This is a genomic window from Paraburkholderia sp. EB58 (assembly GCF_050436665.1).
GTDB lineage: Bacteria > Pseudomonadota > Gammaproteobacteria > Burkholderiales > Burkholderiaceae > Paraburkholderia.
The window spans coordinates 1-56,736 of the sequence record NZ_JBNDMQ010000009.1 but is presented as its reverse complement, the minus strand read 5'-3'; the positions used below and the strand labels follow the sequence as shown (position 1 = coordinate 56,736).

The 56,736-nt window shown below is 61.4% G+C and carries 56 protein-coding genes and 1 riboswitch (1 of these 57 only partly in view); of the genes, 32 read left to right on the top strand and 24 right to left on the bottom strand.

Features of this window, described 5'->3' with window-relative positions:
- The 3 genes from P3T40_RS15035 to P3T40_RS15025 form a co-directional block, all read right to left on the bottom strand.
- Positions 1-1,058, bottom strand: the 5' portion of a protein-coding gene (locus P3T40_RS15035) for an ABC transporter ATP-binding protein (protein WP_429268510.1). Its footprint begins 142 nt before the window's first position; 1,058 of the gene's 1,200 nt are visible here — the first part of the coding sequence; the start codon lies at positions 1,056-1,058; the stop codon falls past the left edge of the window.
- A gap of 33 nt (positions 1,059-1,091) precedes the next feature.
- Positions 1,092-2,243: an aromatic ring-hydroxylating oxygenase subunit alpha gene (locus P3T40_RS15030; protein WP_429268509.1), complete on the bottom strand. Its 1,152-nt coding sequence runs from the start codon at positions 2,241-2,243 to the stop codon at positions 1,092-1,094.
- A 137-nt stretch (positions 2,244-2,380) separates the two neighbouring features.
- Positions 2,381-3,307 (bottom strand): LysR family transcriptional regulator, encoded by a 927-nt coding sequence (locus tag P3T40_RS15025; protein ID WP_429268508.1) that lies wholly within the window; start codon positions 3,305-3,307, stop codon positions 2,381-2,383.
- Positions 3,308-3,529: 222 nt separating this feature from the next.
- Between P3T40_RS15025 and P3T40_RS15020 the strand changes: the two genes are divergently transcribed.
- From P3T40_RS15020 to P3T40_RS15010, 3 genes are read left to right on the top strand one after another with little or no spacing between them, the layout of a single operon-like run.
- The gene (locus P3T40_RS15020; protein WP_429268507.1) at positions 3,530-4,870 is read left to right on the top strand and encodes a flavin-containing monooxygenase; all 1,341 of its coding nucleotides are present in this window, start codon (positions 3,530-3,532) and stop codon (positions 4,868-4,870) included.
- 14 nt (positions 4,871-4,884) lie between these two features.
- A complete protein-coding gene (locus P3T40_RS15015; RefSeq protein WP_429268506.1) occupies positions 4,885-5,322 on the top strand; it encodes a RidA family protein in 438 nt (145 codons plus the stop codon).
- A gap of 10 nt (positions 5,323-5,332) precedes the next feature.
- Complete coding sequence (locus P3T40_RS15010; protein ID WP_429268505.1) at positions 5,333-6,010, top strand: DUF1028 domain-containing protein; 678 nt, start codon at positions 5,333-5,335, stop codon at positions 6,008-6,010.
- A gap of 71 nt (positions 6,011-6,081) precedes the next feature.
- Here P3T40_RS15010 and P3T40_RS15005 read toward each other — a convergent pair whose 3' ends face one another.
- The 4 genes from P3T40_RS15005 to P3T40_RS14990 form a co-directional block, all read right to left on the bottom strand.
- A complete protein-coding gene (locus P3T40_RS15005) occupies positions 6,082-7,224 on the bottom strand; it encodes a substrate-binding domain-containing protein (RefSeq protein ID WP_429268504.1) in 1,143 nt (380 codons plus the stop codon).
- 118 nt (positions 7,225-7,342) lie between these two features.
- Positions 7,343-8,341, bottom strand: a complete 999-nt coding sequence (locus P3T40_RS15000) for an ABC transporter permease (protein ID WP_429268503.1) — start codon at positions 8,339-8,341, stop codon at positions 7,343-7,345.
- Entirely contained in the window at positions 8,338-9,969 is a 1,632-nt protein-coding gene (locus tag P3T40_RS14995; protein ID WP_429268502.1) for a sugar ABC transporter ATP-binding protein, read from the bottom strand. The genes P3T40_RS15000 and P3T40_RS14995 overlap by 4 nt, the downstream gene beginning before the upstream one ends.
- Positions 9,970-10,211: 242 nt before the next feature.
- Entirely contained in the window at positions 10,212-11,090 is an 879-nt protein-coding gene (locus tag P3T40_RS14990; RefSeq protein ID WP_429268501.1) for a LysR family transcriptional regulator, read from the bottom strand.
- A 238-nt stretch (positions 11,091-11,328) separates the two neighbouring features.
- Here P3T40_RS14990 and P3T40_RS14985 point away from each other — a divergent pair, with 238 nt between their 5' ends.
- The 4 genes from P3T40_RS14985 (at position 11,329) to P3T40_RS14970 (ending at position 15,458) form a co-directional block, all read left to right on the top strand.
- Complete coding sequence (locus P3T40_RS14985) at positions 11,329-12,075, top strand: SDR family NAD(P)-dependent oxidoreductase (RefSeq protein ID WP_429268500.1); 747 nt, start codon at positions 11,329-11,331, stop codon at positions 12,073-12,075.
- Between the two features lie 276 nt (positions 12,076-12,351).
- Positions 12,352-13,455, top strand: a complete 1,104-nt coding sequence (locus P3T40_RS14980; RefSeq protein WP_429268499.1) for an alkene reductase — start codon at positions 12,352-12,354, stop codon at positions 13,453-13,455.
- 67 nt (positions 13,456-13,522) lie between these two features.
- Positions 13,523-14,512, top strand: a complete 990-nt coding sequence (locus P3T40_RS14975; protein ID WP_429268498.1) for a zinc-dependent alcohol dehydrogenase family protein — start codon at positions 13,523-13,525, stop codon at positions 14,510-14,512.
- Positions 14,513-14,792: 280 nt separating this feature from the next.
- Entirely contained in the window at positions 14,793-15,458 is a 666-nt protein-coding gene (locus P3T40_RS14970; RefSeq protein WP_429268497.1) for a DUF3331 domain-containing protein, read from the top strand.
- A gap of 80 nt (positions 15,459-15,538) precedes the next feature.
- Here the strand turns inward: P3T40_RS14970 and P3T40_RS14965 are convergent, their stop codons facing one another.
- Positions 15,539-16,432, bottom strand: a complete 894-nt coding sequence (locus P3T40_RS14965) for a LysR family transcriptional regulator (RefSeq protein ID WP_429268720.1) — start codon at positions 16,430-16,432, stop codon at positions 15,539-15,541.
- A 118-nt stretch (positions 16,433-16,550) separates the two neighbouring features.
- Here P3T40_RS14965 and P3T40_RS14960 point away from each other — a divergent pair, with 118 nt between their 5' ends.
- The 7 genes from P3T40_RS14960 (at position 16,551) to P3T40_RS14930 (ending at position 20,844) form a co-directional block, all read left to right on the top strand.
- A complete protein-coding gene (locus tag P3T40_RS14960; RefSeq protein WP_429268496.1) occupies positions 16,551-17,192 on the top strand; it encodes a peroxiredoxin-like family protein in 642 nt (213 codons plus the stop codon).
- A gap of 320 nt (positions 17,193-17,512) precedes the next feature.
- Positions 17,513-18,259, top strand: coding sequence for an SDR family NAD(P)-dependent oxidoreductase (locus P3T40_RS14955; RefSeq protein WP_429268495.1), 747 nt, complete (start codon positions 17,513-17,515; stop codon positions 18,257-18,259).
- Positions 18,260-18,339: 80 nt separating this feature from the next.
- On the top strand, positions 18,340-18,663 hold the full coding sequence (locus P3T40_RS14950) for a hypothetical protein (protein WP_429268494.1): 324 nt from the start codon (positions 18,340-18,342) through the stop codon (positions 18,661-18,663).
- Positions 18,647-19,042, top strand: coding sequence for a DUF427 domain-containing protein (locus tag P3T40_RS14945; protein ID WP_429268493.1), 396 nt, complete (start codon positions 18,647-18,649; stop codon positions 19,040-19,042). Before P3T40_RS14950 ends, P3T40_RS14945 begins: the two co-directional genes overlap by 17 nt.
- Before the next feature lie 72 nt (positions 19,043-19,114).
- Positions 19,115-19,864, top strand: coding sequence for an SDR family NAD(P)-dependent oxidoreductase (locus P3T40_RS14940; RefSeq protein ID WP_429268492.1), 750 nt, complete (start codon positions 19,115-19,117; stop codon positions 19,862-19,864).
- Positions 19,865-19,974: 110 nt separating this feature from the next.
- Positions 19,975-20,295, top strand: coding sequence for an NIPSNAP family protein (locus tag P3T40_RS14935; RefSeq protein ID WP_429268491.1), 321 nt, complete (start codon positions 19,975-19,977; stop codon positions 20,293-20,295).
- A 54-nt stretch (positions 20,296-20,349) separates the two neighbouring features.
- Positions 20,350-20,844 carry a DUF3237 domain-containing protein gene (locus P3T40_RS14930; RefSeq protein ID WP_429268490.1) on the top strand — a complete coding sequence of 165 codons (495 nt, stop codon included), beginning with the start codon at positions 20,350-20,352 and terminating at the stop codon, positions 20,842-20,844.
- A 64-nt stretch (positions 20,845-20,908) separates the two neighbouring features.
- On the opposite strand, the gene P3T40_RS14925 is transcribed toward P3T40_RS14930, so the two are convergent.
- From P3T40_RS14925 to P3T40_RS14900, 6 genes are all read right to left on the bottom strand, one after another.
- Entirely contained in the window at positions 20,909-22,135 is a 1,227-nt protein-coding gene (locus P3T40_RS14925) for an MFS transporter (protein ID WP_429268489.1), read from the bottom strand.
- A gap of 3 nt (positions 22,136-22,138) precedes the next feature.
- Complete coding sequence (locus P3T40_RS14920) at positions 22,139-22,756, bottom strand: NADPH-dependent F420 reductase (protein WP_429268488.1); 618 nt, start codon at positions 22,754-22,756, stop codon at positions 22,139-22,141.
- Positions 22,757-22,850: 94 nt separating this feature from the next.
- Positions 22,851-23,606: an SDR family oxidoreductase gene (locus P3T40_RS14915; protein ID WP_429268487.1), complete on the bottom strand. Its 756-nt coding sequence runs from the start codon at positions 23,604-23,606 to the stop codon at positions 22,851-22,853.
- A gap of 58 nt (positions 23,607-23,664) precedes the next feature.
- Positions 23,665-24,066, bottom strand: a complete 402-nt coding sequence (locus P3T40_RS14910; RefSeq protein ID WP_429268486.1) for a nuclear transport factor 2 family protein — start codon at positions 24,064-24,066, stop codon at positions 23,665-23,667.
- Positions 24,067-24,113: 47 nt separating this feature from the next.
- Positions 24,114-24,293 carry a hypothetical protein gene (locus P3T40_RS14905; RefSeq protein ID WP_429268485.1) on the bottom strand — a complete coding sequence of 60 codons (180 nt, stop codon included), beginning with the start codon at positions 24,291-24,293 and terminating at the stop codon, positions 24,114-24,116.
- Between the two features lie 63 nt (positions 24,294-24,356).
- Positions 24,357-25,283: a LysR substrate-binding domain-containing protein gene (locus P3T40_RS14900; protein ID WP_429268484.1), complete on the bottom strand. Its 927-nt coding sequence runs from the start codon at positions 25,281-25,283 to the stop codon at positions 24,357-24,359.
- Positions 25,284-25,615: 332 nt separating this feature from the next.
- Positions 25,616-25,729: riboswitch (glycine riboswitch) on the top strand.
- A gap of 41 nt (positions 25,730-25,770) precedes the next feature.
- Here P3T40_RS14900 and P3T40_RS14895 point away from each other — a divergent pair.
- From P3T40_RS14895 to P3T40_RS14885, 3 genes are all read left to right on the top strand, one after another.
- Entirely contained in the window at positions 25,771-26,994 is a 1,224-nt protein-coding gene (locus tag P3T40_RS14895; RefSeq protein ID WP_429268483.1) for a D-amino acid dehydrogenase, read from the top strand.
- Positions 26,995-27,119: 125 nt separating this feature from the next.
- Entirely contained in the window at positions 27,120-27,653 is a 534-nt protein-coding gene (locus tag P3T40_RS14890; RefSeq protein WP_429268482.1) for a MarR family winged helix-turn-helix transcriptional regulator, read from the top strand.
- A complete protein-coding gene (locus P3T40_RS14885; RefSeq protein ID WP_429268481.1) occupies positions 27,650-28,933 on the top strand; it encodes an MFS transporter in 1,284 nt (427 codons plus the stop codon). Before P3T40_RS14890 ends, P3T40_RS14885 begins: the two co-directional genes overlap by 4 nt.
- Before the next feature lie 25 nt (positions 28,934-28,958).
- Here the strand turns inward: P3T40_RS14885 and speB are convergent, their stop codons facing one another.
- From speB to P3T40_RS14870, 3 genes are all read right to left on the bottom strand, one after another.
- Positions 28,959-29,924: an agmatinase gene (gene speB / locus P3T40_RS14880; protein ID WP_429268480.1), complete on the bottom strand. Its 966-nt coding sequence runs from the start codon at positions 29,922-29,924 to the stop codon at positions 28,959-28,961.
- 132 nt (positions 29,925-30,056) lie between these two features.
- Entirely contained in the window at positions 30,057-31,544 is a 1,488-nt protein-coding gene (locus tag P3T40_RS14875; protein ID WP_429268479.1) for an aldehyde dehydrogenase, read from the bottom strand.
- A gap of 91 nt (positions 31,545-31,635) precedes the next feature.
- Positions 31,636-32,187 carry a cupin domain-containing protein gene (locus P3T40_RS14870; RefSeq protein ID WP_429268478.1) on the bottom strand — a complete coding sequence of 184 codons (552 nt, stop codon included), beginning with the start codon at positions 32,185-32,187 and terminating at the stop codon, positions 31,636-31,638.
- A 444-nt stretch (positions 32,188-32,631) separates the two neighbouring features.
- On the opposite strand from P3T40_RS14870, the gene P3T40_RS14865 reads away from it, so the two are divergent.
- From P3T40_RS14865 to P3T40_RS14815, 11 genes are all read left to right on the top strand, one after another.
- Positions 32,632-32,853, top strand: a complete 222-nt coding sequence (locus tag P3T40_RS14865; protein ID WP_429268477.1) for a hypothetical protein — start codon at positions 32,632-32,634, stop codon at positions 32,851-32,853.
- Between the two features lie 297 nt (positions 32,854-33,150).
- Positions 33,151-33,945: a gamma-glutamyl-gamma-aminobutyrate hydrolase family protein gene (locus P3T40_RS14860; RefSeq protein WP_429268476.1), complete on the top strand. Its 795-nt coding sequence runs from the start codon at positions 33,151-33,153 to the stop codon at positions 33,943-33,945.
- Positions 33,946-33,977: 32 nt separating this feature from the next.
- Positions 33,978-35,312, top strand: coding sequence for a glutamine synthetase family protein (locus P3T40_RS14855; protein ID WP_429268475.1), 1,335 nt, complete (start codon positions 33,978-33,980; stop codon positions 35,310-35,312).
- 35 nt (positions 35,313-35,347) lie between these two features.
- Positions 35,348-36,784: an aspartate aminotransferase family protein gene (locus tag P3T40_RS14850; RefSeq protein WP_429268474.1), complete on the top strand. Its 1,437-nt coding sequence runs from the start codon at positions 35,348-35,350 to the stop codon at positions 36,782-36,784.
- A gap of 76 nt (positions 36,785-36,860) precedes the next feature.
- Positions 36,861-37,994: a polyamine ABC transporter substrate-binding protein gene (locus P3T40_RS14845; protein WP_429268473.1), complete on the top strand. Its 1,134-nt coding sequence runs from the start codon at positions 36,861-36,863 to the stop codon at positions 37,992-37,994.
- A gap of 204 nt (positions 37,995-38,198) precedes the next feature.
- The gene (locus P3T40_RS14840; protein ID WP_429268472.1) at positions 38,199-39,368 is read left to right on the top strand and encodes an ABC transporter ATP-binding protein; all 1,170 of its coding nucleotides are present in this window, start codon (positions 38,199-38,201) and stop codon (positions 39,366-39,368) included.
- Positions 39,365-40,339 (top strand): ABC transporter permease subunit, encoded by a 975-nt coding sequence (locus tag P3T40_RS14835; protein ID WP_429268471.1) that lies wholly within the window; start codon positions 39,365-39,367, stop codon positions 40,337-40,339. Before P3T40_RS14840 ends, P3T40_RS14835 begins: the two co-directional genes overlap by 4 nt.
- Positions 40,336-41,247 carry an ABC transporter permease subunit gene (locus P3T40_RS14830; RefSeq protein WP_429268470.1) on the top strand — a complete coding sequence of 304 codons (912 nt, stop codon included), beginning with the start codon at positions 40,336-40,338 and terminating at the stop codon, positions 41,245-41,247. Before P3T40_RS14835 ends, P3T40_RS14830 begins: the two co-directional genes overlap by 4 nt.
- A gap of 37 nt (positions 41,248-41,284) precedes the next feature.
- Complete coding sequence (locus tag P3T40_RS14825; RefSeq protein WP_429268469.1) at positions 41,285-42,859, top strand: DUF3138 family protein; 1,575 nt, start codon at positions 41,285-41,287, stop codon at positions 42,857-42,859.
- 67 nt (positions 42,860-42,926) lie between these two features.
- Positions 42,927-44,219 carry an NAD(P)/FAD-dependent oxidoreductase gene (locus P3T40_RS14820; protein WP_429268468.1) on the top strand — a complete coding sequence of 431 codons (1,293 nt, stop codon included), beginning with the start codon at positions 42,927-42,929 and terminating at the stop codon, positions 44,217-44,219.
- Positions 44,219-45,523: an NAD(P)/FAD-dependent oxidoreductase gene (locus tag P3T40_RS14815; protein WP_429268467.1), complete on the top strand. Its 1,305-nt coding sequence runs from the start codon at positions 44,219-44,221 to the stop codon at positions 45,521-45,523. Before P3T40_RS14820 ends, P3T40_RS14815 begins: the two co-directional genes overlap by 1 nt.
- 37 nt (positions 45,524-45,560) lie before the next feature.
- On the opposite strand, the gene P3T40_RS14810 is transcribed toward P3T40_RS14815, so the two are convergent.
- The 3 genes from P3T40_RS14810 to P3T40_RS14800 form a co-directional block, all read right to left on the bottom strand.
- Positions 45,561-45,953 (bottom strand): VOC family protein, encoded by a 393-nt coding sequence (locus P3T40_RS14810; protein WP_429268466.1) that lies wholly within the window; start codon positions 45,951-45,953, stop codon positions 45,561-45,563.
- A 108-nt stretch (positions 45,954-46,061) separates the two neighbouring features.
- Positions 46,062-46,508, bottom strand: coding sequence for an OsmC family protein (locus P3T40_RS14805; protein ID WP_429268465.1), 447 nt, complete (start codon positions 46,506-46,508; stop codon positions 46,062-46,064).
- 88 nt (positions 46,509-46,596) lie between these two features.
- Positions 46,597-47,043 (bottom strand): Ohr family peroxiredoxin, encoded by a 447-nt coding sequence (locus P3T40_RS14800; RefSeq protein WP_429268464.1) that lies wholly within the window; start codon positions 47,041-47,043, stop codon positions 46,597-46,599.
- A gap of 376 nt (positions 47,044-47,419) precedes the next feature.
- On the opposite strand from P3T40_RS14800, the gene P3T40_RS14795 reads away from it, so the two are divergent.
- Positions 47,420-48,433 carry an AraC family transcriptional regulator gene (locus P3T40_RS14795; protein WP_429268463.1) on the top strand — a complete coding sequence of 338 codons (1,014 nt, stop codon included), beginning with the start codon at positions 47,420-47,422 and terminating at the stop codon, positions 48,431-48,433.
- A gap of 33 nt (positions 48,434-48,466) precedes the next feature.
- Here the strand turns inward: P3T40_RS14795 and P3T40_RS14790 are convergent, their stop codons facing one another.
- Entirely contained in the window at positions 48,467-48,631 is a 165-nt protein-coding gene (locus P3T40_RS14790) for an FmdB family zinc ribbon protein (RefSeq protein ID WP_429268462.1), read from the bottom strand.
- A gap of 378 nt (positions 48,632-49,009) precedes the next feature.
- Here P3T40_RS14790 and P3T40_RS14785 point away from each other — a divergent pair, with 378 nt between their 5' ends.
- Positions 49,010-49,381 (top strand): YciI family protein, encoded by a 372-nt coding sequence (locus tag P3T40_RS14785; protein ID WP_429268461.1) that lies wholly within the window; start codon positions 49,010-49,012, stop codon positions 49,379-49,381.
- Positions 49,378-50,646 carry an RNA polymerase sigma factor gene (locus P3T40_RS14780; RefSeq protein ID WP_429268460.1) on the top strand — a complete coding sequence of 423 codons (1,269 nt, stop codon included), beginning with the start codon at positions 49,378-49,380 and terminating at the stop codon, positions 50,644-50,646. The genes P3T40_RS14785 and P3T40_RS14780 overlap by 4 nt, the downstream gene beginning before the upstream one ends.
- Before the next feature lie 75 nt (positions 50,647-50,721).
- On the opposite strand, the gene P3T40_RS14775 is transcribed toward P3T40_RS14780, so the two are convergent.
- Positions 50,722-54,321, bottom strand: coding sequence for an indolepyruvate ferredoxin oxidoreductase family protein (locus P3T40_RS14775; RefSeq protein ID WP_429268459.1), 3,600 nt, complete (start codon positions 54,319-54,321; stop codon positions 50,722-50,724).
- Positions 54,322-54,418: 97 nt separating this feature from the next.
- On the opposite strand from P3T40_RS14775, the gene P3T40_RS14770 reads away from it, so the two are divergent.
- Positions 54,419-55,324, top strand: coding sequence for a LysR family transcriptional regulator (locus tag P3T40_RS14770; protein WP_429268458.1), 906 nt, complete (start codon positions 54,419-54,421; stop codon positions 55,322-55,324).
- Positions 55,325-55,416: 92 nt separating this feature from the next.
- Here P3T40_RS14770 and P3T40_RS14765 read toward each other — a convergent pair whose 3' ends face one another.
- Positions 55,417-56,358: an NAD(P)/FAD-dependent oxidoreductase gene (locus tag P3T40_RS14765; protein WP_429268457.1), complete on the bottom strand. Its 942-nt coding sequence runs from the start codon at positions 56,356-56,358 to the stop codon at positions 55,417-55,419.
- Positions 56,289-56,736 (bottom strand): transposase (locus P3T40_RS14760; RefSeq protein WP_429268456.1); only part of this gene is annotated, 448 nt, incomplete at its 5' end. The genes P3T40_RS14765 and P3T40_RS14760, both read right to left, overlap by 70 nt.

The following is a 56,736-nucleotide window of genomic DNA, read 5'->3' as shown; positions in this document are numbered from 1 at the left end:
CCGAGTGCGGGCAGATCGCGATGCTGGGTGTTCGGCACCTTCACAACGACGCTCTCGCCGTGCGCCAGTTTCAGATGCACGCGGTGGTGGTCGCCACAATAGACGAGCTCCTGCACGAGCGCGTGGACGACATTCGAATCGCCTTCGCCGCGCGCGGCATCGGCCGTTGCCGCGCCAGAGGCCGCGATGTGCGCGCGCTCGGGTCGCAACGCCAGCATCGCTTCGCCGCCGCTGTGCAGTTCGGCGCCCGCGCGGCCGCTGATGGTGGTGCCGTCGGCGAGCTGCAGCGTGGCCCACTCGCTATCGCTTGCGATGACGCGGCCGGTCAAGCCGTTGTTCTCGCCGACGAAGTTCGCAACGAACGCATTCGCGGCGTTTTCATAAAGTTCGGTCGGTGTCGCGGCCTGCTGGATTCGGCCATCGGAAAACACGGCGACGCGATCCGACATCGTCAGCGCCTCGTTCTGGTCGTGCGTCACGTAGACAACCGTCAGCGACAGCTCGCGATGCAGGCGCATGATTTCGTATTGCATGCTTTCGCGCAGGCGCTTGTCGAGCGCACCGAGCGGCTCGTCCATCAGGACTACGCTCGGTTCGAACACCAGTGCACGCGCCAGCGCGACGCGCTGCTGCTGGCCGCCCGAGAGCTGCGCTGGTCTGCGCGCCGCAAGATGCGGCAGCTCAACCATCTCCAGCGCGCGCGTCACGCGCGCCTTCTGTTCATTACGCCCAATCTTGCGTACCGACAGTGGAAATGCGACGTTCTGCGCGATCGTCATGTGCGGGAACAGCGCGTAGTTCTGGAACACCATGCCGATATCGCGCTGGTGCGGCGGCTTGTCGTCGAGCCGCTTGCCGTTCAGGCGGATCTCGCCACGTGTCGGCGACTCGAATCCTGCAAGCATCATCAGCGTTGTGGTCTTGCCTGAACCGGACGGGCCGAGCAGCGAGACGAATTCGCCGCGCGCGACGTCGAGATCGAGACCCTCGACGACGCTGTGCACCCCGTCGTAGGACTTGCTGACGCCTGCGAATGAAATGAACGATTGGCTGGACATGGTCGTGTGATCATCCGGTGCGCGGCTCGCGCATCATGAGGAAGCAGTTCGCCGCGCGAGATAGCGCGCGAAGTCGTAGTTCGGCCGCTCGAGGTGGCTCAGATTGCCTGGCTTCGCGAGCGGGGCATGCACGCCGCGAAACACCGCTTCGACGCCGCGCCGGTCTTCCGCATTGACCGCGTCGAGCAGGCTCTTCAGCGTGGCCATGTAATCGGCCGCTTGCGGATCGTTGATGAACTCGGGCGAGAGTCCGCCACCGAACTGGATATGGACCTGACCCACGCCGCGCGGCTGCAACACGAGGTACCAGAAGTAGCCTGGCGTGAGCGTCACGAGATGCGTCGGGTAGATCGCGAGGAGCGCGGTCGTGCGCCGCCAGTGTCCTTGTAGACGCGTGTTGTCAGGGTGCGCGTTGCCGATCGGCAGCGACGCTTCCTTCGTGATCCAATGATAGTTGAAGGCCGCACGCCCAGGCGGACATTCCATCTCTTCGAGCCGCGAATGCGGGCCTACCGTCGCGCGATGCAGCATGGGCAGGTGGTAGCTCTCCATGAAGTTTTCGGCGAGGATCTTCCAGTTGGTGTCCCACACGTGCTCTTCGTAGAAGGTCTCGACGTACTCGGACATGCCGTATGGCTCGATCAGCTGCGTAAGTTCTTCGAGTTGTGTCGCGACGGGTGGCGCGTCGGGATCGAGCGTGACGTATATCCAGCCTTGCCAGGTTTCGCAGCGGATCGACGGCAGGCGGTAGCTTTCCTTGCAGAAGCCGGCCTGGCGGTCCATCAAGGGCGCGCCGGCGAGCGCGCCATCCAGGCTGTAGTTCCATGCGTGATACGGGCAAACGATACGTCTGACGTTGCCGCGTCCTTCGAGCAATACCGACATGCGATGCAGGCACACGTTCGACAAGCCGCGCAGGCCACCCTGTTCGTCGCGCAGAACCACGACGGGCTGGCCGTCGATCTGCGCGGTCAGATAGTCGCCGGAATTCCTAAGCGCACTGGTGCGCCCAACGCAAAGCCATTCCTTGCAAAAGATCTCGCGTTGCTCGAGCGCGAGGAATGCGTCGGACGTATAGACCCGCGGCGGCATTGAACGCGCGTCGTCGAACGGCCGCTCGCAGTTCATCCGCAGTTCGCGGGCGATCTCGGGTCCAGAATCCGGCGACGTTGCAGGAGCAGCCATATGGCCTCCGGTTCGGCATTGCGTTGCGATGGGCACCAATCTATCAAGTCAAATTGCCAGCCAAAATATTGTTTTCGGATGTAAAAGCCAGTTTTTTCCTATGCAGTCGCACATGCCCCCTGCGCAAGCGCGCCGGTTCAGACATTGCGATGCAGTTCGCGGATATGCGTTTCGCAGAACTCCGCAAAGCGCTTCACTAACTGGCGCGGTTTCAGCTCGCGCGATTGCGCGATGCCGAGCGTCGTCGCCGTCACGTCTTCCTTGAACTGTTTGATCACGAAGTTCGCCCCGTCCACGGTCCTGAGCAACTTCAACGGGAAGTTCAGGATGCTATAGCCGAGCCCGTTCGCCACCATCCCGCGCACTACTTCCGGCTGCGACGAACGGAACGCGGGCACGGGCCGCGAGCCAACCGCGTCGAACAGCCCCGCGAAGTATTCGCGGCTGTGCGGCAGGTCGAGCATCACATACGGTTCGTCGAGCAGTTCGGTCAGCGAGACGGCCCGCGCGCGGGCGAGCCGGTGCAGCTTCGGCAGGATGACGTAGGGCGGCAGCGAGATGAGTGGCGTGAACGCAATTTCGTCGGTGAGGTCGAGGCTGTAGGTGAGCGCGAGATCGAGCGTACCGTCGCGCAGGCCTCGCAGCAGGTCATCCTGATGCGCTTCCTCGGTGCGGAAGTTGACGCCAGAGTGGCTCGCAATGAAGCGGCTGATGAGCGCCGGCATGACCGGTGGCGCAAGCGAGACCATACAGCCGAGCGCGATTGCACCGGACATGCCGCCGTCCATCTCGCGCGCGGCGGACTGCAGTTCTTCCGCGTTCTTCAGAAGATTGCGCGCCTGTCCGAGCATGTCGCGACCGGCCTGCGTCAGCGACAGACCGCTCGCATGATGGCGGATGAACAACTGCACACCGAAAGACGCCTCCAGATCGGCTAGCGCGGTCGAAATCGACGGCTGCGAGATATGCAGTTTCTTCGCCGCGGCGGTGAAGGACAGCGCTTCCGCGGTGACCACGAAGTACCGTAACTGCCGCAACGAATAGTGCAATTGACCCACTTCCATCGCGTGCCCCTCGGCGTGTCATTTGTCGCGATTGTGCGCCGCCAGAAATCCGTTTGCATAGGTAAAAGCCATGAATTGCATTTTTGAAATATGTTTTTCGGATGCGCAATGCGGGCGTAGATTGCATTCATCGCATGGATCGCTTTCCGCGACGGCCGCCTTTACACCGGCGGCGAAGCCATGACCGATCCAAATCCAGCTGCCTCTCAGAAGGGAATGGCCATGACCGCTGAAACAACGTCAATCGATACGCTGGTTGTGGGCGCCGGCCAGGCCGGCGTGGCCATGAGCGAACACCTGAGCAAGCAAGGCGTGCCGCACCTCGTCCTGGAGCGCAGCCGTATCGCCGAACGCTGGCGCACGGGACGCTGGGATTCTCTGGTTGCCAATGGCCCGGCCTGGCATGACCGGTTTCCGGGTCTGGAATTCGACGATCTCGATCCCGACGCCTTCCCCTCGAAAGAGCGGGTCGCCGACTATTTCGAAGCTTATGCGCGGCAATTCAACGCTCCCATCCGCACCGGTGTGGAGGTAAAGAAAGTGGTGCGTAGCGCGGGCCGGCCCGGCTTCACCGTTGAGACATCGGAGGGCGTTGTCGAGGCCAACCGTGTGGTGGTTGCTACCGGTGCGTTCCAGCGGCCCTTGATTCCACCGATCGCGCCACAAGACGGGAGACTCACGCAGATCCACTCGGCCGATTACCGCAATCCCGGCCAATTGCCCGAGGGTGCCGTTCTGGTGGTGGGCGCCGGATCGTCAGGGGTGCAGATCGCCGATGAACTGCAGCGCTCTGGCAAGAAGGTGTATCTGTCGGTTGGACCACACGATCGTCCGCCACGCTCCTATCGCAATCGTGATTACTGCTGGTGGCTGGGCGTCCTTGGCGAATGGGACAAGGAGGTCGCTACGCCAGGCAGGGAGCACGTCACTATTGCTGTGAGCGGTGCGCGTGGCGGTCAGACGGTCGACTTCCGGGCGCTTGCGAATCAGGGCATCACGCTTGTCGGCTTGACGAAGTCGTTCGAGCGCGGCGTCGTCGCCTTCGAACCGGATCTTGCAGGTAACCTCGCTCGCGGCGACGAGAACTATATGGCGGTGCTCGATGCCGCTGATGCCTATATCGCCCGCAATGGACTGGACCTTCCGGAAGAACCTGAGGCTCGCAATACGCTCCCCGATCCGCAATGCGTGACCCATCCGCTTCGCGAACTCGACCTCGTCGAGACTGGCGTGACCTCGATCGTCTGGGCAACGGGTTATACGGTCGACTACAACTGGCTGAACGTCAACGCTTTCGCCGCCAACGGTAAACCTCAACATCAACGGGGCGTTTCGACCGAACCCGGCGTCTATTTTCTCGGTCTGCCGTGGTTGTCGCGTCGGGGCTCCAGTTTCATCTGGGGTGTTTGGCACGACGCCATGCACATTGCGGATCACATTGCCACGCAGCGCAGATATCTCGCGTATCGCGATGCGTCGCAGCGTCAGGCAGACGACTGTCAGAAGACGGGACCTGGTGGCGCACGACCTGACTCACAACATCTGGCTCACCTTCTCGACTGACATCAAGGCGCATGATGAACCAACCTACGCACACCCGCATCCGCATGTTCAACACCAAGGAGACGTACCCCAACCAGTCACTGGATAACGACCTTTGCCAGGCCGTGCGGGCCGGCAACACCGTTTATGTGCGCGGGCAGGTGGGCACGGATTTCGAAGGTAACCTGGTTGGGCTTGGCGATCCGCGGGCGCAGGCCGAGCAGGCGATGAAGAACGTCAAGCAATTGCTCGAGGAAGCGGGTAGCGACCTCTCGCATATCGTCAAAACCACCACTTACCTGATCGACCCTCGTTATCGCGAGCCGGTGTATCAGGAAGTCGGCAAATGGCTAAAGGGAGTCTTCCCCATTTCCACCGGCCTCGTGGTCAGCGCCCTGGGTCAGCCCCAGTGGCTGATGGAGATCGACGTGATCGCGGTGATTCCGGATAACTGGAAGCCCAATCAGGGTTAAGAAGCAGGACATGACATTCTCGATCATCGGACGTTGTCCGGAGACTGGTCAGCTGGGGGTTGCCATCAGTTCTTCCAGTATTTCGGTAGGCGCCCGATGCCCCTGGCTACGCGCGGGCGTTGGGGCGGTGGCGACACAGAACGTCACCTTGCCTGCGCTTGGCCCACAGATTCTCGACCTGTTGGAAAATCAGCAGTTCGAACCAGTGACAGCGTTGGACCGGGCGCTCAACGCGAACGGCTGGAGCCAGTATCGACAGGTGACGGTGATCGATAGCCAGGGCCGTACCGCGTTTTTTACGGGTAAAGAAGCGCTGGGCGTGCACAACGCGGTGGCGGGTGACCAGTGCGTCGCCGCGGGCAACATGCTGGCGGGCGCGGAGGTGATAGAAGCCATGGTTCAGGCATTCGAGAAGACACCCGGCGTGCTGGCCGACCGCCTGCTGTCGGCGATGCGCGCCGCGCTCGCGGCGGGTGGTGAAGCCGGACCCGTGCACTCGGCGGCGCTCAAGGTGATGGGCGACGTGATCTGGCCGATCGTCGATCTGCGCGTCGACTGGGAGGAAACAGACCCAATCGGACAACTGGACGCGCTGTGGCAGGCCTATCGACCGCAAATGCAGGACTACCTGACGCGGGCGTTAAATCCGACCGTAGCGCCGAGCTACGGGGTGCCGGGAGACGAATGAGATGGCGAGGCGTGAGCGAAGCCCGTTAGGGCTTCGCTCTCAAACAAACGCGTTAAATCGTCTTCAGATCATCAACCGCAAGCGGGCGCTGCCTTCTTGCATGCATCAGCCAGTTGCGGCGGCGGATCTTTTTTGAACACCGTTTTGTACGATTCGAGCACGTTGGACTGCACAACGGGCAGCGATTGCACGCCGATCCACGCCGGCGGCGTCTGGCCGATCAGCGCCTTCATCATCGCCATCGCTTCGGCCACGCCCTGATCGTACGGACGCTGCGAACCCGTCGCCTTGAGCGGGCCGCCCTTGGCAATTTCGATTGCCGATTCGAGTCCGAGGTCGACCGTCGTCATAGGCGTATTGATGCCTTGCGCGCGCATCGACGTCAGTGTATCGAGCGCGGGCTGGTCCCACACGGCAAACACGCCCTTCACGTCCGGATTGGCGGTGAGGAAGTCACCCGCGATCTGACCGACCTTCGACGGGTCCGTGAAGGCGACCTGTTTGATCTTGATGTCCGGACGATTCTTCTTCATCCAGTCGTTGACGGCCTTCGTGCGCTCCGTCGTACTGAAGTAATCGACACCGAAGTTTACGAGACCGACCGTGCCGCCCTTCGGCACGCACGATGCCAGCACCTTCGCCGCGATCTGGCCATTGCCCTCGCTATCTGCCGAGACCATCGCTGAGTACTCCTCCGGGTGCTTCAGGCCCGTCGGTACGTTGTCCATGAACACGAGCTTGATGCCCGCCTGCGAGACTTTCTTGTAAGTCGCAGCCGTAGCCGTGCCGTCGACCGGAATCGAGATGATGCCGTTCGGATGGCGCTGGATCGTGTTTTCGATGTCGGCAATCTGCTTGTCGACCTGATACTCGGCCGACGCCGTGCCGATCACTTCCACGCCGTATTTCTTCAGCGTGTCGGTGATGCCCTGGACCTGCAATTGCGACCAGTCGAGGTTCATTGTCTGCATCGAAATGCCGACTTTGAAGTTGCCGGCCTTCACCTTCGCGGCCTCGGCATCCGTCAGCTTGACGGCATCGACGGACGATGCCTTCTCACCGTTCGGTCCCTGCCCGACGATACCCTTCGGTCCAATCGAATTTACAGGCAGACTCGTGCATGCCTGCGCAAATGCCTGCGAACAGCACATGGCCATAAGCGTCGCCACCGCGACACCCGCTAGCCTCACTCCTGATCCACGACGATAGTTCATGACTTTCCTCCGTTGGTCGTGTTGTACCGCGTCTCCAGCCGTTTTTGAAATTGCCCTTCGGGGCCTGCCGCGCCACGTCGCATGCGCGAAAGACCCATTTACTCTGACCGTTCAATACTCACTTGCGGGTGAACGCGACTGCCGCGACGATGATGACGCCCTTGATGACGAGTTGCAGCGACGAACTTACGCCGAGCAGCACGAGGCCGTTATTCAGCGTACCGATGATGAGACTGCCGAGCAGCGTGCCAAGAATGAAGCCGCGTCCGCCGAACAGACTGCAGCCGCCAAGCGTAACGGACGCGATCACGTCGAGTTCCATGCCCTGTACGACGTCCGGCCGCGCCGCATGCGAACGCGCGGCCAGCACGAGCGCGGCGAGACCGGCCAGCGCGCCGGTCAGCACGAAAGCGAGCGTCGTCACGCGGCGAATGTTGATGCCCGAATAGAGCGCGGCGGTCGGATTGCCGCCCGCCGCATACACCTGGCGGCCGAACACGCTGTAGTGCAGCAGCAGAATGCCGCCGATCACGGCGAGCAGTGTCCATAGGATCGGCACCGGCACGCCGGCAATATCGCCTTCGCCGAAGATCGCGATAAACCTGTCGTTGGTGATGATCTCGGGCCGCGTCGTGGTGACCATCAGCGCGAGACCGCGCGCCGCGCTCAGCGTGCCGAGCGTAACCAGAAACGACGGAATGGAGAGGCGCGTCGTGACCAGGCCGTTGATTGCGCCGACAATCGCGCCCGTGCCGATGCCCGCAATCGCGCCAACGATCCAGCTATCGCTGATATGCGACATCGCGAGTGCCGCCGACATGCCCGACAAGGCCAGCGCCGATCCCACCGAAAGATCGATCTGCCGCGCGATGATCACGAACGTCATGCCGATCGCGATGATCGACACGAGCGCCGTTTGCCGCCCGATATTCAGGAAGTTGTCGATCGACAGGAACCATGGCGAGGCGAAGCTGAACACCACCAGCAGAATCGCAAACGCGATATACAGCATGTACGGACGATCGCCCTGCAGCAGAAGCTGCGCAATGCGCCCCATGCGTCCGCGACGCTGGGTGGCCTGTTGCTCGGCGGGCATTGGCGAAACGGACTCCTTCATGTTGCAAGCTCTTCAGTAGGCCGGGAAAGTTGAATGAGATGGTGTAGTTCTTCCGTGTGGCGAATCTGTCCGCGCTCAACGGTTCGTCCGATCGTGCCGTCCACCACGATGGAGATGCGGTCGCATAGCCGCAACAGTTCGTCCAGATCCGACGACACCACAACGACGGCCGTGCCGGCAAGCGCCGCGTCGTGCACCACGCCGTAGATTTCTTCGCGCGCGCCTACATCGACGCCGACGGTCGGCTCATCGAGCAGCAACAGCTTCGGCCGCGGGTGATTCCATTTGGCGAACACGACCTTCTGCTGGTTGCCGCCGGAGAGAAACTTCACATGCGTCGACGCATCGGGCGCCTTCACGGAAAGTTGCTTCATCGCCGTGCGGGCCTGAAGTGCTGCGGCTTTCGCGAGCAGCCAGCCGCCGCGCGAAAACTGCGGCAGGCGCGGCAAGGTCAGATTGCGTTCGATCGAATGCTCGAGCACGAGGCCTTGCAGATGGCGGTCTTCAGGCACGAGCGCGATGCCGCGCCGGATCGCGTCGGCGGGGCGGCGCACGGCAAGCGGCTCGCCGTCGAGTTCAATAGTGCCTTGGTAAATCGGCAGCAGTCCGAAGATCGTCTGCAGGATTTCCGTGCGACCGCTGCCGATCAGTCCTGCCAGGCCATGCACTTCACCCTTGCGCACGGAGAAATTCACGCCGGAGAGCCGCGCGTTGCTCACGTTCGAAAGCGTTAGCACTGGCGCGCTTTGTTGAAACTGCGGTGCGCCGTGTGATGCAACCTGCACACCAGTTCGTTCGTCTGCGCCGCGCGCTGCTTGCGCCGCCGCGCCGGTCGAGGTTTCCTGTCTGGCCTGCATGGCCGCATGACGCGGGCCGACGATCGCCGCGACGAGTTGCTTCATGTCGGTCTCGGCTGTGGCGAACTGGCCGGCGTTCGCCCCGTCGCGGAACACGGTCACGCGCTGCGAAATGCGAAATACCTCGTTTAAGCGGTGCGTCACATAGATCACACCGACGCCGCGCTCCGTCACCGTGCGAATTGCGTCGAAGAGAATCTGTTCTTCGCCGCCCGTTAGCGCGGACGTCGGTTCGTCGAGGATCAGCACGCGCACGTCACCCATCAGCGCCTTGCAGATCTCCGTCATCTGCCGGTAGGCAAACGGCAGCGAATCGACGGGTACGTGTGGATCGAGCGGAATATTGTGTTCGCGCAGAAAGGCGCTGACCTGCGCCATCAGTTCGCGATGCCTGACAAAGCCAAGCCGGGTGCGCGGCTCGCGGCCGAGCATCAGATTGGCTCCAACAGACAGTGATTCGACGAGACTCAGGTCCTGATAGACGACCGCAACGCCCGCCTCGCGCGACTTCGCCGGCGACTCGAACGCGACCTTCTGGCCGGCGATTTCGATCGAACCTTCGTCGTACGTGTGAACGCCGCTCAGTATCTTGATGAGGGTGGATTTGCCCGCGCCATTTTCGCCGAGCAGTGCATGCACTTCACCCGGCAGAACTTCCAGATTGACGCCACGCAGCGCCTGCACGCCACCGAACTTCTTGGTGACGCCTGTAACGCGGATCAATGGCACGCGAGGCGATGAAGCGGCCGCGACCGCAACCGGCTCACTCATCCTGTGTCTCCTTCGTCGGCATGACGAATTCTTATGCTTCGCGATCGGGCCGCGAACTGTGTTGTGATCTTCGCATCATGCAAATGATGCGTCAATAACATTTAGCCCCTATTCAACCGGCATTCGACGGGAGAATTGCAACAATGATCGCGATATTTGTGATGATCCTATCGTTTGCAGCGGTTTGCGTTGTGAAGAAAGCCGCAGAACGTCTGCCGGCCTGGCAACGGCTTTGATGGCCGTCACATCACCAATTCATCTGCTCTGGAAAGAAACAGCTGCAGCACAGGAGACGTATTCGACCGGCTGTAGCCGATCACCAGATCGACTGTCGGCGCCTCGCCTTCGAGCGGACGGCTCACCACCGACCACGGCAGCAGATTGTTCGCGTACTCCGGCAGCAACGCGAGCCCGCGCGTGGACGCCACCAGCGACATCGCCATGGCGAGATTGTCGACCCCGTGTTCGGGCGTGACCTCAATCGCGTTATCGCGCAGATACCTCAAGATCACCTTATTCAACACCGTAGCCTTGTTCGTCGCGAGGATGAAGGGCTCGCCCTTGAAATCCTCGGGACGAATACTGTCGCGTTCGGTCAGGGGATGATCGCTCGGCATTAGTACGATGAGTTTCTCGCGGCTCACCACCCGATAGTCGAGATCGAATCCCGGTTCGGCGCGCAAGAACGCGAGGTCGAGCTTGCCGCGCGCCACGGCGTCGGCCAGATCCGGCGAATAGTGGCTCGACACCGTCACGTCGATCTTTGGCAACTCGTCGCGCAGCACCTGCATGGCGCGTGGCAGCCACGTCATTTCCTGGCCCGTCAGAAAACCGAGTGCAAAGACCTGCTTGGTGGGTTGCGACGCACGCCGCGCCGCCTCGGTTGCAGCGTCAACCTGGGATAGCGCGAGCCGCGCGTGGTCGAGAAACGCCTTGCCCGCCGCCGTCAGCTCGACCCCGCGCGCACTGCGATTGAACAACTCGGCGCCTACCTCCTCTTCCAGATCGCGGATCTGGCGGCTCAGCGACGGTTGCGAGGTGTACAGCCGGCGTTCAGCTGCCACCGTCAGGCTACCCGTCTCGGCTACGGCGATGAAATACCGCAAATGGCGAAGTTCCATAGGCCCTCGGTGCTGATCCATGCCTCGCAGGCATGCCAGCCAGCCTACAAAGTCTTTTAACTTTCCGCAAGTCCTCGCTAGATTAGCCATCAGACGGAGAGGCGGCGGCAGCCCCTTGAGCACGACGGCGCGGTACCGGCTCCGCTCCATGCCTGCGATCTATATCGCCGGGGCACCAGGTATGGACAGGTCTCTTGTTGTGATCACCGGTTGGCACTGAACGCCAGGAATCTGACTTATGAGCCCTCTCAATGGCAAAACGGCGCTCGTCACGGGTGCCTCACGTGGCATTGGCCGCGCCAGCGCGCTGGCCCTCGCGAAGGCCGGCGCCCAGGTGCTCGTGCATTACTGCCACGAAGATAAGGCGGCAAACGAAGTGGTCGCGCAGATCCGCGCAGCGGGAGGTCACGCTGAGAAGGTCGCGGCAGATCTGCGCACGCCGGACGGGCCGCACGGGCTGGCAAGGCGAGTGCGTGTCGTGATCGGCGCCCGGCTGGATATCCTCGTGGCCAGTGCGGGCGTGACGAAGGACGCCAGCATTGAAGACACCACCGTCGACGATTTCGACGAACTGTTCGCGTTGAACGTGCGCGCGCCCTACTTCCTCGTGCAGCAACTCATGCCGGCGATGTGCAAAGGCAGCAGCGTCGTACTGGTTTCATCGCTGGCGGCACATGCGTCGGTCGGCTCGCTGTCGGCCTATGCGGCAACCAAAGGCGCAATCGACACGCTCGTCAAACATTTTGCGCTGGCGCTCGGCGGCCGTGGTGTGCGCGTGAATGCCATCGCACCGGGCGTTGTGGCGACGGGCATGTCGGCTCGCGCGACAACGGAGAGTGGCCGCGAGGCCACCCTCGAGATGCAGACGTTAAAGCACATCGCGCAGTGCGAGGACATCGGCGGCACTGTGGTTTTTCTGGCTTCGGATGCCGCGCGCTGGATCACCGGCGAGACGTTATGCGTCGACGGCGGTTTGAGACTTTAATAAGCATTCCTTAACCAGTATTGAGCCCACTCACCACCAGTGCTCGACGAGCGCGATGGGACCGGCACCGTTTCTATTTGTTTCGTTATCCAGATTAACTCTCATCCTTGGCTGTAACGGCTCGCTTTTGCGTCACGCCGACACTCATCCCCGATTGGAATGATTCATATCCGATTCCGAGTCTTCTCCAAGCCTTAAGGAATGGATAAATTCTCCATCAACGAATCGGCACTGTGTCGAACGTCCCAGTCCTCACTAGCTACCCAAGGAAAGATCATGGCTCACTTGTTCACTCCCACGAAGGTCGGTGCTTACGCCCTCTCCCATCGGGTCGTTCTGGCGCCGATGACCCGTCTGCGCACCATCCAGCCCGGCGACATTCCCAGCCCGATGATGGCCGATTTCTACGGCCAGCGCGCCTCGGAAGGCGGCCTCGAAATCGTCGAAGGCGTCAGCATTTCGATCACGGCCCGCTCCTACCTGGGCGCCGCGAGCTTCTATCACGACGGCCAGACGGAAGGCTGGAAGGCCATCGCCGATGCCGTTCATGCCAAGGGTGGCCGCGTCTTCATGCAGCTCATCCACGGCGGCCGGCAAAGCCATGTGGAAATGACCGGTGGTATCGCGCCGGTGGCGCCCTCGGTCGTACCGTTCGATGGCGTCGCGCTGACCAAGGATGGCTTCGTCCCCGCTTCACCGCATCGCGCACTGGAGATCGAAGAGATCCCCGGCATCATCGAAGATTTTCGGGTGGCCGCTCAACGCGCGCTCGACGCAGGCTTCGACGGCGTCGAACTGCATGGCGCGAACGGCTATCTGGTGGACCAGTTCATTCAGGACGGCACCAACAAGCGCACGGACGCCTACGGCGGCCCGATCGAAAACCGTGTACGGTTCCTGCGTAAAGCGGTCGAAGCGCTGATCTCCGTGTTTGGTGCCAGGCGCGTGGGCGTGCGGATCTCGCCTTCCGGCGAATGGGGTGGCATCTCCGATAGCAATCCTGAAGCCACCTTCAGTTACGTGGCAAAGGTGCTCGACGGATATGGCCTCGCTTACCTGCACGTGATCGAACCGCGCGTCAAGGGCGACGATACGCTGCATGAAGGTCACGCCCCGGTCGCAGTGAAGTATCTACGTCCTCATTTCACGGGACCGATTATCGCTGCCGGTGGCTTCGACGGTGCAAGCGCCGCAGCCATCGTCGCGTCGGGCGATGCAGACCTGGTAGCGTTTGGCCGCCACTTCTCATCAAATCCGGACTTGCCGTACCGCCTGAAGCACGACCTGCCGCTCACGCCTCATGTCCGCTCCGCCTTCTGGGGCGGCGATGAGACGAATTACTCGGACTTCCGCGCTTACGAAGCCCTTGCGACGGCGTAACCCTGCACTAGACTCAATACGCTCAGCGCGTTACTTCTTCATCATCCAGTTAGATCACGAGGTTTACATGTCACGCACGATTCAGTTTGCAAAAGCCGGCGGTCCCGAAGTGCTGGAATTCGTCGAGCAACAGGTCCGCGCCCCCGGGCCGAATGAAGTTCGCATTAACGTCAAGGCAATCGGTATCAACCGTGCCGAAGCCATGTGGCGCACCGACATCTATATCGAGCCGGTCAAGTTTCCGGCGGGCCTCGGGTACGAAGCCGCAGGCGTGGTCGATGCGGTCGGTCCGGGCGTGAGCGGCATTGCAGTCGGCGACGACGTCAGCGTCATCCCGTCGTTCTCGATGAACCAGTACTCGACGTATGGCGAGGTCATCATTGCGCCGGACTACGCGGTCGTGAAGCATCCGAAGACGCTCTCGTACAGCGACGCTGCCTCGGTATGGATGATGTTCGTCACGGCCTACGGCGCGCTCATCGAAGATGCGAAGGTCACGAAGGGCGATTTCGTCATCATTCCTGCCGCCTCCAGCAGCGTGGGCCTCGCGGCGATCCAGATCGCCAACTACGCGGGCGCAACGACAATTGCACTGACCCGCACGTCGGAAAAGCGTGGCCAGTTGCTCGAAGCCGGCGCGGCGCACGTGATCGCCACGGAAGAATCCGATCTGGTGCAGGAAGTGATGCGCATCACCGGCGGCAACGGAGCACGGGTCGCGTTCGACCCGGTCGGCGGCCCAACCTTTGCCAAGCTGATTGCGGCCCTTTCGTTTGGGGGCATTGCGTTTATCTACGGTGCACTCAGCACCGAAGTCACGCCACTGCCGGTTCTCGACATGATCGCCAAGGTCACCACCGTCAAGGCGCATAACATCTGGCTGACGAGCGGCGACGAAACTCGCCGCAAGGCCGCAGTGGAATTTGTCCTTAAAGGCCTGGAAAGCGGCGCACTCAAGCCGGTCATTGATCGTACCTTTAAGTTCGACGACATCGTGGAAGTCCACCGCTATCTGGAGAAGAACGGCCAGTTCGGCAAGATCGTCGTCACCGTTTGACGCAGATGGGGCGCAACCGCGCCCCATCTGCCCATCGGCGATTGTTAGCCGAACCCAAACGGAGTTTTCAGGGAACGCGTATTTATCCGGTTTAAGCCAGTCGATATCATGCGGTCAAGGGTGTCGCCAAAGGCACCCACACTCTACGCCCCGTTGTGCCGCTTGCCGCCACGACGGGCATTGGCGTCTCCGCGCAGCAGCGGGCGCCGAAGTGAGTTGCCACAGCACATCGTTACAGGCCGATCTGTCCGCGAGGATAGAGCCAAACAAAGGATTCGACGTGAACGGAACAGGAACCGGGTCAGACTTCGCGGCCACGCATAAGCGAGCCGCGACACGCAATCGATCTCTGAAGGTCGATGCTACCCAGCGTCATGACGCCACTGAGCGCGTCTTCTCGTCGAACGCCGAGGCGTTGCCGGCCGTTGCAGCGCCCGCGATGGCGTCCACATTGACGCCTGCCCGCCTTGGCGACCCATGGGCTTTCGTCATTGCAGGGCTCAAGGATGGCGCCGAGCCGGTGTCGAACGCGGCCAGCGTAAGCGAAGCGAAAGTGAATGAGGCCAGTCAGGCCGCTGCGGAGGAACTGCGCCAGCCCGCGTCTCGCTCCGGGCGCGAGTGCATCGGTCGCGCACGGCGCAGTGCCGCGGCCGATCGTGCACGGGCCCCAGCGGACCTCGCGGAAAGCGCCGTCGTGACCTTTGTCGAGCGTTTCAGCCCGAAGTCCGTATCGATTACCTGGCGCGACTCCACTGCGGCCAACTATTGCGAGCAGCTCTGGATCCGGCGGATCGCGCGGTCGCAAGGGGTGTGTGCGCTCACCGGAAACAGCATCGTACGCGGCGACGCAGTGTATGGACCGGCCGGCCGCACGGCGGCTCGTCCGGCTAATGCTGCGCAAATGGTGCTGGCCGAAGCGATCGAATATCTCGAAGGCACGGTCTGACGCAGTAAGTGAATTTGCCGCCCTGTGCGGCCTTCAGGCGGGTGACATGTCGGGTCGCGCCTCGTGATTAGCTGTGGTTGTCACGCGGCTTCATCAGCGAGGCAAGTCTCGACGAACGTAGCGAACTGCCTTGCCTTGGTACTCGCGAGCCGTCCGGTTGGATAGACCGCCGAGAGGCTGATTGTCGGAAGCATCCAATCGTCCATTACGGACACCACCTTGCCGGACTTCAACTCCGGCGTGAAAGCCCATTCGGACGCAATGGCAAGCCCCATGTCGGCAATCACGGCCGCGCGCACGCCTTCGGTGGCCGTGATTTTCACCTGTCCCTGCATTTTGACGGACACCTCGGCAGTCTCTTTGCGAAACTTCCATTCTTCTCCGCCGCCGTCGCGGGTATAGATGACCGCCCGATGTGCGAGCAGATCGGCAGGCTCCGTGGGAATCCCTTCACGCTCAAAATACTCAGGGGTGCCAACGACCCGTCGGCGCGCCTCGGCGAGCCTGCGCGCCGTCATATTGGAGTCGGCCAGCACGCCCATGCGTAGCGCCAGGTCGATCCCCTCTTCGACGAGGTCGATGTTGCGGTCGTCCAGCACCAGTTCAAGTTCGAGGTTCGGGTGCTGCGCTAGAAATTCCGGCAGCCTGGGCACGATATGCAACCGCGCAAAGCAGACGGCCGCCGAGACCCGCAACTTGCCAGCCAGACCGGAGGCGGTGCCACGTGCGGCCAGCACCGCCTCGTCGGCCTCTTCGACAGCGCGTCTTGCGCGCTGGTAGAAGCTGGTGCCCGCCTCCGTCGGCGTGAGCGCGCGCGTGGTGCGCAGCAGCAGCTTGACGCCGAGCCACTCCTCAAGCTGCGCGATCGCCTTCGAGACCGCAGGCTGGCCGACGTCGTAGTGTCGTGCCGCGGCAGAATACGAGCCGGTGTCGACCACGCGAATGAAAATCTCGATCGCCGCAAGGCGGTCCATCATGATTCTCCTCTGGAATAAGTCCTATCCGATTCTGCACCTTCTGTTCTGCCTGTGGAATGGATAAATTGACATTAACGAGCTTATTGCCTGCATTCAGAGGCTCTTAGAGGTGTTTATGTCAGCACTGCCGACGCAAGAAAACACGGCCCTTTCACCGGCGGACTCCGTCGCCGCGATGACGATGGCCGCCTCAACGGAAGCCGCCTCGCACGCGCTGCGCGCCGGCGCACGCGCGCCGCTCTTCACCCTCGCAGACGCCAGCGGAAATCAGGTGGCACTCGAAAACCTGCTGAGCAAGGGGCCCGTTGTGCTGCACTTTTCCCGCGGCACGTGGTGTTCGTTCGGTGAAGAGGGTTTCGCGGAATTTGCTGCTACCTACCGGGACGTGAGCGCGCTCGGCGCGTGCGCTGTGTCGATCGCACCGCCCTGCAACGCCGCTGCGCGCAGCACGCCGCTGCCGATGCGTGAATTGCAGGACCCCGACATGAAGATCGCGCGGGCATACGGCCTCGCGTTTGAGCTGCCCGCAGGCCTACGCCCGCGGTATGAAGCGCTCGGCTATGCGCCGCCGTCGACGAGGAAAGCAGGTACGTGGCTCGTGCCGCTGCCCGCCACGTACCTGCTGGACCGCGACGGCACCGTCGTGCTCGCCTTCATCGATGTGGATTACCGCAGGCACTTCGATCCCAGGTCACTGCTAACAGCATTGCGAGCGCTGCAAGCGAGACACGCAAGTGCGGGTCATCGCATGCTCTAACGTCCGTCCCGTGGACCAGCACCGAATCCCAGCCATGCGTGCGGCCGCATACTTTCAACTTCCTGACGCCCTGCTCTACCGCGACGTATTGGGCTGCGCGGCGCGAACAATCATGAGTCGCATCGCGAAGGCATGCCCGTGAGGCATGGCCACCAGCCCACAAAGTCTTTTTCCTTTGCCCCACGCGCCATTAGATTAGCTTCCATGGCAGCGACGCAAACCGGTCTTAAACCAGACGCCGCAGCTCCGGCTCACAGGTTAGCCGGCGTGCATCCGCACTCCGCAAGCACAGCAGCTTTTAACCTCCCAGGAGATTGATCATGACTAATCTGAACGGCAAGATCGCCCTCGTCACCGGCGCTTCCCGCGGTATTGGCCGTGCCAGCGCGCTCGCACTCGCCAAACAGGGCGCAGAGGTACTCGTCCATTACAGCAGCGGAGAGAAGGAAGCCGAGGCAGTGGTCGCGGAAATCCGTGCAACCGGCGGCAAGGCCCAGAAAGTCAGCGCGGATCTGCGCGCGGCTGACGGTCCGCATACACTCGCGAAGCAGGTGCGCGAGTACGTCGGCGAGCGTCTGGACGTGCTCGTCGCAAACGCCGGCATCGCAAAGGCAGCGAGCATCGAAGACACCACCGTCGAAGATTTCGACAACCAGTTCGCGGTAAATGTGCGGGCGCCCTACTTCCTCGTGCAGCAACTGCTGCCGGTACTGGGACAACGCAGCAGCGTCGTGCTGCTTTCCTCGCTGGCTGCCCATTCCGCACTCGGCGCGCTGTCCGCTTATGCGGCCACCAAAGGCGCTGTCGATACACTCGTCAAGCATTTCGCCTCCACACTCGGCGAACGCGGCATCCGCGTCAATGCCGTCGCACCCGGTGTAGTCGCCACCGATATGTCGAACTTCACGAAAACCGATGCGGGCCGCGACATGACGCTCGGTATGCAGGCGCTCAAGCACATTGCCCAACCCGACGACATTGCCGGCGCGGTCGCCTTCCTCGCCTCCGACAACGCACGCTGGGTGACGGGCGACACGTTACATGTCGACGGCGGCTCGAAGCTCTGACTCCACCGGTGAAAGCCTGAAAAAACAGTCGTACCCTGAAATTCCTGACAATTTCCATTGATAAAGACAACGAAATGAACGTGAGCGATCTCCAGCTGCTTTCGCCGGTCAAGGTTGGTGCGCTCGACCTCTCGCATCGTGTCGTGCTGGCGCCGGTCGCGTCATCGTATCTGCGAAAAATCTTCAAAGGCCCCATCATGGCAGCAGGTGGCATTCGGGCGCTGGTTTTCGTCGAACCCGGATCTGCCCGAGCGTTTCCGCCATGTTCTGGGGCGGAGATGAACGCGCGTATATCGACTTCATGCCGTTTGCCGCCTGAGCGGCAGCGGCCCGCAGCCCGGTTTCGCCTGGCCCTTGCGCACGGCGACCCATTCAAGGAGCGTTTCGATGTCAAGCAACCTTAACCCAGCAGGCAGAACCGTCAAAGTCCCAAGCCCGGATCATCCCATCACCATCGAGCCGAACCCGGCGCACATCGTGGTCAGGCTCGGCGGCAACGTGATCGCCGATACCCGCGAAGCGCTGACGCTGCGCGAGGCCGCTTACCCAGCCGTCCTCTACATCCCGAGAAAGGACGTAGATATGACCTTGCTTGAGCGCACCACGCATGCCACGTATTGCCCGTACAAGGGCGACTGCTCGTATTACTCGATTCCGTCGGGCGGCGAACGCTCGGTGAATGCAGTGTGGACATACGAGAACCCGTATGCGGCGGTCGAGCCAATCAAGAGTTACCTCGCCTTCTATCCGGACCGCGTCGACGCCATCGAGGTGGAAGCCTGAGCGCCGGGAAACCATGACTTACAGCGCGAGCGGCCACACGGATCGCTCGCGCGAACCGATCAAGGAACATCTATGACAAGCCAACCTGTTGTACTCATCACCGGCGCACTCACAGGCATCGGCCGCGCCACTGCCTTTGCTTTTGCGCGTGACAAGGCCCGCATCGTCGTGTCGGGTCGCCGCGTCGAAGAAGGCCTGCAACTCGCTGAAGAGCTGCGTGCCACCGGCGCGCAAGCCGAGTTCGTGCAATCGGACGTGCGCTTCGAGGACGAGGTCAGCAAACTGGTGGATGCCACCGTCGCGCGCTTCGGCCGGCTGGACATAGCCGTGAACTCCGCAGGCACCGAGGGCGAATCGACCCCGGTGCTGGCGCAGACGCCCGAGCGCTACACGGCCATATTCGACACCAATGTGCTCGGCACGCTGCTCGCGATGAAACACGAGCTGCGCATAATGTCGGCGCAGGGCAGCGGCAGCATCATCAACATCTCGTCGACCATGGGCGCGCGTGGTGCAGCCGGCCTCTCGCTGTATGTCGCCAGCAAGCATGCGGTGGAGGGACTCACCAAGTCGGCGGCGCTCGAAGCTGCGGCATTTGGCGTGCGCGTCAATGCCGTCGCGCCCGGCCCTGTTGAGACCCCCATGCTGAACCGGCTGACGGCGAGCGCGGAACGGAAGGCCGGCATGCTCGCGACTGTCCCACTCAAGCGTGCTGGAACCCCCGAAGAAATCGCTGAGGCGATCGTGTTCGTGGCGTCAGAAAAGGCAAGCTTCATGACTGGCGAGATTCTCAGGGTCAATGGCGGCAGGACCGCCGCGTAATTGCCACATGAGCGCCGCATAGCGCTCCCTCTGGCCGTCACACATGTTTTATCCGGTCCAAAGAAATGGGTATTTATTTAGTTATCCATTATATTTTCACGGAACTAGACATGCTTTACGAAATCCGCACTTATACATTCAAGCCGCTGCGCGGCGCCGATTGGCTCGCGTTGTACCAGAGTGAAGGCTTGTCCTTGCAGCAGGAATTTCTCGGCGAGCTGATCGGCTTCTTCACGACCGAGATAGGCGATATCAGCCAGATCGTGCATATCTGGTCTTATAAGAGCCTCGACGATCGGATCGAACGCCGCGACCGCATGGCCGCCGACAGTCGCTGGCAGGACTTCGGCCGCAAGGTGAAAGCGCTTGATATCCTCGTCAGCATGGAGTCGAGGATCATGCGTCCCACAGAGTTTTCGCCGCTGAAGTAGCCGCCCTGAAGGCCTAACTGTAACGGCATGCACACAACTTTCAAGGTGAATACGATGTCCACTCCTGCTTTCGATGAGCTTCCCGCACCGCTACAAAGTGTGCAAACGCGCCCGCTGTTCGTGATGCGCCTCGATGTCAAACCCATCGTGATGGTCGGCGCGACGCCCGGCCCGTTTCGACGCATCGGGATCGTGCCGTCGGGCACGTTCGCCGGTGAGCGCCTGTCCGGCAACGTGCTGGATGGCGGCAGCGACTGGCAGACCGTGCGCAGCGATGGCAGCACCACGCTCGATGTGCGCCTGATCCTGCAGACCGATGACGGCACGAACATCACGATGGCCTACCGCGGTATTCGCCACGGCGCGACTGACGTGATCCAGCGGTTGGAAAGAGGCGAAGAAATCGACCCGGCCAGCTATTACTTCCGCATTAATCCGATCTTCGAAGCACCCGTCGGCAAGTATGAATGGCTGAACCGGGTGATAGCAGTGGGTACGGGCCACCGGTTTGCGTACGGCCCGGTCTACAGTGTGTTTGAGGTCCTTTGAGCAGTGGAACCGGCTGCCAGGTCGAGAAGATCAGACGCCCCGCTACTCCTGCGTTGAAATGTCCTCATGCTCGACGCCGCGAAGCCAACACCAGCACCAGTATCAGCGATCCGACTTCGAACAGTGCACCGACATAGCCAAGACTGTCGGTATTACTCAATGTGAGTGTGACCGAGCCAATGCCCGCACCGAGCGAAAAGCCCAGATACATGAACGACGCGTTCAGCGACAAAGCGATAGGCGCCGCCTTCAGGCCGGCCAGTCCGATCAACCTGGCTTGTTGCGGTGGATAGAAGCTCCAGGCCGAAACGCCCCACAGAACGATGGCCACACAAACGGGAAGTGTTGCTGCGGCCGGCGACAGGAAATGCGCGCAGACCGAAAGCGTGACAAAAGCGAGGGTCAGCACCGACAGCGCGGTAATATGGACCGCTCGCGGGCCATACCGATCGCTGAACACGCCACCGAGCGCAACGCCGACCGCAGCCGAAAGCCCCCAGATGAGCAAAATCACGCTGACCTGCGGCGCAGAGACAGTGGTGGCATTTTTAAGGTATGGAGCCAGGTACGTGTAGACCGTGTAGGCGCCAATCGCCCACAGTGTGGTGGTCGTGAGAGCATGAGCCACGGCGGGTTGCCGGACCACGGCGAGGCGCTCGCGAAGCGTGGCGGTATGCAGTCCAACGCCGATATGAGCCGGCAGTCCGAATTTCAGCGCGCCCGTTGCCAGCGCGGAAAGCGCCGCGACGCCCACAAAGGTCATCCGCCAGCCGAGCCGTTCGCCAATCAACGCACCGATCGGCACGCCGACCGCGATGGCGATCGTAATTCCGCCGTTGACGATCGCCAGCGCCCGCCCTCTGCGCTCAGGCGTGACGAGGGCGCTCGCGAGCGCATTCGCGCCGGGCACATAGAGGCCTGCGGCCAACGCAAGCAAGATGCGCGCACCGGCTAGAGTCCAAAAGCTATGTGCGCTCGCGGCCACGAGGTTGGCGACGGCAAATGCACCCAGGGAAAAAATCAACAGGCGCCGCCGGTCTATCCCGCCTAGTGCTGCAGTGAGAACGGGGGAGCTCACCGCATAAGCGAGTGCAAAGATTGTGACCAGTTGTCCGGCAGTGGAAACCTTGATAGCCAGATCGGCAGCGATTGTCGGCAGCAATCCCGCGATCATGAAACCCTCAGTTCCGACAGCAAATGTTCCAAGCGCTAGCCAATAGAGGGCGCCAGGGGCCTTTCCGGTTGCGACAGGAGCGGCTGAGTGGGTCGGCGCCTCGATAGATTGGGTCATTGGTCACCCGGCGTTGAAAGCATGAAAACTGATCGTGCGGCCGTAGCCTGAGTCCATTGCAAGACGCACGGCGAACATGCCCATCACCTCGGCGTAAAGTGCCATCGAGAGCGCACCGCCATTGATCGGCTCGAATCCGAGTTCCGTCGCGAGGCGCGACACTACTTCTTTCGCGTTATCGTCGTCCGAGCTGACGAATACACTGGTCTTGCCTGACGTACCCGGCTCGCGAATGACGTTGGACCAGATCGACGTAAACGCGCTCACCACGGTGGCCTCGGGCAGTGCCGTTGCAATGCGCTCAGCGGAACTTGGCAGGCCATCCCGTCCGACGCTGCCCGATACGGATACTGCTACCACGATGCCTTGATAACCGTTCAAGAAGGCGGCCGCCTCCTCGATCGACGCCGCCGGTACGACGACGAATACGATATCGCTGGCGAGAAAGTCCTCCTTCGACGCTTCCGTCACGCCGAGCGCGTCGATCAACCTGAGCGCCGACGTGCTGCCAGGCTGCGCCCCGCGCAGCCGTAGCGAGTGGCGCGTCCTGCGGCTGAGCGCCGTGGCGATCGCGCCGCCCATGTCGCCGGTGCCGAGTATCGAGATCTTCAGCTCGTTCATTTACGTTTCTCCAGCAGCCTTCTTTGGCTTCATTCTATTAAATAAGCAATGCTTAATTTCTATGGCTAACCGCGGTCCCTTAAAATCCGTTAGCTCACCCCGAGAACACTTCCACCATTTGTGCGTTAAAGCCGTGCACAAAATCATGCTCACCCGGACCGGGGTTGCCGCGGAACAGCTTGGCGCCTTCGACCAGAACCTCGCTCGAGTCGGTCCCGAGAACGGCGATGGTTTCATCGATATACACATCCAGCGGCATAGCCTGCTCGGCTTCGCGGCTGTTCATCAGATCGGTGCGCACCCACGGCGGCGCGATTTCGAGTACACGCACGGTGGTATCGCGCAGCATGAAGCGTTGCGACATGACGTACGAGTGCAACGCCGCCTTGGTCGACGAATACACCGCCGTCACGGCCAGCGGCACGAACGCCAGTACCGAACTGGTATAGGCGACCACGGCATCGTTCTTCGTCTTGAGATGGTCGATCAGCGCGGACGTCATACGGATCGGCCCCATCAGGTTGGTCGTGATGGTGGAGACCATCAGCGCATCGTCGACCCGGCCGGCGGAAGTGTCCGGCTGCATGATGCCCGCGTTATTGATCACCACATTGAGATCGGGATAGTCCTTGATCAGCTGTGCCGCTACTCGCTCGATGCCTGCGGCATCGGTAATGTCCAGCTCGATGGCCGCCATGCCGGGGTTTGCGGCCACCACCTCGTCGAGATGACTACGCCGGCGTCCGGCGATGATCACCTTGTTGCCACGCTGGTGCAGTGCCTCGGCCAGTCCACGGCCAATGCCCGAACCGCCGCCCGTAATAAAGATCGTGTTTCCGCTGAGTTTCATGACGGAGTCCTTAGTGATATTGCAAGGGTTAGTGTTACGGAAATGAATGCGTTAGTGCTTAACCTGGGAACCGGTCGCCGAACATCGGCAGGCCGCTTACGGATTGCGCCTGAGTTGCTTCGTCTTGCAGCACGTCCCAGTGTTCGGCGAGCTTGCCGTCTTCAAAGCGTACGACGTCCGCTGCGATCCACGCGGCTGGTCTGCCGTTTCCCGAGAAGCGGCCGTGTGCGATCACGTAGTCGCCTTCGGCCACAATGAGCTGGTTCTCGTAGCGCAACGTGTGGGGCGCCGAGCGGATCAGTGCAAACAGGCCTTCACGTCCCGGCGCAATATGCGCGCTATGCTGAATGTAGCGATCCGACCAGAAGCGTTCGGCAGCCGCATAGTCGCGCTTGTTGAAAAGCGTATCGAATGCCTCGAGGACGAGGGCCTTGTTCTGTTCCGGTGTCGTTTTGCTCATGTCAGTCTCGATGAAAGTGAATGAATCAAATCGCCGCTCGATGTTGGTCAAGCATTGGCGAGGCGGAGCGCGGGATAGTCGGAATAGCCTTGCGGACCCGACCCATACACCGTGTGCCAGTCGAACTCGGCCAGCGGCGCACCCGTGGCAAGCCGTTCCACCAGATCTGGGTTGGCAATATAGGGGCGCCCGAACGCCAACTTGTCGGCAAGCCCGGCCTCGATCAACCGGTTGCGTCATGAAGGGAAAGATAACAGTGCGCCGCCAACGGCGGTAGCCATCCGTTTCTGCTATGTCTTATGTATGGGATGCATAGATGGCGAGGCGGCGTACTGTCCGCGCCTGAATTCGGCCATAAGATGCTCGACAACCGCGCGTCCCGCGGCGCGGGTTGCCCGGCCCATTGGAAAGTACGCGTGCACAGGGATGTCGGCGGTCTTCCAGTCGACCAGCAGCCTGACGAGCGAGCCCTCATCCAGTTCGCGGCGGCAAGCCCATTCGCTGGTCGAAGTGATGCCGATTCCCGCCGCCGCAGCAGCGACCGCGCCCTCATTCTCGTCGGTCGAGAAAATCGCTTCCAGATCGACCACCACCTCCTCGCCCGCACGCGCAAACCTCCATCCGGCGGGGACCACTGACGCCGGTCCGCCAACGATGCGATGTTGTGTCAACTCATCAGGCGTTACCGGCGCGCCGTGGCGTTCAATGTAGTCAGGCGACGCGACGATCACACGCTGAATCTGCGTGATCAGCGTGGCCGTGGCGCTTGAATCCACGAGACGCCCGAGGCGGATGGCGACATCCACCGCGTCCTTGACGAGATCCTGCGGGCGGTCGCCCAGCAACACGTGTAGCCGCAGTTCCGGATGACGCGCCAGAAAAGGCGCGACACGCGGGATGACGTGGCGGATCGCGATGCTGCTCGGCATGCTCATGCGCAAAATGCCGCGCAGTTCGCTGCCTTCGCGCACGCTCTGCTCCGCATCTTCGAGCGCCATGAGGATCGGATCGAGACGCGACAAAAACTCGGCGCCCGCATCAGTCAGCACGACCGCGCGCGTTGTACGCGTGAGCAGGCGCGCACCGAGGTCGCTCTCCAGGTCGGCGATGATGCGCGACACCTGCGATTGCGACAGCCCGAATTCGCGCGAAGCCGCCGAGAAACTGCCGAGCCGCGCGACGCGCGTGTAGAGCTTGAGGGAGAGGATGTCCTTCACGGTGGCCGATGGTTGGATTTGGGCGGGCGAACCTGAGCAAGGTTATACGATTGATGCGTAATCTGCAAATAAGCGGCGAGTAAAGCCACGGTCGCGCAGTCGCCTGACAGCGCCGCAGCGGCCCGGCACACGCGCTTCGAACGTGTCGTTAGACGGGAGAAACGCGCGAGGAAAAAAGCGCAACCACGAAAAAAACGCTTGCCGGATTTATTGCCAACAGCTACCGTTACGCCGTTCTACACGCTGTCGCGGGAGAGACTGTCACGCAGCAATGCGCTGACGGCGCCGACGGAGCAACCGCCCCGGAAACTCTCAGGCACAAGGACCGCCCAGCCGGAACATCTGGAGAGCGGCGCTTTACGCGCCCACCGAAGGGGATTTCCGCCCACCCGGCAACGGGATGCGCGCAGAAAGAAACTCTCAGGTACATGGACAGATGGGGCATGGAAGCCGGAAACGGCCCTGCTCACTCACTCTGGACCATGACATGTCACGCATCGCCATTATTGGCGCCGGCATTACCGGCGTCACGACTGCTTACGCCCTCGCGCAACGCGGCTTCAACGTTACGGTGTTTGAACGCCACCGCTATGCCGCGATGGAAACTTCATTCGCCAACGGCGGCCAGTTGTCGGTCAGCAACGCCGAGGTCTGGAACAGCACCGCCACGATCGTCAAAGGCCTCCGCTGGATGCTGACTCGCGATGCGCCGTTGCTGCTCAATCCGCTGCCGAGCTGGCACAAGTACTCGTGGATGGGCGAATTTCTGCGGCAAATACCGAACTATCGTGCGAACACCATCGAAACCGTGCGGCTGGCGATTGCCGCGCGCGCGCATCTGTTTTCGATTGCAGCGCGCGAGCAGATTGATTTCGATCTGGAAACGCGCGGCATTCTGCATGTCTACAAGACTCGCAAGGAATTCGATGCGGCCGCGAAGGTGAATACGCTGCTGAACGAAGGCGGACTCGATCGCAACCCGGTAAGCGTGGCCGAAATCCGCCAAATCGAGCCGGCGCTCGACGGCACCTTTCACGGCGGCTTTTTCACGCCATCCGATTCGACCGGCGACATCCACAAGTTCACGCGCGGCCTCGCGCAGGCGTGCGAGCGTCACGGCGTCGAATTCCGCTACGACACGGAGATCAACTCGATCACACGCGACCCCGCCGGAACCTTCAGCGTCGCCGCGACGCAAGCGGGCGAGCCTTTTCAGCAGACGTTTGCGCAGATCGTCGTCTGCGCCGGGGTCAAGAGCCGCGCATTTGCATCGATGCTCGGCGACCGCGTCAACATCTACCCCGTCAAAGGCTACTCGATCACCGTCTGCCTCGATGACGCCGCGAGCCAGCAAGGCGCGCCCTGGGTCAGCCTGCTCGACGACAGCGCGAAGATCGTCACGAGCCGCCTTGGCACCGACCGTTTTCGCGTGGCCGGCACGGCCGAAATCAACGGCTTCAATCGCGATATCCGCGCCGAGCGGATTGCTCCGCTCACTGAATGGACGCGCCGCTGTTTTCCACAGGTGAATACGTCACGCGTCATCCCGTGGGCCGGTTTGCGTCCGATGCTGCCCAGCATGTTGCCGAAGGTCGGCAAAGGCCGCTTGCCCGGCGTGTTCTATAACACGGGACACGGACATCTTGGCTGGACGCTTTCAGCGGCGACCGCGGCGGGCGTGGCCGATGTAATTGCGGCGACACGCGCATAGCGGGCTTAAGCGGCGGTCTTAAGCGGTGGCTTCAAGCTGCGCCGGCGCGTCAAAAATAAATTTGCATCGTCGCCTAGATATGTGCATCATGCATATATGCAGACTGCACACATTGAGACATAGCCATGACGCAGCGCACAGAAAACCTGCTCGGCGTGCTCGCCCTGCTGGTGACAGATGAGATGAACGCGCAGAACACCGTGGCCGCGCTCGCTGGCGCCACGGCGCGCGCGATGCTCAATGCAGTCGGCCAATACCCGGATTCGTCTATTGAAGTGTTGCGCGATGCAGTCGATCTATCGCATCCGGCGGCAGTCCGCGCGGTGGCGGGTCTCGTTGAGGCGGGTCTGATCGAGAAGAAGCCCGGTGCCGACAAACGCGCCGTGGCGCTCGCTTTGACTGCCGCAGGCCGGCGCGAAGCGAAGCGCATGCAGACGGCGCGCGAACGTATGCTGCAGCGCGTGGTGGGCCGACTCGATGACGACGAGCGCGCCGTGTTTGAAGACCTGTTGATCAAGATTCTCTGGCATGAAACCCGCGACCCCGCGCATGCGATGCAGTTATGTCGCTTGTGCGACGACGGCCCCTGCCTCAAAGCAGGCTGCCCGGTTGAATGCCGCGAACAGGGCTTGCCGATGCCCGAGCGGAGCGACTCATGACTTCCGCCACGCCCGTGCGCTGGCATGCGATTGGTGCGCTGACCGCCGTGTCCGCGCTGGCGCAGATCGGTCAGTTCGGGATGGGCTTTATGGTGTTGCCGGTTTGGCTGGCGCATCACGGCCTCGATGCGCCGCGCGCCGGTTTGTTTTCCGCTGCGCAGTGGGCCGGCATGGTGGCGGGACTGCTGGCGGCGCCTCATCTGGCAGAGCGAATCGGCGCAAAGGCGACCGTTACGCTAGGGCTTGCCGCGAGTATCGGCGCGTTCGCGACCATAGGCTGGCTTGCGTGGCCCTGGTGGCTGATCCCCGGCATGCTGACCGGACTCGGCATCGGCCTGCGCTGGATTGCCAATGAAACCTGGCTTTATCGCCTCGTGCCCGCGCAAGCGAGCGGCCGGGTAGTCGGTATTCATGAAGCGCTGATCGCGGCGGCCGGCGTGATCGGGCCCGCGCTCTCTGCTTGGTATGCAGTCGACGGCGTGATCACTTTTGTCGCGGGGGCCGCGTTCACGTTCGCCGCTGCGATTCCGCTATGGCTGACCGCTTCCGACCCGAGCGGCCGTACCGCTTCACGCTCCTCAGGCTATTTCCAGCCGGATCAGCACGTTCTAACTACGGCGCAAGGACAGAAGCAAACGTCGCAACCTCAATTGTCCGCCCGGCGCTCCGCTGTCAACCGTACCAGGGCCACCAAGGCCACGGCAATCGGCCCGCTTGTCTGTCTCGGCATGGTCGTGGTGGCGTTCGGTGGTCTTGGCGATGGCGCGCTCTACGGTCTCTTTCCGCTATTTGCAGAGGGACGTGGGCTCAATCCGACGCAAACAGCGACCCTGCTCACCTGCTTCGGTATCGGAGGAATGGCGCTGCAGTTTCCTGTTGGCTGGTTCGCCCAGCGCGCCAGTCTCGCTGCCGCGGTCGTCGTCTGCGCTGCAACAAGCGCCCTCGCAGTCGTTTCGTTTGCGTTGGCCGCGCCCGCGTCGTGGCTACTATCTGCAAGCGCAGTGTTGCTTGGCGGAATGAATAGCGCATTTATCACGCTGGGGATGTTTTCCGCCGCAAGCGGTGACAAAGCCGCGTTGACGCGCAACATGCGGCTGGTTTCGCTAACCTTCACGATCAGCTCGATTGCTGGCCCGTTGTTCGCCGGCTTCGCAATGAATGCACTCGGCAGCGACATGCTGATGTGGCAACTCGCGCTCGCAAGTGGCGCGCTCGCCATCTATACGCTTGGCCTGCTCGAAGGCCGGCGTCAGCCTCGCGAAGCGTCCTCCGCGAGCTAACGCCGGTTGCACCGCTTCTACAACATCAACGCGTGCCGGCTACCTTGCGCTGCCGCCAAAGGCACAGCACATCGCACGCAATGTGCGCCGCTGCGATCGCTGTGATCTCGCTATGGTCATAGGCGGGGGCCACTTCGACGACGTCCGCGCCAATCAGGTTCACGCCACCCAGGCCACGCACGATGGCGAGCCCTTGAGCGGACGACAAGCCACCGGCCACCGGTGTGCCCGTGCCCGGCGCAAAGGCCGGATCGAGGCAATCTATATCGAAGGTCAGATACGTGGGACGTTCGCCGACAATCGACATGATCCGCTCCACCGCCGCCCGCGTGCCGTGCTCGTGCACCCACGCGGCATCGAGGATGTTGATGCCCATGAAGTCGTCGTTCCACGTGCGAATGCCGATCTGCACGGACGTCTTCGGATCGATCAGGCCGTCCTTCACCGCCTTGTAGAACATCGACCCATGGTTCAGGCTGTCTGGACTGTCGTCGGCCCAGGTATCGCAGTGGGCGTCGAAATGGATCAGCGACAACGGCTTGCCATACTTCTCGGCGTGGGCGATCAGCAATGGATACGTGATGTAGTGATCGCCGCCCAACGTCAGCATCTTCGCATCCGATCGCAGAATCGTGCGGGCATGCTCGACGATGGCCGGTTTGATGGTCATCGGATTGTGCGCATCGAACCAGCAGTCGCCGTAATCGGTCACGGCAAGATCGTCGAACGGGTTGAAACCCCACGGATAGGGATGCAACTCGGATAACTGCACGCTAGCCGCCCGCACCGCGGCTGGACCAAGACGCGCGCCGGAGCGAAAGGTGGTCGCCAGATCGAGCGGCACACCGGAGACGACCACGTCGGCCCCGGCAAGTTCGCGCGTGTACTTGCGTCGCATAAACGACAGCACGCCCGCGTAGGTATTTTCGATCGAGGATCCGTAGAGGGACGGACGGCGGATTGCACCGTCGCCATAGAGGAGTTCAGTCATGGGATGACCTGATAAAACATGCCGGCAACACGCGCGGTTTTCCTGAGGTTGTGCGCGTATCGCCCGGCTTCGGATTCATTGGGAACGCGACGGTGCTTCAGTTGCGCACCGCCACGCTGGCTTGCGAATCCTTTAGCGCAGCCGCACCAGCGTAGACTTCAGCTCGGTGTACTTCTCCAGTGCGTGCAACGACTTGTCACGGCCGTTGCCCGATTGCTTGTAGCCGCCGAACGGGAAGTTCATATCACCCCCTTCGTCGTAGCAGTTGACCCATACCGTACCCGCCCGCAAGCTGCGCGCCATTTCATGAGCGGTGGTGAGGTTGGAGGTCCAGACTGCGGCGGCGAGACCGTATTCGCTGTCGTTGGCAATCCTGATGGCTTCTTCAGCTGTGTCGAACGTGATCACCGACAGCACCGGTCCGAAGATTTCTTCACGCGCAATTTTAGCATCCACCTGAGTGTCGAAGATGGTCGGCTCGATATAGTAGCCACCGCTCTCCTGCTTCACGCGAGCGCCGCCGAGCAGCAGCTTCGATTCCGCACGACCCGCCTCGATATAGCTCAGCACGCGGTCCAGTTGCACCTGATCGACAATCGCGCCCATCGAGGTCTTCGGGTCGAGCGGATTGCCCGGCGTATAACTGCGCGCAGCGGCGATCAGCTTGTCGAGGAACGCATCCTTGATGTCGCGATGCACGAGCAGGCGCGAACCCGCCGTGCACATCTCGCCCATGTTGTAGAAGATCGCGCCCGCAGCAGCATTCGCGGCGCGGTCGAGGTCGGCACAGTCGGGCATCACGATGTTCGGCGACTTGCCGCCGAGTTCGAGCCACACGCGCTTCAGATTCGATTGACCCGCATACTGCATGATCAGCTTGCCGACGTTGGTCGAGCCGGTGAAGGCCAAACAATCGACGTCGGGATGCAACGCGAGCAGTTTGCCCGGTTCGCCCGCGCCTGGCACGACGTTGAACACGCCCGCCGGAATACCTGCCTCATGCGCGAGTTGCGCGATACGAATCGCCGTCAGCGGTGACTTCTCGGAAGGTTTTAGCACGACGCTATTACCCGCAGCCAGCGCTGGGCCGAACTTCCACGACGCCATCAGGATCGGGAAATTCCACGGCACCACCGCCGCCACCACGCCGATCGGCTCACGCGTGACGAGCCCTACCAGATGATGGTCGGCCGGCGCTACTTCGCCGCCGATCTTGTCGATCGCTTCAGCAAACCATTCGACGCAATAGGCCGCGCCCGGCACGTCCACCGAAGTCGTATCGCCGATCGGCTTGCCAGCGTCGAGCGTCTCGAGCAACGATAGCTCGTCCAGATGCTCGCGCAGCAGGCCGGCCCAGCGCAGCAGTATCGCTTTACGTTTGCGCGGATTCAGCCCGGACCACACACCCGAGTCGAAGGCGTGGCGTGCCGCGGCGACCGCTGCGTTCACGTCCTCAGCGGCGCTATCGGCCACCTTGACGAGCAGCTTGCCATCGATCGGGCTCAGGCAATCGAAGGTGCGCCCGCTCGACGCGTGGCGATATTCGCCGTCGATAAACGCGCGGCCTTCGATTGAAAGCGTTGCAGCCTTGTCTTGCCAGTAAGCCAGAGTCTTTTCCATCAGGATGCCTCAATGTTATGCGTTCGACGTCCAACGTGAGGACCGCCCTTGCAGCCATCACGCGCGTCGCAACGATGTTGACGCGGAATGTCTAGAAGCTCGGTGGGGAATTCGCCGAGACGATTTCGCAGACGTGTTCCGCGCTGGGATTGCGAAAACGGTGCGGCAGGCGGCTTTCGAAGTAGTAGCTGTCACCAGGGTCGAGCAGCCACGTGGCACCGTCCACAGTCAATTCCATCTGACCGCTGACGATCACGCCGCCCTCGTGTCCTGTATGCACCAGCATTTCCGGACCTGTGTCCGCGAGCGGCTGATAGACCTCGCGCAGGATGCCCATGTTGCGGTCTTTCACGCCCGCACCGGCGAGATAGAACTCGATCGACTCGTTGCCGAGATTCGGCATGTCGGCGCGGCGCGACACCACAGAGCGGTCCGCTTCGACCTCGAACGTAAAGAACTCGGCGAGGCTCATGGGGATGCATTCGAGCAGCTTCTTCAGCGACCCGACCGAGGGACTCACGCGATTTTGTTCGATCAACGAAATGGTGCCGTTAGTGACCCCTGCCCGCTTGGCCAGCTCGCGCTGAGACAGGCCATTCTTCTTACGGATGTACTGCAAGCGGGTCGCTACTTCGATGGACATCGCTGCACTCTCAGAGTGGATGAACCGGTTTAAGAAACAGGCAGGGACCAGGCAAGGGTCGTGCATGACACTCGCGAGTGTTGAATATTCTAATCACTTTAACGCCGCCGCTGCTGGGGAAAACCCTGCGAGCAATTCGAAATACTGAGTATCGCAACGAGCATACCCAACCCACGGGTTTCGGCCTATTGCCTCGGGTAAGCCCTGATAAAGTTTGTATAAAAATGATTTGACGGCAATTTTGGCTCGTATATGCTGGTTCACAGGCGATCGTCATGCCCACGTCACAGACGCTCAACCGAGTGTATTGCGACGCAGCGAACCGGGTTTATTCTGGTTCGCGAGGATACCCGGCGATCATCCCGCGTCACGTTTCTTTAAACGCACGGTGCGTTTCCTGGGCGAGGCGTTCAATACTTTCAACGTCGCTAGTCGAGTGTAATCGTGAGAGTCCGAGGCCCTTTGGTTAGGTGGGAACGCAGTCAGGCGAGATGTCTTCGTCCTGAAGGCGCCATCGCCGACGGCAGCAACGGCAGCCTTGCGTTTCGCCGCTTCCTGTCCGTCTTCACGATCCTGTCCCGCCGTTCCGTCCGACGTCACAATTCCGTCTCTGCGCGCGCTTTCATAGCCGTGCGCACGGACGAGGTTGCTTCGCTGCTGCCGTAGCGCCTCCCTCCCTTTACCGTTCGGTTCACCTGTTGCCTGAGCGCGCCTTAGTTGGCGTGTGCGCTTATGCACGCGCTGTTTCGCCTGTTGCCTGCGCATGCCTCATCAGTCGCGCCAGATAACAGGCTGAATCGAACGGTCTCCCTGATAGCAACGCGCGGCATGGTCCGCTAACGACCTCCGCCTGCACTTCTGGTGGCTTTGCGCCCTGCGCACGGCTGCGGAATCGTGCCGCGCCTGTTTTAACGTTGTTCATGCCGCATCCCGCGGGTAACAAACACGTCCATTCAATTAGTCATGCGAACCAGACCTCTGGTCGGCGTCACGGCCGACAGAACGATGATGGGAGTGCACCCGTCGCACACGGTCGGCGAGAAGTACATCGCCGCTGTCGTCGAAGGCTCACAGGCGTTGGCGATGCTGCTGCCCGCGCTCGGCAACCGTCAGGCCACCGCCGAGATTCTTGAGGCGGTCGACGGATTGCTGTTTACCGGTAGCTATTCGAATGTCGAACCGCACCACTATGGCGGCCACGCCAGTGCGCCCGGCACGCTGCACGATGCCGCACGCGATTCGACGACGCTGCCGCTGCTCATCGCGGCGATCGACGCCGGTGTGCCCGTCCTCGCCGTCTGTCGCGGCTTTCAGGAAATGAACGTGGTGTTTGGCGGGACGCTGCATCAAAGCGTTCACGCGGTGGCTGGCTTCAACGACCACCGTGAGAACAAGGAAGACGAACTGGACGTGCAATACGCACCGTCGCATTCAATCGCTCTGACACGAGACGGCTTGCTGCAGCGCCTCGCAGCGGGGGCGAACGAGGCGCGGGTGAATTCCTTGCATGGACAAGGCGTCGAGCGGCTGGGCAACGGCCTCGTGGCCGAAGCCACTGCGCCGGACGGATTGATCGAAGCGGTGAGCGTCAAGGATGCGCGCGCCTTCGCTCTGGGTGTGCAGTGGCACCCCGAGTGGAAGCACGCGAGCGACGCGCTGTCCACCGCGATCTTCCGGGCGTTCGGCGATGCATGCCGCGATCGAATGCGCACCAGGGCCGGCCACGGCGCGGCATCCACCGCCGCCACGCACGCCTGAGCCGGTCCGCGCAAAAAACCGAGAGAACAATCATGCAAGACATCGACGAATTTCTGAAGCAACACCGCATCACCGAGATCGAAGCAATCATTCCCGACATGGCCGGGATCGCACGCGGCAAGATCATTCCGCGCAGCAAGTTCGAATCCGGCGAATCCATGCGCCTGCCGCAAGCGGTGATGATCCAGACCGTCACGGGGGATTATCCGGAAGACGGAACGCTCACCGGCGTCACCGATCCGGACATGGTCTGCGTTCCCGATGCATCAACCATTCGCCTGATCCCATGGGCAGTCGATCCCACCGCGCAGGTGATTCACGATTGCGTGCACTTCGACGGTACGCCGGTTGCCATCTCGCCGCGCCGGGTGCTACGTCAGGTGCTCGAACTGTACAAGGCCCGTGGCTGGAAACCGGTTATCGCGCCGGAACTCGAGTTCTACCTGGTCGACATGAACAAGGACCCGGATCTGCCGCTGCAACCGCCGATCGGCCGGACCGGGCGTCCGGAGACGGGCCGCCAGGCGTACTCGATCGAAGCGGTCAACGAATTCGATCCGCTGTTCGAAGACATCTACGAGTACTGCGACATTCAGGAGCTCGAAGTCGACACGCTGATTCACGAAGTCGGCGCGGCGCAGATGGAAATCAACTTCATGCACGGTGATCCGCTCAAGCTCGCGGACAGCGTGTTCCTGTTCAAGCGCACCGTGCGCGAGGCTGCGCTGCGTCACAAAATGTATGCGACGTTCATGGCCAAGCCGATGGAAAACGAGCCGGGCTCGGCGATGCACATGCATCAGAGCCTCATCGACGAGGAAAGCGGGCACAACCTGTTCACCGGCCCTGACGGCAAGCCCACACAACTGTTCGACGGCTATATCGCGGGCCTGCAAAAATACACGCCGGCGTTGATGCCGATTTTCGCACCGTACATCAACTCGTACCGTCGGCTGTCTCGCTTCATGGCGGCACCGATCAATGTGGCATGGGGTTACGACAACCGCACGGTGGGCTTCCGGATTCCGCATTCCGGACCGGCTGCGCGCCGCATCGAAAACCGCATTCCGGGCGTCGACTGCAATCCGTACCTCGCGATTGCCGCCACGCTCGCGGCCGGCTACCTCGGCATGACGCAAGGTCTGCGCCCCACCGAACCGCTGATCAGCGACGGCTACGAACTGCCCTACCAATTACCACGCAATCTCGAAGAGGGTTTGACGCTGATGGGCGCGTGCGAACCGATCGCCGAAGTGCTCGGCGAGAAATTCGTCAAGGCCTATCTGGCACTGAAGGAAACCGAATACGAAGCGTTCTTCCGCGTGATCAGTTCGTGGGAACGCCGGCATTTGCTGCTCCACGTTTAAGACGCGCCCAGGCAAAGAGAACAACTGGAGGCAATATGAGCTACAGAACCGAAGAAGTCGCATACGTGCAACCGACCCAGCCGGCCGCAGCCGCACAGGTTTCGCAACAACGCAGCACTGCGGAATATCGCGCGCTCGACGCGGCGCACCACATCCATCCGTTTTCGGACATGGGGTCGCTGAACAAGTCCGGCAGCCGTGTGATCGTCAAGGCGAAGGGCGTGTATCTGTGGGATTCCGAAGGCAATCAGATAATCGACGGCATGGCGGGCCTGTGGTGCGTGAACGTCGGCTACGGCCGCCAGGAACTCGCGGACGCTGCTTACCGGCAGATGCAGCAACTGCCCTTCTACAACACCTTCTTCAAGACCACGCATCCGCCGGTGATCGAACTGTCCGCGCTGCTCGCGGAACTGGCGCCGGCGCCCTTCAACCACTTCTTCTATTGCAACAGCGGTTCGGAAGGCAACGACACCGTGCTGCGCATCGTTCATCAATACTGGGCGACGCAAGGCAAGCACGCGAAGAAGTACGTGATTTCGCGCAGGAACGGCTATCACGGCTCGACAATCGCCGGCGGCACGCTGGGCGGCATGGGCTACATGCATGAGCAGATGCCGTCGAAAGTCGAGAACATCGTTCATATCGACCAGCCGTATTACTTCGGCGAGGCCGAGGGCAATCTGACGCCGGAAGAATTCGGCCTCGCCCGTGCACAGCAGCTCGAAGCAAAGATCCTCGAGATCGGCGCGGAGAATGTCGCCGCGTTTATCGGTGAGCCTTTCCAGGGGGCAGGCGGCGTGATTTTCCCGCCGTCCACCTACTGGCCGGAAATCCAGCGCATCTGCCGCAAGTACGACATCTTGCTGGTCGCGGACGAAGTGATCGGCGGTTTCGGTCGCACCGGCGAATGGTTTGCGCATCAGCACTTCGAGTTCGAGCCGGACCTCATCACGCTCGCCAAGGGTTTGACAAGTGGCTACGTGCCGATGGGCGCAGTCGGTCTGCATGATCGCGTGGCCAAGGCGATTATCGAAAACGGCGACTTCAATCATGGCCTCACCTACTCCGGCCATCCGGTCGCAGCCGCCGTGGCCGTCGCCAACCTGAAGCTGTTGCGCGACGAAAAAATCGTCGAGCGCGTCAAGACCGATACCGGCCCGTACTTCCAGAAGAAACTGCGCGACACCTTTGCGAACCATCCGATCATCGGCGATATCGCCGGTGTCGGGCTGGTGGCCGGCCTGCAACTCGCGCAGGACCCAAAAACGCGCAAGCGTTTTGCCAACGGAGGCGAGGTCGGCACGATCTGCCGCGACTTCTGCTTCAACGGCAATCTGATCATGCGCGCCACCGGCGACCGGATGCTGCTGTCGCCGCCGCTCGCGATTACGAAGCAGGAAATCGACGAGATCGTATCGAAGGCGAAAAAGGCCATTGACGCGACCGCACAACAACTCGGAATTTCGTAACGGCAGTTCTTTTCCGGCATGGGCGCATCACGACACGCGCTCATACCGGGACTTTAACTTCAAGGGAAAAAAAGTCATGAGCGCTAGTCATACTGGACGTCATCTTCGTCATGCGGTCGCGGGGGCCGCGCTTCTCGCCGTTACGAGCTTTACAGCGCTGTCGGTCTCACCGGCGCTTGCGGCCGACACCGATCTGAACGTGTACAACTGGTCGGACTATATTGCCAAAGACACGATTCCGAACTTTGAGAAGCAGGATGGCATCCACGTAAAGTACGACAACTACGATAGCGACGATACGCTGCAGGCCAAGCTGCTGGCTGGCAGTTCGGGCTATGACATCGTGGTGCCGACCTCGAACTATATGGCCAAGCAGATTCAGGCCGGCGTATACCAGAAGCTCGACAAATCGAAGCTGCCTAACCTGGCGAATCTCGACCCGGTTCTGATGAAGATGATCACCGACGCCGATCCGGGCAACCAGTACGGTGTGCCTTGGGCATACGGCACCGACGGTATCGGCTATAACGTGCAGGCCGTGCAAAAGGCTCTCGGCGCCGACGCACCGGTGGATAGCTGGGCCCTCGTGTTCGATCCGGCCAACCTCTCCAAGCTGAAGGGCTGCGGCGTGTCGTTCCTCGACCAGGCCGTCGACGTGTTCGCCTCCGTGCTGCAATACATGCACAAGGACCCGAACAGCACGAACCCGGCCGACTACCAGGCCGCCTTCGAAGTGCTGAAGAAAGTCCGCCCGTACATCACCCAGTTCAACTCCTCCGGTTACATCAACGACCTCGCCAACAACGACGTGTGCGTCGCCGTAGCATGGTCGGGCGACGTCGGCATTGCCAGCCGCCGCACTGCCGAAGCTAAACGTTCGTATCAGATCAAGTTCTCGAACGTCAAGGAAGGCGGCCTTTTGTGGTTTGACGTGATGGTGATCCCGAAGGATGCACCGCACCCTGAAGCCGCGTTGAAGTGGATCAACTACATCGAAGATCCGAAGGTCAACGCCGCGATTACCAATGAAGTGTTCTATCCGACCGCCAACAAGGCCGCACGCCAGTTCGTGACGCCGGGCGTCGCGCAGGACACCACCGTTTATCCGGGTGATGACGTGCTGAGCAAAATGACGCTGATGAAACCGATGCCGAGCGACATTCTGCGCCTTGAAAACCGTCTTTGGGCTCAGCTCAAAACCGGCCACTGATTTTTAATCACAGCCAATAAGCATATTTAATTGCGGAGCAGGGATCGCTGGATCCCTCTCCGCCTGAATCAGGCAATAAGGCAGTCAGCCTGCGCCTTGCACGCGCAGTCCCATGTTTCCCGATCGCAGCAGACCTTTGTGAGCCGCCTCGTGCGCCCCACACGGGAACGCTTACGCCCGCGATCCGTAAGGAATGGTTACACCATGAACTCGACGACCTCAAAAAACGCCGCCCAGGCAGCAACAGCCAAAGCGGCCAAACTCGCGACGACGACTAAAAGCAAATCGGACGAATTTGTCCGGATTGAAAACGTCGTCAAGAAATTCGGCGACAGCACCGCTGTCGACAACGTCAATCTGACCATCGCGAAGAATGAACTCTTCGCACTACTCGGCAGCTCGGGCTGCGGAAAGTCCACGCTGCTGCGCATGCTGGCCGGGCTCGAGACGGCCACCTCGGGCCGCATCTTCGTCGACGGCGAGGATCTTGCGGCCATGCCGCCGTATAAGCGCCCCGTCAACATGATGTTCCAGTCGTATGCACTGTTTCCGCACATGAGCGTCGAGGCAAACATCGCCTTCGGTCTCAAGCAGGAAGGCACGCCGAAGAACGAGATCAAGGAACGCGTCGCGGATGCGCTCCACCTCGTGCAGATGAGCAAGTTTGCGGGCCGCAAGCCGCATCAGCTTTCCGGTGGTCAGCAGCAGCGCGTGGCGCTCGCCCGCTCGCTCGTCAAGCGCCCCAAGCTGCTGCTGCTCGACGAGCCGATGTCCGCGCTCGACAAGAAGATCCGCCAGAAGACGCAACTGGAACTGGTCAACATCATCGAAAAGGTCGACGTGACCTGCGTGATGGTGACGCACGACCAGGAAGAAGCCATGACGATGGCCGGGCGTCTCGCCGTGATGAGCGAAGGCCGCATCGTGCAGATTGGCACGCCCTCGCAGGTCTACGAGTTCCCGAACAGCCGCTTCTCGGCTGAGTTTATCGGCTCGACCAACATGTTCGAAGGCGTGGTGGTAGAGGACGAACCGGATCACATCTTCGTCGAAAGCGAAGATCTCGAAACACGCATGTATGTGAGCCACGGCATCACCGGGCCGCTCGGCATGCCGGTGGGCATCTCGGTGCGTCCGGAACGCGTGAAGGTGTCGCTCGAAAAGCCGGGCACGCCGCACAACTGGGCCCGTGGTGTGGTCTCGGATGTGGCCTACATGGGCAGCTATTCGCTGTACCACGTACGCCTGCCGAGCGGTAAAACGGTTGTCTCGAACCTGTCCAGCTCGCACCTGATGAGCGAAGGTGCGCCCGCCTATAACGACGACGTGTTCGTCTACTGGTCGCCCGCTAGCGGCGTGGTGGTGACGCAATGAGAACGTCTGCCCCCACCTCCTCCGCGGCGCTGAATGCGCCCCACGCAAGCGGCGCGCTCGCCTGGCTGAAAAAGCGCTTCACTGCCCTGTTGCCCTCGGGTCGGACGACCGTGATCGGCGTGCCATTCCTGTGGCTCACGCTGTTCTTCGCTCTGCCGTTCGTGCTCGTGCTGAAGATCAGCTTCGCCGATCTGCGACTCGGCATTCCGCCGTACACAGACCTCCTTAGCATCAAGGACGGGGTCGTGCACTTCGCGATCCAGCTTGGTCATTACGCGTTTTTGTTGCAGGACGATCTGTATATCGCGACCTACATCAGCTCGCTGAAGATGGCGGCTGTTTCGACCTTCTTCTGCCTGTTGATCGGCTATCCGGTCGCGTACTACATCGCCCGCTCGGAACCGGCCAAGCGCAACCTGCTGATGATGGGCGTGATGCTGCCGTTCTGGACATCGTTCCTGATTCGCGTGTACGCATGGATCGGCATCCTGAAGGACGACGGCCTGCTCAATCACACGTTGATGGCGATCGGCATGATCCACTCGCCGCTGCGGCTATACCACACTGATATTGGCGTCTATATCGGCATGGTCTATTCGTACCTGCCGTTCATGGTGATGCCGCTGTATGCCCACCTGGTGAAGATGGATCTGACGTTGCTCGAAGCGGCATACGACCTCGGCGCCAAGCCGTGGACCGCCTTTACGCGCATCACTTTGCCGCTGTCGAAGAACGGCATCATCGCCGGCAGCCTGCTGGTGTTCATCCCGGCAGTGGGCGAATACGTGATCCCCGAACTGCTCGGCGGCGCCGACACGCTGATGATCGGCCGCGTGATGTGGGATGAGTTCTTCAACGATATGGACTGGCCGATGGCATCCGCCGTGACGGTCGCCATGGTTCTGCTGCTGCTCGTGCCGATGGCCGTGTTCCAGTACTACCAGGTCAAGGAACTGGAGGGCGCGAAATGATCAAGCCTAATAGAAAGCTTTCCAATACCGTCCTGACGCTCGGGTTTTTGTTCCTCTATATCCCGATCATCAGCCTCGTGGTGTACTCGTTCAACGAGTCGAAGCTCGTCACCGTGTGGTCCGGCTTCTCGCTGAAATGGTACAGCGCGCTGCTGCAGGACGAGGAGTTGCTGAGCGCCGCCTGGCTCTCGCTCAAGATCGGCCTGCTGACAGCATGCGCATCCGTCGTGATCGGCACCTGGGCCGGCTTCGTGCTCGCGCGTTTCGGCCGCTTCCGTGGTTTCACGTTGTTCGCCGGGATGATCAATGCGCCGCTGGTGATTCCTGAAGTGATTCAGGGCATCTCGCTGCTGCTCCTGTTCGTCGCGCTCGAACAGATGCTCGGTTGGCCGAAGGGCCGTGGCCTGCTGACGATCTGGATCGGTCACGTGATGCTGTGCGTGTCCTATGTGGCGATCATCGTGCAGTCCCGCGTCAAGGAACTGAACAAGTCGCTCGAAGAAGCCGCCCTCGATCTCGGGGCAACGCCGTTCAAGGTGTTCTTCCTGATCACCCTGCCGCTGATCTCGCAGGCGCTGATGTCCGGCTGGCTGCTGTCGTTCACGCTCTCATTCGATGACCTCGTGCTGTCCGCGTTCCTCTCCGGCCCCGGCTCCACCACCCTGCCGCTCGTGGTGTTCTCGCGGGTGCGTCTCGGCCTGAACCCGGAAATGAATGCGCTCGCAACCATCTTTATCAGCGTGGTAACGGTCGGCGTGATTGCCGTCAACCGTTGGATGCAGATCCGCGAACGCAAGCGTACCCGAGACATGCAGATGGCCTTCGCCGTTGCGGAAGCCGCCGATGCCGCCCCCGTTACCCCGCAACCCGCCACCGTGCGTAAATCGCTCGGGGCCGTCCAAATCTAAGCAGTTCCAGGCAATACGACCAATAAGGAGAATATGCATGAGAAAGAAACTCATCTGCCTGCTAGTGGCGGGGAGTCTGCCTGGCGTCGCCATGGCAGATGCCACCAGCGATGAGATCAAGGCGCTGCAGGCGCAATTGAACTCATTACAAAAAGAAGTGAAACAATTGCGGGCAGAGGTTGCGGCAAAACCCAAAACGGTAGCAGCCGCTCCGGCGGCAGCCCCAGCTGCGGCGCCTGCCGTGGCCGCGGCGCCGGTGGATATTTCGTCGCCTGACTACGGCAAGGCACAGGCCACGCTGACCAACGATCAGGTCGACTCGATGAAGCAGCAGATCGCCAATCAGCAACTCAAGGTCGATTCGCTGGTGGATGCACAGAACACAGGCCCGATCGCAGGTCTTTCGGTGACGGGGTATATCGATCCGACCTACGTGTATAACCGCGATCTGAGCAGCTCGTCGTTCCTGTTCGCGAACCACGAAAGCGCCTACAACTACTTCAACAGCACGTTCGGCGATCTGTACCTCGACATCAAGAAGACCTTCGGTGTCGGACCGATGGCGCCGTCGGCTGAAATCACCCTGATGCCGAACCGCGGCAACGGTATCACGCTGCTGCAGAACGAACATGGCACGATCAGCGACAACATCCTGAACACGGCCGTTGTGACGGTGCCTGTGACCGCGACCACTACCTTCGTCGCGGGCTTGATGCCGAGCTTCGGCGGCTATGAAGTGCAACAGTCCAACCAGATACTGACGCTCACGCACAACCTGCTGTATGACTTCTCGGATCCGGGCAGCTACGTTGGGGTCGGCGTCAACTACACGGGCGATGGCAGCAACTGGGCGTGGAAGTTCATGCTGGGCAACGAACAGTACCGCACCTATGGCTCGGTGGTACAGACGGGCACCAATGCATTGGGCGATCCGATCACCAGCAGCAACAAGATTCCGACTTTCACGGGTCGCGTCGACTATACGTGGTCTAGCGCGTTGGATATCGGCGGTTCGTTCAATATTGGCCGCCAGACGCTTGCATCCGGACTCGATTCCAATGGCAATCCGGTGTACGGCGTGGGTGGTGTCGCGCCTAGCGCCTTCGGCACGTTCTTCTTTACCGAAGCGGACGCGTCTTACACGCTCGCCGACGTCCAGTACAACGCCGAACTCGACTATGGCCAGCAGCAGAACGCCGCGTATAACGGCGGCCAGGCGCAGTGGTACGGCCTGTCGCTGCTCGCGCACCGCAAGTTCAACCTGCCGACAGTGGGCCGCATGGGCGCGACTCTGCGCTACGACCTGCTGGTCGACCAGAAGAACGGTGGCGGCGGTGGTGGCATTGCGTTGAACTCGAACGGCATGGATACGGCTGACGGCTTCGGCATTGGCGCGAACTGTCTCGCCAACTCGTCGAACCACGGCTTCGAGTGCAAGGGCGCTACGCACCAGGACGTCGCGCTCGACGTGCTGTTCTACGCAACCCAGCAGATCACTGTGAAGGTGGAATACCGACACGACTGGGCCAGCCAGAACGTGTTCCTGCGCAACGACGGGTCGTACAGCAAGTCGAACGACATCCTCGCTACGCAGTTCATCTACTCGTTCTAATCAGTCCAGCCGAAGCGCGGCGCCCTGCTTTGCGGCAACGCGTTTCGGCTTTTTATGTGTTCTGCCTATGCTCCGGCTCTCGAACCAGCCTCATGCCGCGTCGTACTACGCCGCGACGCTCAACGATACGACCCGTCATGCTTCGCTCGACGGCCCATTGAAGGTGGATGTCTGCGTGATCGGCGCCGGTCTCACCGGCATATCGACAGCCCTCAATCTTGCTGAACGCGGCTATTCGGTCGCGATACTGGAAGCCTCGAAAGTTGGATGGGCGGCAAGCGGACGCAACGGCGGTCAGTTGATAGGCGGCTTTGCGTGCGATATGGATACGTTCGCGAAGCACATGCCTGCAGAAGACGTCAAACGCATGTGGGACATGGGGCTCGAGACGCTGGATATCGTCAAGGAGCGCGTCGCGAAGCACCAGATAGATTGCAACCTCCGGTTCGGCTATCTGCATGCGGCGAACAAACCGCGCGATGTCACGGCTTTGCGGCAATGGCGTGATGAGGCGCAAACACGCTTCGGTTACGACCGTTTCCGCTATATCGAGCGCGAGTCGCTTGACCACTACGTGCAGTCGACCCGCTACCTGGGCGGTCTGTTCGATCCGGACAGCGGTCATCTGCATCCGTTGAATTACACGCTTGGACTCGCACGTGCGGCACGCGCCGCCGGCGTGCAGATTTTCGAAGACAGTTGCGTGACCGGCATGCGCAACGAAGGCAGCAGGCACGTGATCGAAACCGCTCGCGGCCAGGTTGAAGCGCAATTCGTCGCCCTTGCCTGCAACACCTGGCTGGGTGCACTCGCGCCGAACGTAGCCCGCAAGATCATGCCGGTGGGCACCTATGTGGTCGCCACCGAACCGCTCGACGCGGCACGCGCCCAGGCGCTGATGCCTGCGCACGCGGCCATCTGCGACAGCCGCTTCGTGCTCGACTATTTCCGGCCTGCGCCCGATAACCGGGTGTTGTGGGGCGGCAAGGTCAGCTATTCGACGTTTGCGCCGCGCAACCTGGGCGAAGCGATGCGCCGGGATATGCTGAAGACTTTCCCGCAACTGGCGGACGTGAAGGTCGATTATGCGTGGGGCGGCTTTGTCGATATCACGATGAATCGCGCGCCACATTTTGGCCGTCTTTCGCCGACGGTTTATTTCGCACAAGGCTTCTCCGGCCATGGCGTCAACACCACGGGCCTCGCCGGCAAGCTGATTGCCGAAGCCATCCACGGCCAGGCGTCGCGTTTCGACCTGTTTGGCAAGATTCGCCACCGCGATTTCCCTGGCGGCGCTACACTGCGGACCCCTGCCCTCGTGCTCGCGATGGCCTGGTATCGAATGAAGGACCTGCTTTGATGACCGACAGTCTCGACCGCCGCGCGGATGCGCTGATCCGCGACTCTTATTACGAAGCGAGCGCCGTGCGCCCGCTCGCCGACAATCCGATGCTCGACGGCTCGCTCGAGGCCGACGTCTGCGTAATCGGCGCAGGCTTCGCCGGCTTGTCTGTCGCGCTCGAATGCCGGGCGCGTGGGCTATCGGTGATCGTCGTGGATGCGCACCGTCCCGGCTGGGGCGCGTCGGGTCGCAATGGCGGTCAGACGCTGGTAGGTTTCGCGAAAGACGAGGTCATCGAGAAGCAACTCGGGCTCGAAGGCGCACGTGCGGCCTGGGCGATGTCGGTGGAAGGTGTCAAGCTGGTACGCGAGCGCATCGAGCGGTACGGCATCCAGTGCGATTTCACGCCGGGCTATCTGACCGTTGCCACGAAATCGAAACGTGTGCCCGATTTGCGCTCGTGGATGGAGGATGCGTCAACACGCTGGGGCTATACGAAACTCTCGTGGCTCGATACGGATGAGATCCGTGCTCGCGTTGCGTCGGAACGTTACCTGGCCGGTGTCTACGATCCGTTTTCCGGGCATCTGCATCCGCTCAAATACTGTCTCGGTCTCGCCGAGGCGGCGCGAAAACAAGGCGCGTTGCTGTTCGCACACTCGCCCGTGATCGAAGTCGTGCGCGGCCCGCGGCCTGTCGTGCGGACTGCGACGGGTGAAGTGCGCTGCCGCTTTGTGGCTGCGTGCGGCAACGCGACTCTCGGCAATGTGCTGCCCGCCGCGGTTGCCGCGCGTATCGCGCCGATCGCCTCGTATATCGTCGCCACCGAGCCGCTCGGCGAAGAGCGTGCCTCCGCGTTGATCCGGGGACGCGCCGCCGTTTGTGATAACAATTTCTTTCTCGACTACTTCCGCGTTTCCGCCGATCACCGAGTGTTATTCGGTGGACGCGCCAGTTCGACGGGTGCGTCGCCTGCGCAGTTGTCCGAACAGATTCGCAAGCGGATGGTTGGGGTGTTCCCGCAAGTCGCCGATGCGCGAATCGAGTTTGCATGGGGCGGTTTTGTGGACGTCACGCGTAATCGCGCGCCGGATTTTGGCTCGATCGATTCGAATTACTTCTACGTGCAGGGGTTTTCAGGGCACGGCGTGGCGCTGACCGGGATTGCGGGGCGCGTCGTCGCGCAGGCCATTGCAGGGGAAAGCGCAGCGTTCGATCTGTTTGCGAAGCTGCGTCATGCACGCTTTCCGGGTGGGCCCACGTTGCGCGGGCCCGCACTTGAGCTCGGGATGTTGTATCACCGGATTCGGGAGTTGTTGTAGCACTCCACTCCGCCAACGGTGACGGCCGTGGTTCGCTTCAGTCCGGCGCGCGATACAGGGCGCCGATCTTGTTGCCGTCCGGATCACGCAGATAGGCGAGATAGAGGCTGCCCGACGCGGCCTCACGCACGCCGGGCGGCGCTTCAGCCGATGTTCCACCATTGGCGACCCCGGCGGCATGCCACCGCTCGACCTGCCCGGTTGACTCGCAGGTAAAGCCAATCGTTCCGCCATTGGCAGGCGTCGCCGGCTGACCATTGATCGGTTGGGTGATGATGAAAAGCGCCGTGTGTGAGCGATAGACATAGCGTCGGCGCTTATCGTTGTCATCGCTGAGACCTTCACCATAGCCGAGCGCGCCTAGCACTGCATCGTAGAACCGCTTTGCTTTTTTCAGGTCGTTGGTACCGACCACTACGTGACTGAACATTGCTTCTATATCCTTAGTAAATAAACGACGGCCCATCCGAGGCTGTGGCCGTCGCGCATGAAGACCGACGATGCGCGATGGCCCAGCGACGGAGGGATGCCCGGTCGATCACACCGTAACGATATTCGTGCTGACCTCGATGTTGCCGCGCACAGACTTCGAGTACGGGCAGATCTGATGGGCCAGGTGCGCGATTTTCTCGACGACGTCCTTAGGCAGACCCGGCACGCGAACGGTGAACTCAGCCCCGAGGAACCACGCGGTACCGGTCTGCCCAATGTTGACCTTGATGTCCACGGAATAGTCGGGCGGCAGCGTGATCCTCTTCAGTTCGGCCGCCTTCCCGAACACAGTGGTGTAGCAGGCTGACCACGCGCCCGCAAACAACTGCTCGGCTGTCGGGTGCGGCTCGGTGCCGATGAGCTCGACGGCTTCAATGCCGGGCGCTGTCAGCTTGAGGTCGTAGACGCCAAACTCGCCGCGCTGGGCATTGGGGTCGCGATTGACCGTGGCGTGGGTGTTGCCTGAGGCAAGGACTTTTTCGATCTTTTCCATGATGGATTCCTTCGTGAATAAGGGTGTTAAGTGTATGTAAATCTTGTGCGATGCAATCGTATGCGATATATGATGAGCGAAGATGCCTTCACACCGTGACGACGTTCAGGCCGACCTCGATGTTGCCGTGCACAGCCTTCGAGTACGGGCAGAGCTGATGCGCCTGGTGCGCGAGTGCCTCGACGACTTCCGTTGCCAGACCCGGCGCGCGGATGGTGAACTGGGCGCCAAGGCAATGCCCCGCCCCGACCGACCCAATGCTGACCTGAATGTCCACGGAATAGTCGGACGGCAGCGTGACCTTCTTCATCGAGGCCGCAATCTCGAACGCGCTGATGTAACAGGCCGACCACGCGCCCGAAAACAACTGCTCGGCTCTCGGGTGCAGTCCGGTGCCGATGAACTCGCGGTCTTCACTGCCGGACGCTGACAGCTTGAGGTCGAGGGCGCCGTACTCACCGCGCGGGACGTTGGGGTCGCGATTAACCGTGGCGTGGCTGTTGCCTGATTGGAGGACTTGTTCGATCTTGCTCATTTGAGATTCCTTCGATGTGTGGGTAGGAGCCCAGACTTTAAATCGAGGCGATACGCTCGCCGAGTCTTGAATGGGTCAAAGCCGTGCTCGAAAGGATCAACCTGTGACCGGTAGCGTCAGTTCGCGACGCTTCCCAGAAAACGTCGAAAAAAGCTACGCCGCGCTTGACACTATGAATATCATAGTTATATTCTTGGTGCACGGCATGGGATGTGTGAGACGTCATGAATCGTCCGACAAAAGCAGTCCGACGCCGACTGTACGACACGAACGTGTTCGCACTCATTTTTTGACTGGAAGACTCCTGTCAAATCAGTCCAAAACGGCGAACGAGCGCTTAACGGCCGTATTGCCGCTATCAGTGGAGATGTCCGATATGCAATACCAGGCCGACTGGCTCACCCGCTTTATGGAACTCGTGACCGTCACCGGGAAACTAACCCGGTGCGCATTGGGAGCGCCGTGGGCAATCGAATACAGCCCGGCCGGAACTCAGGAAATGCAGTACCACGTCGTATTGACCGGCAGGGCCTTACTCGAGAATTCGGATAATGGAGCAACCTATGAATTACGAGCTGGCGACATCGCGTTACTGCCCCATGGTTCGGCGCACGTGTTGCACGACGGCAGCGGCGCGGCACCGGTTCCATCCAGGGTTCGCGATTCAGGCGGTCTCCTTGTCAAGGAAAATAGCGGCGCTGGCGAGGCCCTGGATATGTTGTGCGGGCGATTTGTCGTCGCCCCGCCACATGACCGGTTGATCCGGAGCTATCTACCGTCGGAACTCGTAGTACGCACCGAAGACATCGGCATTGCTGCACAGAGCCTGCCGCAAGCCGAACGTCTGAGCCGGCTCGTCGCGCTGATGCGGGCCGAAGCGATGGACAACGAAGTGGGCAGCGGCGCGATCCTGAACGCACTGTCGTCTGCGCTGTTTGCGTTGACGCTGCGGGCCGCCGTTGAGGCCGGTCAGGCACGTACCGGAGTGCTGGCGCTCGCCGCCCACCCAAGACTCTCGCCTGCGGCCACTGCAATATTCAACGACCCCGCTCGAGCGTGGACGCTTCCGGAACTGGCCGGACTATGCAGCATGTCGCGCGCCACGTTCCAGCGGCATTTCCAGGCCAGTCTCGGCCGCTCCGCGATGGATCTGCTGATCGATATCCGAATGAGCGCCGCCGCAAACGCGCTGCGAAAATCCACATCGTCCACCGAGGCGGTTGCCGATCTGGTCGGGTATCAGTCGGTGTCTGCGTTTCGGCGCGTGTTTGCCCAGCGGATGGGGGTGACGCCGGGCGACTGGCGGCAGCGCGCGCTTAAAGACGGTGCCCCGCATTTATCGGACGACGAGGCAGACGGAGCTGGCGAACGCGATCGCGCGGGCGAGTGAACGCGGAACTACCAGTCGTCGGTCAGACAGATTTCAGCTCTTTCTGGACGTTTTCGCGACAAATGGCGTGGGTGTATGTTGAACCTGCTCGCTTCCGCACTTTGGACAAATCGGATGGGCGGTTGCATGTTCAGCAAGATGTTCGGCATGTTCGAACATTTCACCGCACTTCTCGCACCTGTACTGGTAAGTCGGCATGGCATTCCTCCAACCCGAATCCCGCACGTCGTACTGGCCAGATACTCCTGGCGACGCCCGGCAGTGTAGTAATAATCCATTCTAGTTCAGGAACGTGCAGGAAACGCCCGCCTACGCGTCTCGCGTAGGTTGCGATACCTGCGGAGGCGGGCTCTAATGCAGTCTGCAATGCTGCGGCGAAATTGATAGTAGCGCGCGGGGATGGCGGGTTCGCCCGAAGTGACCGCGCGTAGGGTCCTCGACGGTGGCGAGCGAATCAGGCTGGAGCGCCCTCCGCGATTTTTTCGACGCCACCTGTCCGTCAGCATGCGGCCCGCGCGTCATTGTGATGGCGGCCCAATGTAATTCACCCGCCTCAACCCCATGACGGAGGCTCATATGCAATACCTGTTGATGATTTACGCAGAAGAAAGCGGCTGGAACCAGATGACCGACAGCGAGCGGCAGCAAGGCGTCGCCGCGTATCAGGCGTACACCGAATCGTTGAAAAAAGCGGAGGCGCTGGTGGGCGCCAACCGGCTGCAGCACACGAACGCGGCCACCACGGTGCGGCTCGTCGACGGCAAGCCGCAGGTGCTTGACGGACCGTATTCCGATTCGAAGGAGCAGCTCGGCGGCTACTACCTGATCGACGTGCCCAACCTGGACGCGGCGATCGCGTGGGCGTCACGCTGCCCAGCCGCGGCGTACGGCATCATGGAAGTGCGCCCGGTCTGGACCGCACCCTACGATGCGCGATCTGCTGCATGAGTCTGTCCGGCCGCGGCCGTGACGCTGCCGGCGCCGCGCGTTCGATTGCCGAGGCGGTCGCCCGCCGCAGCTACGGCAAGCTCGTCGCGCTGCTGGCGATGCGCACGCGCGACGTCGCCGCAGCCGAGGACGCGCTGGCCGATGCGTTTGCGACCGCGCTCGCCGACTGGCCGGAGCGCGGCTGCCCCGCGAATCCTGAGGCTTGGCTGATGACGGTCGCGCGCCGCCGTGCGATCGACGGCGCGCGCCATCGCCGCGTCGGCGACGAAGTGACAAACCAGCTCACGATCCTCGCCGACGAGATCGACGAGCGTGAAGCAGGCGCGTTGCCCGACCGGCGGCTTGCGCTGCTGTTCGCGTGCACGCACCCTGCCCTCGAGGCCGCGATTCGCACGCCGCTAATGCTGCAAGTGGTGCTGGGGCTCGAAGCGAAGACGATTGCATCCGCGTTCCTGATGTCGCCCGCCGCGATGAGCAAGCGCCTCGTGCGGGCGAAGAACAAGATCCGCGAAGCGGGCATTCCCTTCAGCGTGCCCGAGCGCGAGGAGTTGCCCGGCCGGCTCGCTGCAGTCCTGGAAGCGGTCTATGCGGTGTATGCGGAAGGGTGGACCGACCCGGTCGGCGGCGATACCGAGAGGCGCGATCTCACCAGTGAGGCGCTGTTCCTTGCGCAACTGCTCGTCGAACTGCTGCCCGAGGAACCAGAGACGATGGGGATGCTCGCGCTGATGCTGTATGCGCAGGCGCGTTCCGATGCGCGACGCGATGCGGCCGGCGACTATGTGCCGCTGTCGGCTCAGGATCCGGCGACATGGAACGCGCCGATGATCGACGCAGCTGACGCACTGCTACGGCACGCGAACGCTTTCAACGCAATCGGGCGCTTTCAGCTCGAGGCCGCGCTGCAGTCGGCGCACGTGTACCGCTGCCGCACGCATCGTCCGAACTGGGATGAGATCGTGCAACTCTATGATGCGCTGCTCGCGATTGCAGCGTCGCCGGTGGTCGCGGTGAACCGCGCGCTCGCGCTGGCGGAACGGGACGGCCCACAAGCGGCGCTCGACGCGCTCGAGCCGTATGCGGACGATCCGCGGCTGGCTGACTACCAGCCGTACTGGGCCGCGCGCGCCGATCTGCTCGCGCGTGCAGGCGCGACGGCCGAAGCCCTCGGCGCGTACGACCTCGCGATCGGACTCGAACGCGATCCGGCCGTGCGCCGGTTCCTGCAGCGCAAGCGCATCGAGCTGACATCGGCGAGAAGTTAGATTGGCGCCTTGCGTTAGCCACGCGAGGCGTTGCGCTGGTTCCAACGGCCGAGGCGCAGTCATGCATCGGGATGGTTATATCGCCCTCTTTACTGGCTGGGCATTCATTTGAGAGGCGGCACCGTCATCCGACTTGCGGTATTCGGTCAGCCACTTGTCGCGTTTCAGGGCAGCGGCAGACATATTGCGCTCCTTGACGTGCCCGAATCCACGAATCTCGTCGGGCAGATTGGCAAGCCGTATCGCGGCACCCATCCGGTCGTTGTCGAGTGTGTGACAGAACTCGTCGATCAACGCCATGTACTGTTCGATAAGGTCGCGCTCGCCGCGCCGCTCAGCGGTTTTACCGAACACGTCGAACGCGCCACCACGCAAGAATTTGAGCTTCGCGAGCACGCGGAACATCGTGAGCGTCCATTGGCCGAAGCGTTGCTTTTTCAGGTGACCGTGCTCGTCGCGTTTTGCCAACAGCGGCGGTGCGAGATGAAAGGCGAGCTTGTAGTCGCGACCGGGTTCGCCTTCGAACTGCGCTCGCAATTTGTCGAGGTAGGCCGGGTCGGCATAGAGACGCGCAACCTCGTATTCGTCCTTGTAGGTCATCAGCTTGGCCAGATTGCGCGCGACCACCGGCGTGAGGCGTAGCTTCGCCCCTGCGGCAAGCGCCATTTCCGTTGCCCGCATGCGTTCCACCGCCGCTTTATAGCGCGCCGCATACTGCTCATCCTGATAGCGACTCAGCAGTTCGACGTTGCGCTCGACAAGCCGCTCCAGCGATTCAGGCATTTGCACCACGATTGCCTGTTGTTGCCTCGAGCGCGGCGTGAATGCTTCGGCGGCCGCTTCACCATGCTGCGCGACATAACGGCCCCATTCGAACGCGAGACGATTTTTGGCGACCGCCACGCCGTTCAGTTCGATGGCGCGGTCGAGGCTTTCGTGGCTGACCGGCAGCCAGCCGCGTTGCCATGCGAAACCCAGCAGCAGGGGATTCGCGTACAGCGAATCACCCAGCAAGGCGAGCGCGAGGCGATTGGCGTCGATGAAATCACAGTCCTCGCCGATGCTCTCGCGCAGGTCGCCCTGGATCTGATCGCCCGGAAAGGCCCATTGTGGATCGCGAACGAATTGCGCGGTCGGCGTTGCGCCGCTATTTATCACTGCCTTGGTGACCCCGCGTTGCGTGCGCGAGAGCACTTCGGCGGACGACGATACGATCGCATCACAGCCCAGAACAAGGCGCGCTTCGCCGGTCGCAATGCGGGTTGCATGCAACTCGTCTGGCGTCGCCGCGATCTGCACATGGCTAAGTACGGCGCCACCCTTTTGCGCAAGACCGGCCATGTCGAGCACGCTGACGCCTTTGTTCTCGAGATGCGCGGCCATGCCGAGCAGGCCGCCGATCGTCACGACACCGGTGCCACCGACGCCCGTTACGAGTACGCCGTAGGGTTTGGCAACGCTGGCAATCTCAGGCCGCGGCAACGAGGTGAAATCCGGGAGCGCGGAACCACCCGTCGCCTTCGCAGGCTTTTTCAATTGCGCGCCTTCGGCGGTGACGAAGCTCGGACAAAAGCCGTTCACGCACGAGAAGTCTTTGTTACACGACGACTGATTGATCTTGCGTTTCGTGCCGAGCGGCGTTTGCAGCGGCTCGACAGACAGGCAATTTGATTGCACCGAACAGTCGCCGCAGCCTTCACAGACGGCATCGTTGATGAACGCGCGTTTCGCGGGATCGGGATAGGTTCCGCGCTTGCGGCGCCGGCGCTTCTCGGTTGCACAGGTCTGGTCGTAGATCAGGATTGTGGTGCCGGCGATCTCGCGCAACTCGCGTTGCAGACGATCGAGTTCGTCGCGGTGGTAAGCCTTCACGCCCTCCGGCAAACGTACGCCTGTAGCGTATTTTTCGGGTTCGTCTGTGACGACGAGCACCCGCTTCGCGCCTTCGGCGATCACCTGGTGCGCGATTTGCGGCACCGTGAGTACGCCGTCGATGGGCTGGCCGCCAGTCATGGCCACCGCATCGTTATAGAGAACTTTGTAGGTGACATTCGCGCCGGCCGCGATCGATGCGCGGATCGCCAGCAAACCCGAGTGAAAGTAGGTGCCGTCGCCCAGGTTCGCGAACACGTGGCGTTCGTTCGTGAAGTGCATCTGGCCGGTCCACGCCACGCCTTCGCCGCCCATCTGGCTGAAGGTTTCCGTCTTGCGGTCCATCCATATGGTCATGTAGTGACAGCCGATGCCGGCCATCGCGCGAGAGCCTTCGGGGACACGCGTCGACGTGTTGTGCGGGCAACCCGAACAAAACCACGGCTGGCGTTCAGTGACGGTGCGCGGCGTCGAGGCTTCACGCTCCTTCGCCTCGATGATTGCGATGCGTGCGTCGATCCGGGCGCGTACGTCCGCCGGTAAATCGAGCTTCGTGAGACGCCGCGCGATTGCCTTCGCGATCAGTGCCGGCGACAGTTCGTATTGCATCGGCAACAGCACCTCACCGCGCGGGACCGACCATTCCCCACCCTGGTCATCGCGTTGATCGAACTTGCCGAATATCTTCGGGCGCACGTCGTCGCGCCAGTTATACAGCTCCTCCTTTAGTGCGTATTCGAGGATCTGCCGTTTCTCTTCAACCACCAGAATCTCATCGAGTCCGGTGGCGAAATCACGCGCGTTCTGCGCATCGAGCGGCCACACGCAACCTACCTTGAGGACACGAATACCGATCCTTGCGCAGGTATCGTCATCGAGCGACAGGTCCATCAGCGCCTGGCGCACGTCGAGGTAGGCCTTGCCAGCGGTCATGATGCCGAGGCGCGGCGTCGGACTATCGATCACCACGCGGTTCAGCTTGTTCGCGCGTACGTAGGCGAGCGCTGCATACCACTTGTGGTTGAGCAGGCGCGCCTCCTGCGCGAGCGGAGGATCGGGCCAGCGGATGTTCAAACCGCCGTCGGGCATCTCGAAGTCATCCGGCGACACGATCTGCAAACGGTCTGGATCGATGTCGATCGATGCGCTGGACTCCACCACATCCGTGACGCATTTCATGGCGACCCACAGACCGGAATAACGGCTCATGGCCCAGCCGTGCAGACCATAGTCGAGATATTCCTGCACACTCGCCGGGTAGAGCACCGGAATGCCGCTCGCGACGAACATGTGTTCGGACTGGTGGGCAACGGTCGACGACTTCGCCCCGTGATCGTCGCCCGCGAGTACCAGCACACCGCCGTTTCGATCAGTCCCCGCCGAATTGGCGTGCTTGAAGACGTCACCGGTGCGGTCGACACCCGGCCCCTTGCCGTACCACATGCCGAATACGCCATCGACCTTCGCACCGGGCCATAGATTGAGCTGCTGCGTGCCCCACACAGCGGTCGCAGCGAGATCTTCGTTAACCCCTGGCTGGAACACGACGTCGTGTTCCTTCAGATACTTTTTCGCCTTCCACAATGTCTGATCGAGCGCGCCGAGCGGCGAGCCGCGATAGCCCGATACGTATCCCGCCGTCTTCAGCCCCGCGCGACGGTCCCGTTCTTTCTGCAGCAGCGCCAGACGGACCAGCGCCTGGGTGCCGCTCATGTAGACGCGACCTTTCTCAAGTGTGTATTTGTCGTCGAGCGAGACGGTGTCGAGCGCAGCGCGCAGCGCGGGCGATAGGGGGGCGTTCATGGGCGAGGGTCTCCGTGCCTTTATTGGTTGAGGAGTATAGGAAGCCGAATTTCCATCGTAAAATCACAAATACCGAACCCTGCTATGCGAAAAACACATGTCAAAAGACGTCACCTTGCGGCAGATGCGTTACTTCGTCGCGGCCGCGCAAAGTGGACAATTTTCGATGGCAGCGGTGGCCGAACACGTGTCGCAGTCCGCGATCACCAATGCGGTCCTTGCGCTGGAGGAGACGCTGGGAACCCGGCTCTTCGAACGCCTGCCGCAGGGTGTCGCGCTGACGCCGGACGGTCAGGACTTTCTCAACCACGCGCGTCACATACTCGATTCGGTGCGCGACGCGGTCTACAAGGCGCCATTCCGATCGCATGACCTGAAAGGCACGGTGCGCATTGCTGCCTCGTACACCTTGCTCGGCTATTTTCTGCCTGAACTATTGGGGCGGTTTCGTGCTACGTATCCGTACGTCGAACTGGATCTGCGCGACGCCGATCGTGCCGAGATCGAACAGGCCGTGCTTGCCGGCGACGTCGATCTGGGCGTCGCGTTGCTGTCGAATGTGGACCATCTCACACGGTTTCAGCACCACGTACTGATCCGTTCACGACGTCAGCTATGGACCGCGCCGAGCCATCCGCTGGGACAGATGAACTCGCCTTCGCTCGCGGACATTGCGGCGTATCCGTATATCCTCATTACCGTCGATGAGAGCGAGCGCTCGACGCTGCGTTATTGGAAAGAAAACGGAGTCGAGCCGAATATCGCTTTTCGTACCAGTTCGATGGAGGCGTTGCGTGGACTGGTGGCGCATGGCTTTGGCGTGACCATCCTCTCGGACATGGTGTTCCGGCCCTGGTCGCTAGAAGGCAAGCGGATCGAGGCGCGGCCCATTCTCAATGCGATTCCGCAGATGGATGCGGGGATGTTGTGGCGCAAGGGTGCAACGCTGGATGCGCCGGCCCTGGCGTTTCAGCAGTTCTTGATACATGCCTGCGGTAGTTGAAAGCATGCCTATCCGCTTTTCGCATACCTGTCGGAGCCTCCGGGCAGGCGGCTAATGTGACAACACCCGTGCAGAGAACCGGCATATACCGATTATCTGAACCTGCCTGGGGAATAAGGTGTTGCGTCAATGAAAGTCCGCTGTCCCACCATCAGCTCCGCGATCAGACGTCCGCTGGGAGGTGCCGCTGTCATTCCGTATGTACCATGTCCAAAACATAACCAAAGACCTGGCGTGTCCGCCATACCGCCAATCACGGGCAGGCTGTCGGGCGTCGAAGGGCGCTGCCCCGTCCAAATGGAATGCGGTGACTGTGTCAACGCAGGAAATAGCTGCCTGGCGTGAAACATAGCTTGATCAGTGCGTCTCTCATTTGGCATACCGTCGACACCTGAAAATTCAACCGTTCCGGCCACGCGAAGGCCCTCAAGCATCGGCGTGAATCCTATACCCCTGCCGCGGTGGATAAACGGCAGGCCAATTTCGAGCCCGCTGTTTTTGATCATCACGTGATATCCCCGCTGGCTCTCCAAGGGAATCTTTATTCCTAACGGCGCCAGAAGTTGCGCCGACCAAACTCCAGCGGCGACCACGACGTCGTTCGCACGGTGATTTCCCGTCGTGGTCAAAACCAGCCACTGACCGCTTTCAGGAATGAGCTTGAGAACCGACTCCCGGAGGAACTGTCCACCATCGGCAAGAATCGTCTCCGCGAGCGCGGAATTTATTCCGGCCGGACTCACGGTATGAGCGTTTCCCTTCATCACCACTCCGAATTTCACAACATCAGAAATCTGCGGATATAGCCTGCGGATGTCGGCTGGTGAAAGGGCGTCTACCTCAAGGCCGTATTGTGCAATCAGGCGGCGCTCCAGATCGGCGGCAGAACCCGACGGCGGCGTGTCACCAAGAATAACCTCGCCCTCTTCCCGAATATAGCGGTCGTAGAGCGAATGGCACTTACTTAAGCCCGTGGCGCGTGCCCATATTTTCGGATGCGCTCGCGTGCGATGTGACGAGGCTCTTTCAGCCATGGGTAAGACTTCGGTCTTCGCTTCCGCATTCGTGGTTCGATGCGACCGGGGCGATTCCCAACGCAAGACTGCGCGATCAGGTTGAACAGGAGACTCTGGTCGTGGGTTGCGGTCAGACCTCGGGCCAGCCATTCAGTCCATAGCTGCACAGTGTGTTTGAAACTCAGTGTTCTCGGATCGGTGGCATAGTGGCTCGCGGCCTGAGCCATCAGCAACCGAATCACGTTATAGGCCAGCAGATGGACCCAGATCTCCTTCTCGTTCATGTGGGCAGTCTGGCAATGCAGTACGTCCATACCCATCGTCGTCTTGATGTTACGTAGATCCAGTTCCACGTTCCAACGCCTGGCGTACAACTGCGAGAGGTCCTGTTTGCTG

Excerpts from the sequence above, each read along its gene's own strand:
- speB (WP_429268480.1), bottom strand. The coding sequence starts at position 29,924 with ATGACTGAACTCCTCTATGGCGACGGTGCAATCCGCCGTCCGTCCCTC.
- P3T40_RS14870 (WP_429268478.1), bottom strand. The coding sequence starts at position 32,187 with ATGTCCATCGAAGTAGCGACCCGCTTGCAGTACATCCGTAAGAAGAAT.
- P3T40_RS14945 (WP_429268493.1), top strand. The coding sequence starts at position 18,647 with ATGTCAAGCAACCTTAACCCAGCAGGCAGAACCGTCAAAGTCCCAAGC.
- P3T40_RS14885 (WP_429268481.1), top strand. The coding sequence starts at position 27,650 with ATGACTTCCGCCACGCCCGTGCGCTGGCATGCGATTGGTGCGCTGACC.
- P3T40_RS14960 (WP_429268496.1), top strand. The coding sequence starts at position 16,551 with ATGTCAGCACTGCCGACGCAAGAAAACACGGCCCTTTCACCGGCGGAC.
- P3T40_RS14920 (WP_429268488.1), bottom strand. The coding sequence starts at position 22,756 with ATGAACGAGCTGAAGATCTCGATACTCGGCACCGGCGACATGGGCGGC.
- P3T40_RS14825 (WP_429268469.1), top strand. The coding sequence starts at position 41,285 with ATGAGAAAGAAACTCATCTGCCTGCTAGTGGCGGGGAGTCTGCCTGGC.
- P3T40_RS15010 (WP_429268505.1), top strand. The coding sequence starts at position 5,333 with ATGACATTCTCGATCATCGGACGTTGTCCGGAGACTGGTCAGCTGGGG.
- P3T40_RS14845 (WP_429268473.1), top strand. The coding sequence starts at position 36,861 with ATGAGCGCTAGTCATACTGGACGTCATCTTCGTCATGCGGTCGCGGGG.
- P3T40_RS14855 (WP_429268475.1), top strand. The coding sequence starts at position 33,978 with ATGCAAGACATCGACGAATTTCTGAAGCAACACCGCATCACCGAGATC.
- P3T40_RS14930 (WP_429268490.1), top strand. The coding sequence starts at position 20,350 with ATGTCCACTCCTGCTTTCGATGAGCTTCCCGCACCGCTACAAAGTGTG.
- P3T40_RS14835 (WP_429268471.1), top strand. The coding sequence starts at position 39,365 with ATGAGAACGTCTGCCCCCACCTCCTCCGCGGCGCTGAATGCGCCCCAC.
- P3T40_RS14860 (WP_429268476.1), top strand. The coding sequence starts at position 33,151 with ATGCGAACCAGACCTCTGGTCGGCGTCACGGCCGACAGAACGATGATG.
- P3T40_RS14980 (WP_429268499.1), top strand. The coding sequence starts at position 12,352 with ATGGCTCACTTGTTCACTCCCACGAAGGTCGGTGCTTACGCCCTCTCC.
- P3T40_RS14770 (WP_429268458.1), top strand. The coding sequence starts at position 54,419 with ATGTCAAAAGACGTCACCTTGCGGCAGATGCGTTACTTCGTCGCGGCC.
- P3T40_RS14780 (WP_429268460.1), top strand. The coding sequence starts at position 49,378 with ATGAGTCTGTCCGGCCGCGGCCGTGACGCTGCCGGCGCCGCGCGTTCG.
- P3T40_RS15030 (WP_429268509.1), bottom strand. The coding sequence starts at position 2,243 with ATGGCTGCTCCTGCAACGTCGCCGGATTCTGGACCCGAGATCGCCCGC.
- P3T40_RS15000 (WP_429268503.1), bottom strand. The coding sequence starts at position 8,341 with ATGAAGGAGTCCGTTTCGCCAATGCCCGCCGAGCAACAGGCCACCCAG.
- P3T40_RS15005 (WP_429268504.1), bottom strand. The coding sequence starts at position 7,224 with ATGAACTATCGTCGTGGATCAGGAGTGAGGCTAGCGGGTGTCGCGGTG.
- P3T40_RS14990 (WP_429268501.1), bottom strand. The coding sequence starts at position 11,090 with ATGGAACTTCGCCATTTGCGGTATTTCATCGCCGTAGCCGAGACGGGT.
- P3T40_RS14785 (WP_429268461.1), top strand. The coding sequence starts at position 49,010 with ATGCAATACCTGTTGATGATTTACGCAGAAGAAAGCGGCTGGAACCAG.
- P3T40_RS14815 (WP_429268467.1), top strand. The coding sequence starts at position 44,219 with ATGACCGACAGTCTCGACCGCCGCGCGGATGCGCTGATCCGCGACTCT.
- P3T40_RS14940 (WP_429268492.1), top strand. The coding sequence starts at position 19,115 with ATGACAAGCCAACCTGTTGTACTCATCACCGGCGCACTCACAGGCATC.
- P3T40_RS14850 (WP_429268474.1), top strand. The coding sequence starts at position 35,348 with ATGAGCTACAGAACCGAAGAAGTCGCATACGTGCAACCGACCCAGCCG.
- P3T40_RS14935 (WP_429268491.1), top strand. The coding sequence starts at position 19,975 with ATGCTTTACGAAATCCGCACTTATACATTCAAGCCGCTGCGCGGCGCC.
- P3T40_RS14955 (WP_429268495.1), top strand. The coding sequence starts at position 17,513 with ATGACTAATCTGAACGGCAAGATCGCCCTCGTCACCGGCGCTTCCCGC.
- P3T40_RS14915 (WP_429268487.1), bottom strand. The coding sequence starts at position 23,606 with ATGAAACTCAGCGGAAACACGATCTTTATTACGGGCGGCGGTTCGGGC.
- P3T40_RS15020 (WP_429268507.1), top strand. The coding sequence starts at position 3,530 with ATGACCGCTGAAACAACGTCAATCGATACGCTGGTTGTGGGCGCCGGC.
- P3T40_RS14975 (WP_429268498.1), top strand. The coding sequence starts at position 13,523 with ATGTCACGCACGATTCAGTTTGCAAAAGCCGGCGGTCCCGAAGTGCTG.
- P3T40_RS14805 (WP_429268465.1), bottom strand. The coding sequence starts at position 46,508 with ATGGAAAAGATCGAAAAAGTCCTTGCCTCAGGCAACACCCACGCCACG.
- P3T40_RS14795 (WP_429268463.1), top strand. The coding sequence starts at position 47,420 with ATGCAATACCAGGCCGACTGGCTCACCCGCTTTATGGAACTCGTGACC.
- P3T40_RS14840 (WP_429268472.1), top strand. The coding sequence starts at position 38,199 with ATGAACTCGACGACCTCAAAAAACGCCGCCCAGGCAGCAACAGCCAAA.
- P3T40_RS14895 (WP_429268483.1), top strand. The coding sequence starts at position 25,771 with ATGTCACGCATCGCCATTATTGGCGCCGGCATTACCGGCGTCACGACT.
- P3T40_RS14890 (WP_429268482.1), top strand. The coding sequence starts at position 27,120 with ATGACGCAGCGCACAGAAAACCTGCTCGGCGTGCTCGCCCTGCTGGTG.
- P3T40_RS15015 (WP_429268506.1), top strand. The coding sequence starts at position 4,885 with ATGAACCAACCTACGCACACCCGCATCCGCATGTTCAACACCAAGGAG.
- P3T40_RS14810 (WP_429268466.1), bottom strand. The coding sequence starts at position 45,953 with ATGTTCAGTCACGTAGTGGTCGGTACCAACGACCTGAAAAAAGCAAAG.
- P3T40_RS14790 (WP_429268462.1), bottom strand. The coding sequence starts at position 48,631 with ATGCCGACTTACCAGTACAGGTGCGAGAAGTGCGGTGAAATGTTCGAA.
- P3T40_RS15025 (WP_429268508.1), bottom strand. The coding sequence starts at position 3,307 with ATGGAAGTGGGTCAATTGCACTATTCGTTGCGGCAGTTACGGTACTTC.
- P3T40_RS14765 (WP_429268457.1), bottom strand. The coding sequence starts at position 56,358 with ATGGCTGAAAGAGCCTCGTCACATCGCACGCGAGCGCATCCGAAAATA.
- P3T40_RS14925 (WP_429268489.1), bottom strand. The coding sequence starts at position 22,135 with ATGACCCAATCTATCGAGGCGCCGACCCACTCAGCCGCTCCTGTCGCA.
- P3T40_RS14830 (WP_429268470.1), top strand. The coding sequence starts at position 40,336 with ATGATCAAGCCTAATAGAAAGCTTTCCAATACCGTCCTGACGCTCGGG.
- P3T40_RS14875 (WP_429268479.1), bottom strand. The coding sequence starts at position 31,544 with ATGGAAAAGACTCTGGCTTACTGGCAAGACAAGGCTGCAACGCTTTCA.
- P3T40_RS14800 (WP_429268464.1), bottom strand. The coding sequence starts at position 47,043 with ATGAGCAAGATCGAACAAGTCCTCCAATCAGGCAACAGCCACGCCACG.
- P3T40_RS14965 (WP_429268720.1), bottom strand. The coding sequence starts at position 16,432 with ATGGACCGCCTTGCGGCGATCGAGATTTTCATTCGCGTGGTCGACACC.
- P3T40_RS14995 (WP_429268502.1), bottom strand. The coding sequence starts at position 9,969 with ATGAGTGAGCCGGTTGCGGTCGCGGCCGCTTCATCGCCTCGCGTGCCA.
- P3T40_RS14910 (WP_429268486.1), bottom strand. The coding sequence starts at position 24,066 with ATGAGCAAAACGACACCGGAACAGAACAAGGCCCTCGTCCTCGAGGCA.
- P3T40_RS14985 (WP_429268500.1), top strand. The coding sequence starts at position 11,329 with ATGAGCCCTCTCAATGGCAAAACGGCGCTCGTCACGGGTGCCTCACGT.
- P3T40_RS14775 (WP_429268459.1), bottom strand. The coding sequence starts at position 54,321 with ATGAACGCCCCCCTATCGCCCGCGCTGCGCGCTGCGCTCGACACCGTC.
- P3T40_RS14820 (WP_429268468.1), top strand. The coding sequence starts at position 42,927 with ATGCTCCGGCTCTCGAACCAGCCTCATGCCGCGTCGTACTACGCCGCG.